At 73.3% G+C, this 57,671-nt stretch carries 38 protein-coding genes and 2 pseudogenes (1 of these 40 running past the window's edge); 16 read left to right on the top strand and 24 right to left on the bottom strand.

Going from position 1 to position 57,671, the window contains the following annotated elements; all coding sequences use genetic code 11:
- Both AC07CM_RS38415 and AC07CM_RS38410 read left to right on the top strand, forming a co-directional pair.
- On the top strand, nt 1-451 hold the 3' portion of the coding sequence (locus tag AC07CM_RS38415) for an HAD family hydrolase (protein WP_478881157.1). The gene continues 245 nt to the left of window position 1, outside the view; the window shows 451 of its 696 coding nt (coding positions 246-696); its start codon lies beyond the left edge, outside the window; it ends in the stop codon at nt 449-451.
- 77 nt (nt 452-528) lie between these two features.
- Complete coding sequence (locus AC07CM_RS38410; RefSeq protein ID WP_478881156.1) at nt 529-2,031, top strand: MFS transporter; 1,503 nt, start codon at nt 529-531, stop codon at nt 2,029-2,031.
- Between the two features lie 24 nt (nt 2,032-2,055).
- Here AC07CM_RS38410 and AC07CM_RS38405 read toward each other — a convergent pair whose 3' ends face one another.
- On the bottom strand, nt 2,056-2,844 hold the full coding sequence (locus AC07CM_RS38405) for a LysR family substrate-binding domain-containing protein (protein WP_478881155.1): 789 nt from the start codon (nt 2,842-2,844) through the stop codon (nt 2,056-2,058).
- Nucleotides 2,845-2,902: 58 nt separating this feature from the next.
- Here AC07CM_RS38405 and AC07CM_RS38400 point away from each other — a divergent pair, with 58 nt between their 5' ends.
- A complete protein-coding gene (locus tag AC07CM_RS38400) occupies nt 2,903-3,292 on the top strand; it encodes a DUF5997 family protein (protein WP_478881154.1) in 390 nt (129 codons plus the stop codon).
- A 28-nt stretch (nt 3,293-3,320) separates the two neighbouring features.
- Here the strand turns inward: AC07CM_RS38400 and AC07CM_RS38395 are convergent, their stop codons facing one another.
- Genes AC07CM_RS38395 through AC07CM_RS38300 form a run of 20 tightly spaced genes read right to left on the bottom strand, consistent with a single transcriptional unit; the run spans nt 3,321 to nt 32,510 of the window.
- Complete coding sequence (locus tag AC07CM_RS38395; protein ID WP_478881153.1) at nt 3,321-4,208, bottom strand: peptidoglycan-binding protein; 888 nt, start codon at nt 4,206-4,208, stop codon at nt 3,321-3,323.
- The gene (locus tag AC07CM_RS38390) at nt 4,208-5,758 is read right to left on the bottom strand and encodes a DUF6519 domain-containing protein (protein ID WP_478881152.1); all 1,551 of its coding nucleotides are present in this window, start codon (nt 5,756-5,758) and stop codon (nt 4,208-4,210) included. Before AC07CM_RS38390 ends, AC07CM_RS38395 begins: the two co-directional genes overlap by 1 nt.
- Before the next feature lie 54 nt (nt 5,759-5,812).
- On the bottom strand, nt 5,813-7,990 hold the full coding sequence (locus AC07CM_RS38385) for a hypothetical protein (protein WP_478881151.1): 2,178 nt from the start codon (nt 7,988-7,990) through the stop codon (nt 5,813-5,815).
- Nucleotides 7,990-11,724 (bottom strand): putative baseplate assembly protein, encoded by a 3,735-nt coding sequence (locus AC07CM_RS38380; protein ID WP_478881150.1) that lies wholly within the window; start codon nt 11,722-11,724, stop codon nt 7,990-7,992. The genes AC07CM_RS38385 and AC07CM_RS38380 overlap by 1 nt, the downstream gene beginning before the upstream one ends.
- Entirely contained in the window at nt 11,721-14,819 is a 3,099-nt protein-coding gene (locus AC07CM_RS38375; protein WP_478881149.1) for a putative baseplate assembly protein, read from the bottom strand. The genes AC07CM_RS38380 and AC07CM_RS38375 overlap by 4 nt, the downstream gene beginning before the upstream one ends.
- Nucleotides 14,816-15,199 carry a GPW/gp25 family protein gene (locus AC07CM_RS38370; protein ID WP_478881148.1) on the bottom strand — a complete coding sequence of 128 codons (384 nt, stop codon included), beginning with the start codon at nt 15,197-15,199 and terminating at the stop codon, nt 14,816-14,818. The genes AC07CM_RS38375 and AC07CM_RS38370 overlap by 4 nt, the downstream gene beginning before the upstream one ends.
- On the bottom strand, nt 15,196-15,531 hold the full coding sequence (locus tag AC07CM_RS38365; RefSeq protein WP_478881147.1) for a hypothetical protein: 336 nt from the start codon (nt 15,529-15,531) through the stop codon (nt 15,196-15,198). Before AC07CM_RS38365 ends, AC07CM_RS38370 begins: the two co-directional genes overlap by 4 nt.
- 15 nt (nt 15,532-15,546) lie before the next feature.
- Nucleotides 15,547-16,083 (bottom strand): phage baseplate assembly protein V, encoded by a 537-nt coding sequence (locus AC07CM_RS38360; protein WP_478881146.1) that lies wholly within the window; start codon nt 16,081-16,083, stop codon nt 15,547-15,549.
- 33 nt (nt 16,084-16,116) lie between these two features.
- Nucleotides 16,117-17,256, bottom strand: coding sequence for a hypothetical protein (locus tag AC07CM_RS38355; protein WP_478881145.1), 1,140 nt, complete (start codon nt 17,254-17,256; stop codon nt 16,117-16,119).
- A complete protein-coding gene (locus AC07CM_RS38350; protein ID WP_478881144.1) occupies nt 17,249-17,611 on the bottom strand; it encodes a hypothetical protein in 363 nt (120 codons plus the stop codon). The genes AC07CM_RS38355 and AC07CM_RS38350 overlap by 8 nt, the downstream gene beginning before the upstream one ends.
- A 10-nt stretch (nt 17,612-17,621) precedes the next feature.
- Nucleotides 17,622-18,308, bottom strand: a complete 687-nt coding sequence (locus AC07CM_RS38345; protein ID WP_478881143.1) for a hypothetical protein — start codon at nt 18,306-18,308, stop codon at nt 17,622-17,624.
- Between the two features lie 11 nt (nt 18,309-18,319).
- Entirely contained in the window at nt 18,320-18,892 is a 573-nt protein-coding gene (locus AC07CM_RS38340; protein ID WP_478881142.1) for a hypothetical protein, read from the bottom strand.
- A 7-nt stretch (nt 18,893-18,899) separates the two neighbouring features.
- Nucleotides 18,900-25,334, bottom strand: coding sequence for an eCIS core domain-containing protein (locus AC07CM_RS38335; protein ID WP_478881141.1), 6,435 nt, complete (start codon nt 25,332-25,334; stop codon nt 18,900-18,902).
- Complete coding sequence (locus AC07CM_RS38330; RefSeq protein WP_478881140.1) at nt 25,331-25,615, bottom strand: hypothetical protein; 285 nt, start codon at nt 25,613-25,615, stop codon at nt 25,331-25,333. The genes AC07CM_RS38335 and AC07CM_RS38330 overlap by 4 nt, the downstream gene beginning before the upstream one ends.
- Entirely contained in the window at nt 25,606-27,597 is a 1,992-nt protein-coding gene (locus AC07CM_RS38325) for an ATP-binding protein (RefSeq protein WP_478881139.1), read from the bottom strand. Before AC07CM_RS38325 ends, AC07CM_RS38330 begins: the two co-directional genes overlap by 10 nt.
- A 33-nt stretch (nt 27,598-27,630) precedes the next feature.
- The gene (locus tag AC07CM_RS38320) at nt 27,631-28,542 is read right to left on the bottom strand and encodes a Pvc16 family protein (protein ID WP_478881138.1); all 912 of its coding nucleotides are present in this window, start codon (nt 28,540-28,542) and stop codon (nt 27,631-27,633) included.
- 60 nt (nt 28,543-28,602) lie between these two features.
- Entirely contained in the window at nt 28,603-29,349 is a 747-nt protein-coding gene (locus tag AC07CM_RS38315; RefSeq protein WP_478881137.1) for a hypothetical protein, read from the bottom strand.
- Nucleotides 29,342-30,070, bottom strand: coding sequence for a T4 family baseplate hub assembly chaperone (locus AC07CM_RS38310; protein WP_478881136.1), 729 nt, complete (start codon nt 30,068-30,070; stop codon nt 29,342-29,344). The genes AC07CM_RS38315 and AC07CM_RS38310 overlap by 8 nt, the downstream gene beginning before the upstream one ends.
- 34 nt (nt 30,071-30,104) lie before the next feature.
- Nucleotides 30,105-30,629, bottom strand: coding sequence for a phage tail protein (locus AC07CM_RS38305; RefSeq protein ID WP_102908267.1), 525 nt, complete (start codon nt 30,627-30,629; stop codon nt 30,105-30,107).
- 21 nt (nt 30,630-30,650) lie between these two features.
- On the bottom strand, nt 30,651-32,510 hold the full coding sequence (locus AC07CM_RS38300; protein WP_478881135.1) for a phage tail sheath subtilisin-like domain-containing protein: 1,860 nt from the start codon (nt 32,508-32,510) through the stop codon (nt 30,651-30,653).
- Between the two features lie 584 nt (nt 32,511-33,094).
- Between AC07CM_RS38300 and AC07CM_RS38295 the strand changes: the two genes are divergently transcribed.
- The 13 genes and pseudogenes from AC07CM_RS38295 to AC07CM_RS38235 all read left to right on the top strand — a co-directional run.
- Nucleotides 33,095-33,949 carry a DUF4132 domain-containing protein gene (locus AC07CM_RS38295; RefSeq protein WP_478881134.1) on the top strand — a complete coding sequence of 285 codons (855 nt, stop codon included), beginning with the start codon at nt 33,095-33,097 and terminating at the stop codon, nt 33,947-33,949.
- Nucleotides 33,946-38,931, top strand: coding sequence for a hypothetical protein (locus AC07CM_RS38290; RefSeq protein WP_478881133.1), 4,986 nt, complete (start codon nt 33,946-33,948; stop codon nt 38,929-38,931). Before AC07CM_RS38295 ends, AC07CM_RS38290 begins: the two co-directional genes overlap by 4 nt.
- Nucleotides 38,932-38,980: 49 nt before the next feature.
- Nucleotides 38,981-40,150: an ATP-binding protein gene (locus tag AC07CM_RS38285; RefSeq protein ID WP_478881132.1), complete on the top strand. Its 1,170-nt coding sequence runs from the start codon at nt 38,981-38,983 to the stop codon at nt 40,148-40,150.
- A 5-nt stretch (nt 40,151-40,155) separates the two neighbouring features.
- On the top strand, nt 40,156-43,689 hold the full coding sequence (locus AC07CM_RS38280) for a vWA domain-containing protein (RefSeq protein WP_478881131.1): 3,534 nt from the start codon (nt 40,156-40,158) through the stop codon (nt 43,687-43,689).
- On the top strand, nt 43,686-45,488 hold the full coding sequence (locus tag AC07CM_RS38275) for a hypothetical protein (protein WP_478881130.1): 1,803 nt from the start codon (nt 43,686-43,688) through the stop codon (nt 45,486-45,488). The genes AC07CM_RS38280 and AC07CM_RS38275 overlap by 4 nt, the downstream gene beginning before the upstream one ends.
- A gap of 201 nt (nt 45,489-45,689) precedes the next feature.
- Entirely contained in the window at nt 45,690-46,508 is an 819-nt protein-coding gene (locus tag AC07CM_RS38270) for a helix-turn-helix transcriptional regulator (RefSeq protein ID WP_478881129.1), read from the top strand.
- A 245-nt stretch (nt 46,509-46,753) separates the two neighbouring features.
- Complete coding sequence (locus tag AC07CM_RS38265) at nt 46,754-48,121, top strand: hypothetical protein (RefSeq protein WP_478881128.1); 1,368 nt, start codon at nt 46,754-46,756, stop codon at nt 48,119-48,121.
- Between the two features lie 177 nt (nt 48,122-48,298).
- Complete coding sequence (locus AC07CM_RS38260) at nt 48,299-49,762, top strand: GMC oxidoreductase (RefSeq protein ID WP_478881127.1); 1,464 nt, start codon at nt 48,299-48,301, stop codon at nt 49,760-49,762.
- Nucleotides 49,763-49,811: 49 nt separating this feature from the next.
- Complete coding sequence (locus AC07CM_RS38255) at nt 49,812-51,272, top strand: SIR2 family protein (protein ID WP_478881126.1); 1,461 nt, start codon at nt 49,812-49,814, stop codon at nt 51,270-51,272.
- 176 nt (nt 51,273-51,448) lie between these two features.
- A complete protein-coding gene (locus tag AC07CM_RS38250; RefSeq protein ID WP_055635265.1) occupies nt 51,449-51,652 on the top strand; it encodes a cold-shock protein in 204 nt (67 codons plus the stop codon).
- Nucleotides 51,653-51,740: 88 nt separating this feature from the next.
- Nucleotides 51,741-53,447 (top strand): DEAD/DEAH box helicase, encoded by a 1,707-nt coding sequence (locus tag AC07CM_RS38245; protein ID WP_478881125.1) that lies wholly within the window; start codon nt 51,741-51,743, stop codon nt 53,445-53,447.
- 165 nt (nt 53,448-53,612) lie between these two features.
- Nucleotides 53,613-54,800 (top strand): cytochrome P450, encoded by a 1,188-nt coding sequence (locus AC07CM_RS38240; RefSeq protein ID WP_478881124.1) that lies wholly within the window; start codon nt 53,613-53,615, stop codon nt 54,798-54,800.
- Between the two features lie 197 nt (nt 54,801-54,997).
- Nucleotides 54,998-55,228: pseudogene (locus AC07CM_RS38235) on the top strand (SAM-dependent methyltransferase); the annotation flags it as partial.
- A 39-nt stretch (nt 55,229-55,267) separates the two neighbouring features.
- Here the strand turns inward: AC07CM_RS38235 and AC07CM_RS38230 are convergent.
- The 3 genes and pseudogenes from AC07CM_RS38230 to AC07CM_RS38220 all read right to left on the bottom strand — a co-directional run.
- The gene (locus AC07CM_RS38230) at nt 55,268-56,749 is read right to left on the bottom strand and encodes a DEAD/DEAH box helicase (protein ID WP_478881123.1); all 1,482 of its coding nucleotides are present in this window, start codon (nt 56,747-56,749) and stop codon (nt 55,268-55,270) included.
- A 172-nt stretch (nt 56,750-56,921) separates the two neighbouring features.
- The gene (locus AC07CM_RS38225; protein WP_311699250.1) at nt 56,922-57,125 is read right to left on the bottom strand and encodes a cold-shock protein; all 204 of its coding nucleotides are present in this window, start codon (nt 57,123-57,125) and stop codon (nt 56,922-56,924) included.
- 396 nt (nt 57,126-57,521) lie between these two features.
- Nucleotides 57,522-57,671: pseudogene (locus AC07CM_RS38220) on the bottom strand (DNA-directed RNA polymerase subunit alpha); the annotation flags it as partial.

Raw genomic sequence — 57,671 nt, 5'->3', positions numbered from 1 at the left:
GGTGCTGGCCCGTGCCCACACGCGCCCGTACCCCGAGATGCGGAAGTTCGTGGAGCTGCTGGCCGCCGACGGCGTCCCGATGGCGGTGGCGTCCGGCTCCTCGCCCGAGGCCATCGAGGCGATCCTGACCGGGACCGGTCTGGACGCCTTCCTGCACACCGTGGTCTCGGCCGACGACGTCACCCACGGCAAGCCCGCACCCGACGTCTTCCTGGAGGCGGCCCGGCGGCTCGGGGCGGACCCGGCCGACTGCGTGGTCCTGGAGGACGCGGCACCGGGTGCGGCCGCCGCGCACGCCGCCGGCATGCGCTGCATCGCCGTCCCGTACGTGGCCGCCCAGGCCGAAGCCCCCGAGTTCGCCACGGCGTCGCTGCTCCTGCGCGGCGGACAGACGGAGTTCACGGCCCACTCGGCGTACGCGTGGCTCAGGGATTCGGTCACGGCCGGCTGAGCGGAACGCCGCCGCTCCGACGCGCGCGGAACCGCTTCTTCCGTGCGTTGGGCGGGGCGGCTGCTTAGCGTGACCCCATGACCACAGTCCAGGCCCGGCCCACCCCCGACGACCGGCGGTGGAAGGCGCTCGGGGTCTGTCTGACGGCGGGCTTCATCTCGCTGCTCGACACCTCGATCGTGAACGTCGCGCTCCCCTCGATGGAGCGCGGGCTGGGCGCATCCGAGGCCGCCCAGTCATGGATCGTCTCCGGGTATGCCCTCACCTTCGGGCTCGCGCTCGTCCCGGCGGGCCGGCTGGGCGACATGCGCGGACGGCGCCAGGCCTTCCTGCTCGGGCTCGCCGTGTTCACACTCGCCTCGGCGGCCTGCGGGCTCGCGCCCGGCCCCTCCTGGCTGGTGGTGTTCCGGCTGATCCAGGGCACGGCGGCGGGCATGGTCGCGCCGCAGACCTCGGGGCTGATCCAGCAGATGTTCCAGGGTGCCGAGCGGGCCAAGGCCTTCGGCCTGCTCGGCAGCGTGATCGGGATCTCCACGGCGGTGGGCCCGCTCGCGGGCGGACTCCTGATCGACGCCGCCGGCACCGACGACGGCTGGCGCTGGGTGTTCTTCGTCAACCTGCCCATCGGCGTGGCCGCCTTCGCCGCCGGGCTGCGGCTGCTGCCCCGTTTCCCCGCGGCGAAGGAGCAGCGGGAGGAGTTCGACCTGTTCGGGGTGCTGCTCCTGGGCTCGGGCGTGCTGGCGCTGATGCTGCCGCTGGTGCAGGAGCAGCAGTGGACCGGGCGGGAGAAGTGGGCGCTGCTGCCGGTGGCCGCACTGCTGCTGGCCGCGTTCTGGGGGTGGGAGCGGCGGCAGGGGCGGCTCGGCCGTGCCCCGCTGGTCGACCTGGCGCTGTTCTCCCTGCGCTCCTTCACCCTCGGCGCCCTGATCAGCCTGACCTACTTCGCGGGCTTCACCACGGTCTTCTTCCTCTACGCCCTGTTCCTGCAGAACGGCCTGGGCTACAGCGCGCTGGCGTCGGGGCTCACGGTCCTGCCCTTCGCGGTCGCCTCGGCGGTCGGTGCCGCCCTCGGGGGCCGGCTGGTGGTGCGCTTCGGCCGCAAGCTGGTCGTCATCGGGCTGAGCGGGGTGGCGCTGGGGCTGCTCGGGGTGGTCCTGGCGGTGCGGCTGGTGCCGGGGCAGGGCATGGGATGGGCGACGGCGCTGCCGCTGCTCGTCGGCGGGATCGGCTCCGGGCTGACGGTCTCCCCGAACACCACGCTCACGCTCACCCGGGTACCCGTCCGCCGCGCCGGTGCGGCCGGCGGGGTCCTGCAGACGGGCCAGCGCGTCGGGTCGGCGGCCGGGATCGCCGTCGTGGGCTCGGTGTACTTCGCCCACCTGGCCAACCACGGGCGCCCCACCACCGCCGTTCAGCTCGGCCTGCTCACCGCCGTGGGGCTCATCGTGATCGCGCTGCTCCTCGCGGTGGCGGACCTGCGCGAGCGCCAGGTGCGTCCCGAGCCGGAGAAGACCGGGGAGGCGGTCCGGTGGGGCGCCGAGGAGGGCGGCGCCGGAGAGACGGTCCGGCCCGGTTCCTGAACCGCCGCTCCGCTCACCTCGCCCTCAGGACCTCCGGCGCGGCTTCCCACGCTTCGCCGGCCCGCCGCCTCCCGAGGCCGCGCGGCCCCGCGTGGTGCGGCCCGCCGGCTTGGCTCCCGTCGACTTGGCGCCCGCGGGCTTCTGGCGGGTGCCGCCCTGCTCGGGCTGCTTCCGCTTCTGCTCGGTCTCGGACTTCGCCGCCGTACGGCCCCGTGTGCTGTTGACGGTGCGGCCGCGGACGATGCCGATGAAGTCCTCCACCAGGTCGGTGGTGGCCTCCTCGGGCCAGGACAGGGCCACGCTCGACTGGGGGGCGTCGACGACCGGGCGGTAGGTGAGGTCCCTGCGGTGGTAGAGGCGGGCCAGGGACTGCGGGACGATCAGGAGGCCGACGTTCGCCGCGACGAGCTCGAGGGCGTCCGGTGTCGTCGCGGGGCGCTCGAAGGCGGGCTCGCCGGGCGGGCTGTCCCAGTCGAATACGTCGTCCAGGGGATGGAAGAGCACCTCGTCGGCGAGGTCGGCCAGCGTCACCTCGTCCGCCGCCGTGATCAGGTGGTCCTTCGGGACGACGACGACCGTGGTCTCGGTGTAGAGGGGGATCGCGCTGAAGAACGTGCGGTCGACGGGCAGCCGCACGAGGCCCGCGTCGGCCTCGCCCGCCCGCAGCACGTCCGGCGCCTCGGTGGAGGAGACCTGCACGAGGGTGAGCGGGATGCCGGGCAGGCGCTCGTTCCAGATCCGCACCCACTTGGCGGGCGTCGCTCCGGGGACGTACGCGAGCCGGAACGACGGTGTTTCCTGCGAGCCTGTCACCAGGCCAGGTTACCGGCCGTGGTCGGCCGTGCGGCACGCGGCCGATACCCTTGACCTCATGAGTTCGCAGCAGAGCACCCAGACGATGAAGCCCGCCACCGCGGCGAAGAAGCTGGGTGTGTACCTCCCCGCCACCCCCGCCACGTTCCAGGAGGGTGTGGTCTCGCGCGCCGAGCTGAACGAGCTGCAGGCCAATCCGCCCGAGTGGCTGCGCGAGCTGCGAGAGAACGGACCCCACCCGCGCCCGGTGGTCGCCGCGAAGCTCGGTGTGTCCATCTCCGGCCTCGCGCGCGCCGGCGTCACCGAAGCGCTGACCACCGAGCAGATCGAGGCGCTCAAGCAGGAGCGGCCCGAGTGGCTGGAGAAGGAGCGCGCCACCCAGGCCGAGGTCCGCAAGGAAACCGTGCGGATCAAGAACCTGAAGAAGGAGAAGGAGCAGGGCTCCTGAGGGAGCCGGCGCCCTTCCCTCCTCCGGTTCAGCCGTCCGACGGCACCTTCAGCTTGTCCCAGCTGACCTTGCCGGGGATGCCGTCCGCGTCCTTGCCCTTGAAGCCGAGCTTGTGCTGCCAGGCGGCGTAGGACCTGCGGTCGGCCTCGGTCCACTCGGGACTCGGGCCCTCCTCGTAGTGCCCGCAGCCCTCGGCGACCAGACGCCGGCCCATGGCGGTGACGAGGGGCGACTTCTGCCCGATGTGGAAGAAGCCGCTGCCCGGGAACGGGGCGTACTTCGGCTTGGGCGCGGGCTTGGGGTCCGGGTCCGTGCCGCCGCCCTTTCCGGCCAGCCGGTCGGCTATGCGCTTGCGCATCCCGTCCATGGTGAAACCGCGCGGGTCCTGCTTGCCGGGCTGCCACTCCTTGTGTCCGATGACGGAGCGCTCGGACCAGCCGTGGTGCCTGCAGATCGCGGCGGAGACCTTCTCGATGGCCTCCTTCTGCGCCTCCGGCCAGGGGTCCCTGCCGTCGCCGAGGTTGATGCACTCGAAGCCGTAGAAGTGCCGGTTGCCGTCGACGTCGGCCTGGTTGTCGTGCGGCAGCCTCGTCTCGTTGATCACCGCCCGCAGCACGTCGCTGTCGCCGAGACCCGCGTGGTTGGCACGGCCGTTGCCGACGAGGTGCACATGGCCGTTCTTGTCGATCACTCCGTGGCACAGCGGGCCCGGCAGGCCGGAGTAGCCGTTGTAACAGATGTTCACCGAGTTGTCGGTGCCCGAGGTCACGGTGTGGTGGATCATGACGCCGTTCACCGGACCCCAGGGGCCCTTGGTGTTGCGGTTGTGGTGGCGCCAGTCCCGGACCTCGTGGACGGTCAGGCCCTCGGCGCGCAGGACCTCCAGCAGCTTCGACGCGCTCATCGGCTGAGCCATCAGACGTCTCCCTCCACGGCGGCCTCGGCCGCCGCTGTGGTCTGCGAGCGGCCGCCGGAGGGGTCGTCCTCGGCCGCTTGTTCCTCCTGGGCCGCGCGGGCCTCGGCGTCGAGGGCCGCCTGGTCGGCCGCGGGGATCTCCGTGCCGAGCGGACCGAATGCGAGCCGCAGGTCGACCGTGCTGCCCTCGCCCCTGACCAGGGCCAGCGGCGCGAAGTGCCGGGCGATGCCGGCCGGCGCCCGGAGCAGGGGCCGGCGGGCCGGGTCGGCGGGCCACTCGACGCTGCCGGTGGCGGTGCGGGCGGGGATCAGCCAGTGGTCGCCGGTGCGGTAGGCGCCGCCCTTGGCGAAGTACACCTCGACGCCGTCCTCCAGCGGCAGCCACTCCCCCTCGGCGACGGGCAGCGCGCCGCCCTTCAGGGCCGCGGTACGGCCCTTGCGCCCGGGACCTTCGCGGTGGTCCCAGCGGCGCAGGAACGGGTGCAGGTGCGGCAGCCGTCCGACGCGCGGGTCCGGCTCGGCGGAGAGGCGGACGCGGCGGCCGGGCAGGTCCAGCTCCTCGACCCGCAGCAGGTGCAGGGGCTCGAGGCGGGAGGCGTAGGCGGTGTCGGTGAACTCGACGTGGTCGCCGACGTCCAGGTCGAGCTTGTCGTCCAGGCCGAGGCTCGCCAACTCCACCCAGGTCCCGTCGAGTTCGTCGACCGGGAAGACCACGGAGCCGTTCTCCCGCGACCACTTGAAGGTGGCGTCCTTCGCCTCGCCGCCCGCGTGGATCTCCACCCGGTACAGCTGGTTCTCCGGGCCCCGGTAGCGGGCGTCGGGGCGGACCAGGCAGGGGTCCTCGTCGGCGTGTTCGGGCCGCTCGCTGCGGGCGGCGAGCCGGGCGGAGGACGCCGCCTGGGCCGTCGCCCACCTCTCGAAGGCGTCGCGGACGGCCTGCGGCGTCGGTTCGCTCTCCTCGATGTCCAGGGCGGACAGGGCCAGCGGCAGCACCTGCCAGACGACCTTGGCGCGGGCGGCGGTGTCGGGCAGGGCCGCGCCGAGGGCGACCTCGCGCAGCGCCGGGTCCTCGGCGGCGGACACCGCGCGCTCCCACACCCTCAGATGGACGACGAAGGGCGACTGGGCGGGTGAGGGCAGCCGGTCGCCGGGCTTCTCCGGGTCGCGGAAGCCGTCGGGCTGGTTCCAGTAGTCCCAGTAGGTGTCCGTGTCGGGAGTCCGCTGCTCTTCGGCGCCCTCGTCCGGCACGGGCACGCCGGCCACCGGGCGGTCCGCGTCGCACAGGATGCCGTCGACGTAGTAACGGCCGCCGTGGATGTACAGGGTGTCGATGTCGTGCTTGCCGCCGACGTACTGGATGCGGAATCCGGTGGCGCCGCTGGGGCCGCCGTGCCGTCCGATCAGGTCGGCGGCGAGCGTGCGGGCCCGGTGCAGCTCGATGGCCGCCTGCTCGTTGAGGTCCGCGTCGAGTTGGACGCGGCCCTGCTGGGCGATGACCGCGGAGTAGTGCCGCTCCGGGCGGAACGTGGAGCGCGAGAGGTCAGCGTGCATGAAGGGGGTCCCCCTGGTTCGGAAATCTGCGGGTGGGTCGTACGGCGGCACTGCTCACGTCACGAAGAAGATCCCGGCGTCGGCGCCCGCGGGCGTGTACTCGGCGAGCCGCGCCCTGAGACCGTCCTCCCGCTGCGGCCGGTACAGGTCGTGGAAGGCGCCGAGTTCGGCTCCGTCGTCGGCGCCGCGCCGGATCTCCTCGGCGCACCGGTCCGCCAACTGGCAGTACCAGGGTGTCCCGTAGCGCACCGACGTGAACAACGGCCGTACTCGGCCCGCCTGTTCGGGGCCGACGAGGTCCGGCTGGCAGCGATGGCGGCGGGGGGTGCGGGAGCCGGGCGGGACGTAGCAGTACCGCAGGCATCCGATGCCGCGCCGGGCCACGTGCAGCCGGCCGGTGAAGACCGAGTTCTCGGCGATCTCCACAGCGTGCGTGTGCACTTCGCCGATGACGGTGGTGCGGTGCAGGTGGAGCACGGCGTGGGCGTGCCGGCAGTCCGGGGCGGAGAGGGCCTCGCGATCGTGCCCGGTGGCGTCCAGGACGCTGTCGCGCAGATGGATGTCGAGCGGGTCCTCGCTCACCTCGTCGCCGATGACCTCGATGGTCCCGAGGACGCTGTGCTCGATCTGGAGACAGGCGGTGGTCCGCTCCAGGACGATGCTGGGCTCGTCGGGCGAGTGCGGCTCGCACTCGGGCTCCAGCGACCAGCCGGGCACGAGCGTGGAGTGCCGGACGACGACGGCACCCATCGGGCCGGTGACGTTGATGCCGCGTCCGGCGACGAGGAGCCCGTCGAGGACCACCCGCGGCCGCTCGTGGGGAGCGCAGTCGCCGTGCACCGCACGGACGTTGAGGGCGTCCGGGCGGTTGCTGTACCAGTCCAGCAGCCGGATCACCGGCCGGGTCCCCTCGGCGGCCCGCAGTTCGAGGCGGTCGCCGGGGTCGAGGTCGAAGTCCAGCTGCTCCTGGTGGGCGCCGCTGTGGGTGATCTCGATGATGCCGGTGCGCCCCGGCCCGCGCGCGCCCTGCCAGGCGCGGTAGGCGTCCATGATCCGCTGATAGGGCTGTCCGGGACCGACCCGGTAGAGGTCGGCGTCCGGGCGCGGTTCGCGGTCGGGGCGCTCGTACTCGCCGCCGCCCAGGTCGGCGCCGAACGCGTGGTGGTAGTCCACCCACACGCCCTGCCGGGGGGCCGAGCGCGAGCCGAACGCGATCCGGCCCAGCTCCGGGTCGACGGCGACCTGTCCGCGCCTGGGCCGGTAGCGCCAGTCGGACAGGTCGGCGACGACGATGTCGGCGGGCGGTACCGGCCGGTCCTCGCCGTCGCGCCGGATGACCAGGCTCTTGCCGGGGCCGTAGTAGTCGGCGAGCCGGTCGTGCAGCAGACGGCGGGTGACGAAGGCCGGCACGTTGTCGACGGCGGCGATGTGGGCGGGCGAGGGCTCCGGGACCGGCTTGGTGACCAGGGGCGTGTCGTTGCCGAGGATGGAGAAGGTGTACAGGTTGCGGGCGCGGTCGATGCAGTAGGCCGGGGACGAGGTGAGCGAGTACGCCTTCAGTCGCCAGACGAAGAGCCCGACTCCGGCCGGGGTCCGACCGCCCTGCTTCCTGGCCGAGTCGGCGCGGCGCACGTCGGCCGTCCGGGCCGACTCCTCGAACGGGCCCCCCGCGAGGGCGAGGGCCGATCCGTCCCGCAGGTCGAGCAGGCGCCCGCGGTCCCCGCGCGAGCCGCTGCCGTACAGCTTCACCGGCTGGGTGTGGGCCACCTGCCGGGACAGCTCGACGGCGCGGGCGGGCCAGTCGGCGACCTGCTGGGCCAGCTCCTCCAGGAGGTGGAGGGTTCCCTTGCGGCGCCGGTTGGCGACGGTGGCTGCCACGTCCCGGCGGGGCGCGACGGCCTCGGCGAGCGCCTCCCGGCCGCCACTGTGCAGGCCGGTGGTGAGGACCCGCTCGTAACCCGGCAGGGTGCGGTAGCCGACCAGGTCGCCGAGGTACGGCAGCACCCAGGGCGCCGCGGTCTCCACGAAGAGGTCCTCGTAGCCCTGCTGTACTCCGTCGCGGACCCGGTCGAGCTGCTCGGCGATCACCGCGAGCAGCGCCCGCAACTGCTCGCCCTCCTCGGCGTCGCGCAGCCGGTGCCGGCGGGGCAGCAGCTCGGCGAGCCCGTCGGGCTCCCTGGGCAGCACCGGGGCCGGCGTCTCCAGCTCGACATCCGTCGGCTTCGCGGCCATCACTTGACCTCCGTCAGAATCAGGGTGTCCGCGGCGCGCGCCGACAGCAGGGTGAGCTGGGCCGGGCGGATGCCGCGGAAGACGAACACCGTCCGGCCCTCGGCCAGGCGCCGGGTGTCGGTGATGTCGGGGTTGAGGCGCAGGAGTTCGGCGAGCGCAATGCCGTAGCGGGCGCAGACGGACGACAGGGTCTCGCCGTTCGCGTCCCGGACCGTGTGGGTCCGCTCCTGGTACGCCGCCGGGTGCGCGGGGACGGTCGCCCTCGGCGTGCCGGGAGCGGTGAGCAGGGCGGTGAGCTGGTCCGGGCCGGCGGAGGCGGGCACGCCGGTGAAGACGTCGACGTCCACGTAGTCGACGCCGGGCACGGAGTGCGCGGTGGCGAGCACCTCGGAGAGCCGGGCGGGGCGCGCCAACTCACGTCCCTCGTAGCCGAGTCGGAGCAGCAGGGCCTGACGCAGCCTGGGCTCGACGGTCTCCCAGGCGTGGTCCGGGGCGAGCCGGACCCTGGCGGAGACCAGCAGCAGGACGAGTTCGCGCACGTCCACCCGGACCGGCAGGTTCGGGTCGCCGTACTCGGCCAGCGCGCTGCTCAGGGGCCGGAGGTTGTCGTCGGCCAGGGGAACGTCGTCGGTGCCGGCGACCGTCACGTGCAGCACGCGCCGTCGCCCGTCGAAGAGTTCGCGGGCCGCCGCCCGGCCGATGCCGGCCCGGGAGCGAGCGAAGTCCTCGTAGTCGGCCGGTGCGACCAGCCGGTCCAGTGCGGAGACCGCGAGCGGGACGGTACGGCGGGTGAGGCCGGGCCCGTCCGCGTCCGCGCCGCCGGTCGCCGGGCGCGGGTTGGTGACCGCGGTGACGCCGAGGGGGCGGGTGAGGGGCTGGGTGATCCGGTCGGCCGGGACGTTGGCGGCCCTGCCGGTGCCGAACCGGTAGCGGGCGCGGACGTTCTCGTGGCCGCTGGGCAGGCGGGCGCCGTGGACGCCGTCGCCGAAGGTCACGGTCGTACGGCCGTCGGAGGCGGTACCGGTGATGTACACGCGCTCGGTCGGGCCGCGCCCGGCGAGGCTGTCGACCTCGTGCCAGAGCACGCCGTCCACGCGGATGTCCAGGACGGGTTTGGCGCCGATGGGATTGTCGGCGGCGAGCCAGGTCAGCGGGGACTGCCAGAGCGCGAAGGTCTGGTTGACGCGGTCGGAGTCCCCGCTGCCGATGGCCTCCTCGCGGCTCTCGCCGTGCGTGGCCTCGACGACGTTGCCGAGGATGCGGACGCTCGCGCGGTGGTAGCGGTGGACCAGGTCCGTGGTGAGGGTGAGCCGGGTGTGGACGTGGTCGCCGGGGAGTCGGGGGTCGACGGCCGGGTCGGCGGAGGCGAGGGTGACCACCTCGGTGGCGGTGACGCCGGTGGTGCCCGGGACGTCGGTGCGCTCGCCGCTGACGATCAGGGTGCGGCCGGGGCGCAGTCCGTCGTACAACTCGGCGAGTTCGATCTCGTTGCCGTGCACGTCCTCGCCGAGTGGCTCGTCGGCCGGGCGCAGCGGCTCGCCCGCCGCGTGCACGGTGGTGTCGCGGATGTGGGAGAGCAGGACGTCGAACTCGTCCAGCCAGGGGTCGGCGAGGGTGAGTTCGGTGCCCCGGCCGGTGATGCCGTAGTTGGAGTAGGCCGCCGTACGGGCCGCCACGACCTGGGTGGTGACGAAGGCGAGCGCGGCGTCGCCGGGTACGGCGGCACCCTTGGCGGGCCGCTGGACCGCCACCCAGCTGCCGACGGTGATGCCGTCGTGCACACTGTCCAGCTGGAGGACCCGGCGGTTGACGGGCTCCGGTTTGCTGGCGATGACGATCTCGACGTTGGGTTCGGTGCTGCCCACCGTGTACCTGAGGCTCACCTCGTACTCGCCGTGGGTGAACTGTTCGCTGTCGCCCGGGCGCAGGGAGATCTCCTGGGCCGTGCCGCCCTGGACGCCGATGTGCACCAGGCCCTCGTCGTCGGGGCGGGACACGAAGAGGGTGCGTTCGGGCAGGCCGGAGTGGAGGCGGGCGGTGACGCCCGGTTCCTCGGCGGTGGCCGGACGGCGGCTGAGCCAGTTCAGCTCCCGGTCGTGGGCGGCGCGGGTCGACAGGTCGACCTGGCCGGGGCCCAGGGTGAAGGTGAGCTGCTGGGTGACGGGCAGGTTCTCGGCGCGCTGGTCGCTGCTGCTGCCCTCGACGTACTGGAACTCCGCCCGGACCGGCACCTTGCCCGCGGGGTCGTACACCACGCGCATGCTCGCCAGCACCGCGCCCGTCAGCGGCCAGTCGGCGCTGCGGATGACCCGGCCGCGCTCGTCCTGGACGGGCTTGAGCGGGGCGGTGGCGCCGAAGGGGGCCGCCGTGACCCGCATCGCGAGCAGGTCGCGCAGGAGCTGCGGAGTGCCGGGGGCGACGGCCGTGCGCCATGCGGGGTAGAGGCTGCCGAGGCCGGGGTGGAGGACGGAGAGGAGGCGGGCGGTGTCGCTTCCGGGACGGCGGGTGCGGGCCCCTGCCCGGGGCGGGGGGGCGGCGGTGCGCAGGGCCGGCAGAACGGTGTTCAGGGCCTGGAGGGCCGCCTGGCGCGGCTCGGGAGCAGCGGCCCTCTCGGCCTGCTCCGGCACGCTCTGCGCCGGGGCCAGTTCCAGCGCCCGCTCGGCGAGTTCGGCCAGCACCGCCTCCAGCTGTTCGAACCATGCCGCCACGTCCGCGTACGGCTCGGCCAGCACCTCGGCCTCGCGCAGCCGGGCGACGGGCTCGGCGAGGCGGGCGGCGAGCCGCTCCGGTGTCCTGATGCCGTCCAGGTCCGTGCGCAGCGGGGTGAGGACCTGGTCCTCGAAGTCCTCGATCAGGCGGCTGACCGGGCGCGGGTTGGGGACCTCGGGCGTCGGCGGCTCGTCCCCCGGGTCTCCCGGCGCGGCCGGCTCCGCGGTCCAGCGCCGTACCTCGTCCACCAGCTCCCTGAGCGTGGGCGGGGCCGACCTGGGCAGCGTGATCGCCGTGACCTCGTCCTCGCGGTCGATCCGTACCCCCGCGACGGGCAGCAACTTCCGCTCCCCGCCTGCCCGTTCACCGAAGACGAAGAGGAGCTGGTCGCCGGTCTGGAGGGAGTTCGCGGTGCCCTCGACGAACAGTTCGGAGCGCCGCTCGAGGTCCTGGGGCGTGACGAGGGAGGGACGGCGGCGCCGTACCTTCAGCTCGTTCCAGTCCCAGCGGGCGGTGAGGTCGCGGGCCGTCTCGAAGGTCAGCGACTGCTCGTCGGCGGAGGCGGGCACGCTGTGGCTGCGCGCCCCGGCCGGGATGAGCACGGGCAGGGCCTCGGCGCGCGGGTCGCGTTCGAGGGTGTACGCCAGGTGTGTGCCGGCCGCGACTCCGGGGCGCGGCCGGTGCCCGACGAGCCGCCCGAGCAGCACCAGGGAGCGGTGCTCGTCGGCGGTTCGGAGGTAGGCCTCGTCGGCGATCCGCTCGGAGTGGAAGGTGAGCAGGTCGCCGAGGACGGCGGTGGCGTCGAGCAGCCCGATCGCCGGGTCGTCGGGGGTGCGGACGGTCAGCCCGGCCAGGGCCGGGTACGCGGGCGAGGCGAGCCGGTCGAGGAGGGCGGCGAGGAAGGAGCCGTACTCGCCGACGCGGTAGTCAAGGGCGGTGCGGCCGGGCGCGTTGTGGAGCGGGGCGGGGGCGAGGCGTTCGTCGTGGCCGCCGCACGCTCCGCCGCAGGAACAGGCCTGGCTCATCGGGTGCCTCCCAGGGATATCGCCAGCCGGCCCTGTTCGGGCCGGTCCGGGTCGTTGTCGCAGGTGGCGATCTCCAGCGGGCCGAGCCGCAGCACGCCGTCCTCCCTTTCTCCTCGGTCCTGTTCGAACAGCCGTCGCAGCCGGGTGACCTCGACGCTCTCCACGCCGGGGACGGCCGCCGCGGCGGCGACCAGGCGGCTGAGCCGGACCGGCTCGCCGAAGGTCAGCGCGTCCGGGTGGAAGAAGCCGAGCCGGCCGCCGGGCAGCCGGCCGCTGCCGAGCACCCGGTACAGCTCGGCCAGGATCTGCCCGTGCTGGTGTCCGGGCCTGGCGCAGACGGTGAGCGCGATGTCGAGCGGTACCGGCCGGGCGGGGCCGACGACCAGGTCGTGGCCGATGCGCCGGTACGCCTCGAGGGCCTGCGCGACCGAGTCGAGCAACCCGTCCGACGGGGTGCCGCTGCCGTACGCGTCGACGGCGACGTGCGCCTCCTGGCCGCTGCCGGTCCAGCGGATCTCGGCGGCGGCGCGCTGCACTCCCGGCAGGCCGGAGGCGAGGGCCGCGTAGTCCTCGGCGGTGACCGCGCGCAGCCGGGTGCGGCGCAGGTCGAGCGGGGCCAACTGACGAACCTGCTCGACGGGTTCGGGGTCGGTGCCGCCGGTGGCGGGCAGCGGGTTGCGGACCGTGGCGGCCGGTGCCGTGCCTCCGGCCTCGACGACGAGGTGGTTGATGGCCTCGGCGCCGACGTTGCCGGCCGAGCCGCCGCCCAGCCGGTAGCGCACCGCCAGGCGGGCTCCGGGCGTGGGCCGGGCCCCGTGCCGTCCGTCGCCGAAGCGCAGGGCGAGCCGTCCGTCGTCCTCGAGTTCGCCGACGAAGTGCCGGTCACGGGAGGCGCTGTCGAGCAGGTCGCGGCGCGGCTCCCAGGTCGCGTCACCGTCGTGGAGCCGTACGGCGGGCAGGGCGCGGCGCGGATCCTGGGCGTGGGCGGCGGTCGCCGGACCGCGCAGGACCGGCTCCTCGGGGTGAAGTCCGGCCGCGTACGCCGGGCCCCAGCTGTGCGCGATCTCCCAGGCGATGTGCCCGTCGAGGACCGTGCCCGCGCGGGCCCGCGCGGCAAGGATGTCGATGCGGCGCAGCTTGGCGTCGAGCAACTCGTCGCTGCGATGGAGGAGTTCGCGCAGGGCGCGGACCGGGTGGCGGCGCAGTTCCAGCCGTTCGAGCATCTTCGGGCCGTAGATCACGGCGAGTTCGGCGATCTCCTCCTCGCCGAGCCCGTCGCGGTCGCGGGCGCTGCGCCACAGCTCCACCAGCCGCTGCCGGACCCGGCCCGGTACGGCGGCGATCCGGTCGGCCTGCCCGGCGGCGACCGCGCCCGGGTCGGGGAACGGCACGGCCTGGGTGACCGGGGCCCGGCCGAGGAGGGGGCGGAAGCGGGGGCGGATGCCCGGGTAGACGGACTGCGCGAGCACCGTGCGCAGGGCGGCTGCCTGCGCGTACGCCGTGCCGGGTACGACGTGCTCGTGGCGCTGTCCGGCCCGCTCCAGGCCGAGCCCGGCGCGCACGGTCGCCCGCTCCCCCACGACCGCGAACAGCTCGCGGATGTCGTCGGGGCGCAGCGCCTCACCGCTTTCCGTCCGGTCCGTGAGGGCGTTGACGAGCCGCGCCGGCGCGTTGCCCTCGGTACGGTCGTCGCAGCCGAAGTCGGGCGGGCCGCAGGCCGCGACGACCGCCGGCACCGGCGGCACGGTGACCGTCTCGTGGAGTCCGGAGCGGCCGTGGTCGACCAGGACGGCGTTGCCGCGGGCGAGGGCGACGTCCGCGACGGGCAGGCAGTTCCGCCCGCCGAGGGCGGTGAGGCGGAACGGGAGGCGCAGGGCGTCCTCGGCGGCCCAGGTGACCTCCAGGACGGGCTGGTCCTCGATGCGGTCGAGGCCGGGGGTGACTGAGGTCAGGCGTACGGCCTGGCGGTGGGCGGGGTCGGCGTCGCCGGGGGTGCCGGTGCGCGGGCCCCTGACCTCCTCCAGGACCAGGACGTCGCCCGGCCGCAGGTCCAGCCGGCGTTCCCGGCACGTCTCCGGGTCCGCCCACTCGTCGCGCAGGGTGGCCGCGGTGGCGCCCTTGGGCAGGGCGCACACCTCGCCGCCCCAGGTCCACAGCCGGATCGCGTTGTGGGCGACCCGCAGCCGGAGCGGTTCGGCGGCGACGACCGGTTCGAAGACCTCCACCGAGCCGCGCTCGTCCAGGTCGCCGAGGTCGTTCTCGTCGATGACGGTGCCGGGTTCGGGGCGGTCGTGCGGGTCGAGGGTGCGGACGTCGACCGAGGCGAAGCGGTACGTGCCCGGCGCCAGGACGTGGTCGGCGGCGGTCTCGACGGTCACGTACGCGCGGGCGTTGCAGCCGTCGTGCATCGCGTAGTCGATGAGCCGGACGTGCCGGCGCACCGAGACCCGGCGGCGGGCGGTGTCGAGGTAGGCCTCGGTGGCGACCGCGTCCTGCTGGTAGCTGATCTGGTCGCCGGTGTACGCGAGCAGTTCCACGAGCGTCGTGCCCAGGTCGGCGGCGTTGCGCTCCACCCAGTCGGGGGTGGTGAGCGCGAGCCGGTCGAGCAGCAGCTTGCGGATGGTGTCGTAGTCGCGGGCCGTGTAGTCGACGACGGGCGCGGCCGGGAAGGACGGGGTCTCCTCGGCCTCGTCCGCGCAGTCGAAGGGGGTGGGGCAGTCGGGCCGGAAGGCGAAGGACGCGCTGTGGTAGCGCTGGTCGAAGCCGCGGTACGGCTCGGTGCCGGGGCGGCCGTACGGGTCGGCCTCCACCAGCGACAGCCGGTAGCGGGAGGTGTCGCCGGCCCGGTCGAGGGTGACGTGGAGCCGGTCGTCCAGCTCCGGGTCCTCCTCGCGTTCGACGCCGACGTCGACGGCCGTGATGCCGGTGATGCGCCGGCCGCCGTCGATGCGGACGTTCTCGGGGCCGAGGCCGTGCGGGGCCTTGCCGAGGAAGGTGACGGTGAGCAGCAGGCCGTCGTCGCTCACCTCGACGGCGTCGACCCCGTTGAGCTGGGCGGCCCGCACCTTGGCCCGCCGGGTGGTTCCCGCGCTCATGCCGGCCTCCCCTCGAAGACGTCCTCGCGGACGGAGCCGGTGGCTCGCACGAGGTACGAAAGGTGCACGCGTACGACGTCGTCGCCGCTGTCGATGTCGAGGGCCACGACCTCGATCAGGTCGCCGAGCCAGCGCTGCAGCGCGGCCTGCACGGAGAGTTCGAGGGTGCTGACCAGTTCGGGGCTGCTCGGGGCGAAGACCAGGTCGAGCAGTCCGCAGCCGAAGTCGGGGCGCATCACGCGCTCGCCCGGGCTGGTGAACAGCAGCTGCTCGATCAGGTCGTGGACGTGCTCGGCGGGGCGGGCGTGTGCGGTGCGGCCCCGGCGGTCGGTGTGGAAGGGGAACGCGATGTCGGTGCGCGGGCGTTGACTCGGCCTCATCGGACGGTGACCTTTCGCTGCGCGGCCTGGACGACCGGCGGTCCCTGCGGGACCAGGGCCGCGCTGAAGCACTGGGCGGCCGAGGTGTCGAGCAGCACGGGCGAGCCGTCGGCCGTGACACCGGTGCCCTCGGCGGTCCAGCGCACGGTGACGCACGGCGAGGGCACGCGGTCGACGGTGTGCGGGCAGCCGGTGACGACGTACGCGTGGGCGGCCGTGGCGACGGCGGAGCCGCCGATCCTCAGGCCCCCGGAGGGCGCGGTGGCGGGCGCGACGCGGCCACCGTGCGGACAGCCGATGACGGCACCGGCGTCCAACAGACTTCCGGACACTTCTTCCCCCGTTGTCTATCGCTTGGAGTGGACGGTCAACTGGCCTTCGTTGACGGTGACTTCGCGGCCACGCAGGACGACCTCGGCGCCGGCGCCGGTGGCGATGACCACGGCTTCCTTCGTGATGCGGATGTAGGCGCCGCCCTGGGCCTGCAGGAGGATCCCCTGTTCGGCGCCGGCGGTGTCGTTGAGGACGAGCTTGTGCGCCTGTGGCGTCTGCACGACGACCGGCTTGCTCGGTGCGCCGGCCCCCAGCTCACGGCGGGCGTCGGGCGGCAGTTCCTCGGCGGCGCCGTACCAGCACCCGGTCCACACCGGGAAGCTGGGATCCCCCTGCTCGAACTCCACCCACACCCCCGCGCCGGGCGGCGGCACCACGAACTGGCCCGACTCGGGCCCGGTGAACGGCAGACAGGGCAGCGCCCAGGTGGACGGCTCGTCGCCGAGGACGTCCGGGACCTCGGCCGTGATCCGGCCGATGCGCAACGGGTCGTCGTTGCTGACCACCCGGCCGCGGAACTTGCCGAGGTAGCGATTGCTGGGTGCCGCCATGCTGAACTGCTCCTGGTTTCTGGGTGGTTCGGGTCAGGGCCGGACGTAGTCGCCGCGCGCCTCCAGGCCCTCCCGGGAGAGGGTGAAGTTCTGCTGGAACGAGCCCGGCCGCAGGTTGTGGGTGACGGACTTGACGTAGTAGTCGCCGTCGTACGCCCGTCCCGCCCCGCGGACGCCGACCAGGCGGCGCGGCTGCAGGAGGTAGCCGTGCCGGTTGACGTCGAGCGAGCCGGAGCCGGAGACGACGTCGGCGGAGACCGCGGCACGGGCGAGGAGTTCGGCCTCGGCCTGCTCGCGCTGCTGCTTGGCGGTGCCGGAGAGCGTCCTGCGCCTGAGGGCCGGGGTGGGCCGCCGGCCGAGCGGCGGGCGCAGGGGGCTGATCGGCGGCTGGGGCAGCAGGGTGGCCTGCCGGGTGCCGGGGTCCTGCCAGCGGGCCTGCGGCTCCTCGCGTGCGGTGCCGTCGTAGGCGAAGGTCAGCTGGTCCACCGTGGTGTTGGCGTCCATGTTGACGTTGAGGGCGTGCTGGCGCAGGCCGAGCCGGACCTCGGGGCCCCAACGGGCGGACGACTGGCCGGGGCCGGGACCCGGCTCCAGATAGAAGGTGTAGCCGTTGGCGCGGGCCAGCTCGGTGACGTACTGCAGGTCGGTGCCCGTCTGGTAGTGCACGCGAAGGTCCTGGTGCGGGGGCTGGGCCACCTTTTCCGTGTAGACGTCCGGGCGGATGCCGTAGTCCGAGTACCGGCGCAGGATGGCGAGGACGCGCTCGGACGGGGGCAGGTTGGGATAGCGAGCCGTCCGCTCCTCCAGATCCATGAGCAGCGTCAGGTCCTCGCCCGTGACGGTGAGGGTGGAGTGGCCGGGAATGTTGCTGGCCCCGACCTCCTGCCGTACGACCAGTCCGTCGAACAGCACCTCGGGTGTGCCGCGGACGCTGACGGTGAGGATGACGCGCGTCTTCGGGTCGAAGAATCCCTCCGGCAGCAGGCGCTGGTTGATCAGCCCGTTCTTGGTGAGGTCGAAGGCGAACTGGAAGCCGCTGCGCTCCCCCGCGGTGGCGGTGATCTGGGCGGACAGCAGCGCCTCGGCGACCTCGACCGGGACCGGGCGGGCCAGCGTGGGGCCCATGAGGAGCTGGATGTGGACGGGGCCCTGCCCCACGGGCTGTTCAGACACGCCGCTCTCCGCGCGGGAACCCGCCGGCGAGTGGGATGTCGATCACGCGTCCCGCCTCGTCCGTCAGCTCCCGGGGGTCCAGGACCGGGTTGGCGTCGGCGATCCGCCACCACTGGCCGGGGTCGCCGAGGAAGCGCTGCCCGAGCAGGTCGGGCCGCTCACCGGCACCGACGACGTGCGGCTCGGCCTCCTCGCCGAGCGGGGGCAGCAACCGCCGCTTGGTGTACCTCACTTCGGTGCCGTCGGCGCGGCGGTGCACGCCGATCTCGGCGTCGTGGTAGCGGCTGGTGCGCGGGTAGGGGTGCGCCCCGGGTATGGAGTCCAGGGCGCTCTCGTACGGCTCGGTCCCGGCCATGTCCTTCTCCTCATCCCCTTCCGGTCACCAGGTCGGCGCCACCGAGCCCGAGGGCGCCGAGGCTGCCGCCGCGCGCCGCGGCCGCGAGCCGCTCCTTCTGCGCCAGGTGCGCCATGTACAGGTCCGCGCCGCGGTGGCCCGCGGGCAGGTCGCTCACGGTCAGGATCTTCATCCCGATGCTCAGCGAGGCCCGGATCGGGTTGAGACCGACGTCGAAGGCGGACTCGTTGACGGAGAGTTCGGTGAGCCGGACGGGCATGACCCGCTTGCTCCCCCAGGTGAACAGCGTCAACGGCATCTCGATCGGGCTGATCTCGATGGCGCCCTTCTGCGACAGCCTGGTCGCGGCGCGCAGTTGCGCGGTGGTCGGTTGCACGAGCATCTCGAGGGTGGCGAGCTGCGGATGGATCCCGTCGGGCGCGGCGATCTCCAACTGATCGGTCGCGTCGATCTCGGCGGTGAACTTCCAGGTCTCCTGAGCGGGCCCCTTGAGCCGCAGCGCTTCGTTGCGATCCCCGCTCCCACTCCCACCCCCGGATGCGTCCCCACCGTCCCCGGCGGACTGCGGCGCGATGCTGCGTTCCAGGGTGTCGGGGTTGAACTGCAGCACGATGACGCGCTGGGGGGTGCCACGGTCGGGGTCTACGACGACTATGCCGGAGCGGATGGGTTTGGGGATGTCTGGGTAGCGGGTCACGTCCTGTCCCCTCAGTTGGCTTCGCCGTGCAGTTCGAGTCCCTCGAGGAGAACGCGCGCGTTGTGGCGCACGTGGTCCACGGGATCGCGGTCAGCGAGTTCGCGGACCAGGTCCACCAAAGCGGGCCAGGGCAGGTATCCGGTGGCGACGATCACGGACTGCCGGATGCCCGTATCTTGATCACGAGTCAGGGTGCGAAAAACGTCGACCACGGCATCGACCTGACGGTCGGGCGCTGTGAAGGCGGTGGCGTAGACGGCGGTCAGTCTGTCGTCACGGGTGGCGGCGCCGTCGATGGCGGCAAGAGCCTCCTCGAACTCCCAGAGGTTGCAGCCCTCCTTGACAAGATGGGCCGCCTCCTCGGCCCCAGCGCCCCTGAAAGTGACGAAGGGCAGCCCGGTCAGCGGATCCTCGACATAGTGAATTTCGGTCCGGCTGTCGAGCGTGATCCACTTGTCGACGTATACGTCCGCCTTCCTGTTTCCCATGACGCGCAGGTCCCAGTTGTTCAGTGTGGCAATCCTGATGACGGATGGCTCCGCCTTTGGCTGTTTGAGGGTCAACCGGATATCGAAGTCGGCCATGATCTTCCTAGCGCAGTCCGTAGTAGTTCAACAGATACTCTTTCACGAGGCGACGTCCCTCATCGAGCACGTCCTGCTCCGTCTTGCCGAGTATCTCGGTGCGACCCGTGTACGTCCGCAGCCACCTCTCGGCCACCTCCGTCTCCCGGCTCACCAGCTCGTCCCTGACCTGCTGTGCCCGGCTGGGATTTCCCTCTGCGTCCACACGGCCTTGGACTCCCTGACTGAGCTGCCTGGACGCCGCCGGCGCGCCCCGCATGGACATGGGATACAGGCCTCGTCCGCCGATTCTTCTGGTGCGCTGCCGCTTCCACCTTCCGGTCCGGGAATCCCGCGTGCCCTGGTATCCCCTGAACGCCTCGTCCCAGTCGGAGTCTCCGAAGGAAATGAGCGTCGTCATCATCGCGGCGAATCCCAGGTTTGCCGGGTTGCGAACCGATTCCCGCACAAACATCAGCCAGTGGAGCTCACGAATCATCTGCTTCTGCGTTCGCGTCAAGCCATCGGTATACGTACCGGTGCGCGTGAACTTTTCCAATGCGGAGGCCAGGATGGGGCCGGACAGACCCTCACCCTCCAGATCCGCGATCTTTCTGGCGATGTTCGGGTAGGAGGATCTAGGCTTGACCAGGTCGAGTTGTGTGTAGGCGTTGGAGCCTGTTTTGTTCTCCTCACGCACTGATTCCCTGTCTTGACCGACGCGGTATTCCTCCATGACATCGGACCCGGGCTCATGGGGAGCCAGCGTGCGCTGTCCGCCTGGGGTCGACGCCGTGAGCGCAGTACCGCGGCCACGCAAGTAGTTCACGGCTCCCGGAAAGTCTTGTGCCGAGTCGACGTCCAGAGCCGCGTCCGGGTCGGCGTCCTTCTCGAGACGCATCCGAGTGGCAGCCTGTAGCACCCGCTGGTCGGTAAGCATGTCCGCCGAGGTCTCATGCACGATGGCCCGCAAGTCGCCACCAGTCAGCCTGAACCCACCGCCGGCGAGCTCCTCCGGGTTCAGGCGTGCTGTAACGCTGAACCGCTGATCGTGTTCTCGGGTGAGAGAGGTGAGGCGATACCACATTCGTGCGACCTGCAGTGCGAGATCGAAACTCCTGCCCGTCGGACGCCTGCGCAACACGCCCTCGACCCGGGGCTGGAGGCGTGCCACGATCTTCGCGAGCCGCGCCTCCTTCGACTCCTTGGACTTCTCGTCCTTGCGGCGCCGGTCCTGCTCCCGCCTCTTCTGCTCCGCCTGCCGTCGCTTGTCATCGCGCAGTCGGTCGCGCTTCTTCTTGAACCAGTCGCGCAGCTTGGAGGCGCCATTCTTCAGGGACTTGCCCAGCTTGGAGTTCTTCAGTTTCCGGCCGAGGGTCCGCCCCGCGTTGCGGACCTTCGTCAGGGCCGACTTGACCGCGCCCTTGGCCCGGGAGAGCGCCCTGCCCGCCGCGGACTTGGGCTTCCTCTGCTTGGCGGGCTTCGGGCCCTCGATCTCCTTGTTCTTCTTGGAGGGCGTGCGGGGTGCGGATTCCTGCTCCGAGGGTCGCTTCTCGGAAGGTTGCCTCTCCGAGGGGCGTTCCGGTGTCCGGTCCTGCTCCGCTCGCGTCGGCTCCGGCTTCGCCGGTGACTTCGGGGTCGCGTGGTCCTTCGGCTTCGGGGGTGACTTGGGGTCCGGGGTCGGCCTTCCCTCCGGCCGCTCCGCCCTCGCCGGCGCGCCCAGTCGCTCGCGCGCGTTCCGCAGCGCCCCCCGTGCCTTGTTGACCGCCTCGCCCGCCGCCTTCCGTGCCCCGCGCCCCAGCTTCTTCAGGCCCTCGGTGATCTTCTGGGCCATGGCCTTCAGGCGCTTGCCGACGCCCTTCGCGGCGGAGGAGAGGCGGGCCAGCAGGAAGTTGGTGATGAGGTCGAGGAGGGCCACGACGCCCGCCGCGACCGCCTCGGCGAAGAGGCACGCCGCGGGGCCCGCCTTGACCGCCTTCAGGTACGCCCAGAACTTGGAGAACGCGGAGAGGATGGAACTGAGGCTCTGCCAGGCCGCCATCAGGCCCTGGACGATGGTGAGGATCGCGCCCGCCGCGGGGACCAGCATCGAGACGACCTTCTCGATGACCAGCGTGGCGATCATCATCGGCAGCGAGGCGACGATCGCGTCCCACGCCATCCTGCCCATCTGCTTGATGGACACGCACCCCTTGACCAGCACGTCGATGATGGCCTTGCCGAGACCGAGGATGCCCTCGACCTTGGTGTCGAACCACTGCTTCACCGCGACCTTGATGGCGCCCCAGAGATGGTCGGTGATGCCGGCCTTCGCCGAGCTGCCCGCCTTGGACAGCCAGCCGCCCGGGTCGGGCGCGATGTCGGCGACGAGCGCGGCGAACTTGCCGAGCGCCTCGATCGCGGCCTGCGCGAACTTGATCGCGCCGAGGATGATCGACCGGTAGGCCTGGATGACGGCCTTGAGGCCCGCCTCCAGGACGTCGAGGAGTTTGTTCAGGCCGGCGGCCAGGGCGTCGAGGAGGGCGTTGACGCCCTTCTTCAGGTCGTCCGCCAGCCTGTTGACGGTCGCGATCGCCCGGTCGCGCAGGCCCTCGATCGCCCTGCGGAAGCGGTCCCGCAGTTCCGGGAACGCGGCGAGCAGCACGTCCCCGATCGCGATCAGCGCGTCCGCGAGCAGGTTGATCGCCTTGATCGCCAGGTCGCGTACGAAGTCGATGGCCTTGTCGGCCCACTCCTTGAAGGTGTCGATGATGCCGTTGACGGCCTTGCGGGCGGCCTCGAACACCGCGGTGACCGCTTCGAGCAGGGCGCTGAAGAACCCCTTGACCTTGTCGGCGAGCCAGCCGAAGAAGCCGCCGGAGGGCTTCTTCTCCTCCTTCTTCTTCTCCGCCTCGCGCTGCGACTTCTCCCGCTCGGCGTCGATCTTCCGGTTGTCCTGGTCCTTGCGGCCCTCGATCTCCTTGTCCTTGTCGTCGCGGGCCTTGACGATCTCCTTGTTGCGGGAGGTGTGCTCCTGCTCGGACTTGGTGTCCGCGTCCTCGATCTTCGTGTCCTGCTCGGTCCGCCACTGCTCGCGCTGCCGCTGGACCTCGCCGGCCACCCGGCCGCGTTCGGCGGTCTGCTGCTCGGTGTTGCGGGTGACCTCGCGGTCGATCTCGTTCTGCTTGTCCTGCTTGGCCCGTTGTTCGCCCTGCTGGTGCTCCTTCTCCTTGGCGGTCAGGTCCCCCTGGGCCCGGCCCGCCGCGGCGTCGATCTCGGTGCCCTTCTCCTGCTTGGCGACCGCGCCCACACCGGCCTTGGGCGAGGGTCCGGCCTGCAGCTCACCGCCCTTGCCGCCCCCACCGGCGGCCGCCTTGCCGACGAGCCGCTCCCGGGGCGCGTTCGGGAAGACCTGGTCCTCGCCCATCGGCTTGGCCGCGTCCTCGCGGCCGACGCGGTGGACGTCGTTCTGCTTGTCCTTGAGCGCCTTGGCCTGGTCGTCCGTGCGCTTGGGGTCGCTGGCACCCTCGAGCCTGATCTTCGGCGCGGGTCCGACCGTCTTGTTCTGCAGCGCCGGGTCGACGGTCGGCACGGCGTCGGCCGCCGCCTCGACGCTCTTCGCCTCGTCGGCGGAGAGTTCGGCGGCAACCGGAGGCGGCGGTGGGGCGACGTCGTCCGCGGGGTTGCGGCCCTGGGCCTTGTCGCTGCCCCTGGCCTGCTGCTTGTCGCCCTGCTCTTCCGGTCCGAGCCTCTCGACACCGCCGGTGACCTGCGCCGCGGGTGCTGCCGCCGCGGGCGGCGCCGAGCGCGTCTGCGGCGCCCCGGAGGGACGCTCCCGGGTCGGCGGGGCGGCGGCGAGGCGCTGCTGTTCCTCGCCCACCTTCCTGTCCACGGCCCGTCCCACACCGGGCATGGCGACGGACGCCTGGTCGGGCGCCAGCCTGCTGACGGTCCGCACCGCCGCCTTGGGGTCCTGCCCGGAGACGTCCGGCGGTTCCTCCTGCTTCTCCTTGTCCTCGGCGGCGGCGCCCCCACCGCCACCGCAACCGCCCTTCGCGCCGTCGTCCTTCTCCGGCGCGGGCTCGGGCGGCGCGCAGCCGCCGCCGTCCTTCTCCAGGGACGCCTCGGGCTGGGGCCGCGCTCCCGCGGGCGCGCCCAGCCGGCCGGGGTTGTCGGTCTGCTCGGCGACCGGGCCGACCGCCGCCTGTGCCGCGGACGGTGCCGCGCCGGGCCCGGCACCGGTGGTCGGCCCGACCCGTTCGCTCTCCCCGACCCGGCCGCCGCGCGGTGTCGCGCCGGGCCCGGTCTCCCTGGGTACGGCGCTCTTGGCGGCCGGCGCCTCCCGTTGCGGTTTGGGCGGTTCGGCGTCACGGCGTACGGCGGGCGAGGGGTTGTGGTCCTCGACGGGCGTACGAGGGGTCTGCGCGCCCGCGGGACGGGCGAGGTCGGCGGTGGCCGCCGAGGGAGCCGGTGCGGCGGCCGGCGCCTGCGGGCCCGCCTCCTGCAGCGTACGGTCCTGCCCCTCCCGCTGCTCCTGGCGGCTGTCGGCGGCGTCCCCCTCGTCCTCCTCGGACGTGGGCCGTTCGGGCTCCGGCTCCTGGCTCTCCTTGTCGGTGGTCTCCGGGTCGGGCCCGACCTCCTGGTCGGTGGGCTTGTCCGGCTGCAGGTCCTTCTCGTCGCGCTCGCCGGCCTGGGCGACGGGACCGCCCTCGGGCTGGGGGGCCTCCCCCTCGACGGGCCCCTCGTCCTGCCCCGGCGCCTTCGCGTCCGGGCCCGGCTCGGCCTCGTCCTCCTCCTGCTCCTGCTTCTCGCGTTCCTGTTCGATCCGCTCGGCGCGGGTCGGCGGAGGGGTGGGGAAGGAGGGCACGGAGGGCTCGGCCGCGCCTGGGGCGAGCCTGTCCGCGGTCGGTACGGCGGACAGGTCGAGGTCCGTCTCCGGGAGATGGTCCTCGGGCTTGATCACGAGCTGCCGACGACCGGCGCCGGCCCCGCCGGACTGCTCCTCGTGCCCGTCGACCTCGCCGTCCGCGCCGGCCTCCAGGCCCAGCGGCCGCTCCTCCTCCCGGAGCTGCCCCTCCTCCTCGTCCTTCTCGTTCAGCCCGTGCTCGGACAGTGCGCTGTCCGGCTGTTCGGCCCGCTCGTCGACCTTCTCGGGCCGGACGGGCCCGGGCCGGCCCTTGGCCTTCGGGTCGAGTTCCTCCCGCTTGGCCCCCGCGGCCGGCTGGGTCGCCCGCTCCTGGCGGCTGCGCCGGTCGGAGCCGGGCGCGTTCGCCTGTGCGGGGTCCTGTTCCTCCCGGTCGCGCTGGGCCTTGCGTTCCTCCTTGGCCTGTTCGGTGCCGTCCTGCCGAGCCTGTGCGCGTTCGTCGGCGGCCTCGTCCACCCGGGCACGGTCGGCGGACTGCTGCTCGTCCTCCTGCCGCTGTTCCTCCCGCGTCTGCCGGCGGGAGTTGTTGCGCTCGTCCTCCTGCTCGGTGCGCCGAGCGGCTTCCTGGTCCTCGACGGCGGCGTCCGCGCTCGCCCGGCTGCGGTCGCTGCCGTACTTCTCGTCCCGGTCCCGGGCGTCCCGCCGTTCCTCGCGCGCGTCGGCGGCCTTCCGGTCCTGCGCGCCCCGGTCGCCGTCCCGCTCGTGCTGCCAGTGGACGCGTTCGACGCCGAGCAGCTCGAACAGGTCGGGTTCGGCCTCGGGTGCCCGGGTGGGCTGGAGTTCGGGCGCCCGCTCGTCGGCCTGTTCGGCGAGTTCCAGGAGCCGGTCGAACTCCGGGGTGAGCAGGCGCACTTCGAGCCGGTCGAGTACGGAGTCCTGCAACTGCGGTGACATTCTGGCGAGTTGCATGCGCACCCGGCCGGAGAGGTCGGCCGGGTCGCCGCGCAGGGAGCGCAGCACGCCGCCCGCGAGGCGGTCCACGAGCCCGGCCGGGTCGACGGCCTCGGTGCGCATCCGGTCCGCGTCGACGGTCGCGTACCGCAGCCAGCCGGGAGTGGACTGCCCCTCCTCCACCGCGGCAGCGGGCTCCTCCCGCTCCGGCCGTACGAGACTCCGGGCGGCCGATTCGGCCTCCCGCTCGATCGCCTGCTGGGGCAGACTCACCGCGCCGGGCTCGCGGCCCGCGCGCAGGGTGCCCAGGCCGTGCGGGTTCTGGACGGTGTGCAGCAGTTCGTGGGCGAGGAGGCGGCGGCCCTCGTCCGTGCCGGGCTTGAAGGCGCCCTCGCGGAAGAGGATGTCCTGGCCGACGGCGACGGCGTCCGCGCCGAGCAGCTCGGTGAGCCGGGCGGCGTCGCGGCCGGTGTGCAGGCGTACCCGGCTCAGGTCGTGACCGAGCTGCTCCTCCAGTTCGCGCCGTACGCCGGGATCGAGAGGCTGTCCGGCCCCGCTGACGATGTTCTTCGGCTCGGGGGCGCGGGACTTGGCGGCCCGCTCCTTGCGCCTGCGCCGGCGTTGCTCGGAGGTCTGGTCGGAATTCGCCTGCTGTGCTTGGGAACTCACGGCGTCACCTCCCCGTGGCCGCTGAGCCCCTCGTGCACCGCGCGGGCCAGCTCCTGGCCGAGCCGACGTGCGGTCAGGCCCGCGGGCAGGGGCGCGAGGCCCGTCAGGGCGTCGACCGTCAGGGCGCCGTTCGCGGCGAGGGGGACGCCGTGCAGCCGTACCAGCCGGGTCAGTTCGCGTTCGAACGCGGCCGACACACGGGCCGGGTCGGCGGCGAAGCCGTCGAGTACTAGTTCGCCGACCTCCACCCGGATCGCCGCCGGCCGCCTGGTCACACCCATCCGCGGACCTCCGTGGGCGTCAGCGAGCGCTCCAGCTTGAGGTATTCGGTGCGGGCGGCCGCGAGCATGTGCCGCATCTGCAGCCGATCGCCCTCCTCGGCGGCGAGGAACGCCCCGGACAGGGCGATGTTGCGGATCGAGCCGCCGGCGACGGTGAGCCGGGCCAGCAGGGCGGGGTCGATGTCCTTGACGGGGGCCTGCGGAGGCAGCACGCGGCGCCAGATCTCGGCGCGTTCGTGCTCGGCCGGGAAGGGGAAGTCGACCACGAAGCGGATGCGGCGCAGGAAGGCCGTGTCGAGGGCCTGCTTCATGTTGGTGGTGAGGATGGCGAGTCCCCGGTACGCCTCCATGCGCATGAGCAGATAGCTCACCTCGAGGTTGGCGTACCGGTCGTGGCTGTCCTTGACCTCGCTGCGCTTGCCGAACAGGGCGTCGGCCTCGTCGAACAGCAGCAGCGCACCGCCGCGTTCGGCGGCGTCGAAGACCCTGCGGAGGTTCTTCTCGGTCTCGCCGATGTACTTGCTGACCACCTGGGAGAGGTCGACGACGAACAGGTCGAGGCCCAGCTCCTTCGCCATGACCTCGGCGGCGAGCGTCTTGCCGGTGCCGGAGCCGCCCGCGAACAGGGCGGTGACACCGAGACCGCGGCGCAGGGTCGCAGCGAAGCCCCACTCCTGGTGCACGGTCGGCCGCTGCCGCACATGGGCGACGATCTCCCGCAGCACACCCGTCTGCCGTTCGTGCAGCACGAGGTCGTCCCAGCCGGCCCGCGGCTCGATCCGGCGGCCCAGTTCGTCCATGCCGATCCGGGCCTCGTCCAGACCGGCCCGCCAGGCGAGCACGGCGGCGGGCTCGTCCTCGTGGGGCAGCCGGCGGCGTACGGCGGCGGCCGCGGCCCGCACGACGTGCGGCGGAAGCTGGAACTGCGCGACGAGGGAGCGCAGTTCGACGTCGGTAAGGTCGGTGAACTCCTCGAAGGCGGTTGCCCAGAGCGCGAGTTGCTCGTCGTCGTCCAGACGGGGCACGGCCACTCGTAGGCCGTGTGCGCGCTCGGTGCGCAGCGGATCCTCGCTCGACACCACGACGGGTACGGCGGCCCCGGCCAGGAACGCCTCGGTCGCCGCCCGCTGGTCGCGGTCCAGTTCGCCGGCCTCCACCAGCAGCGCGGCCGGCAGCAGGATCGCCTCCCGCTGCCACAGCCGGGCCAGCCGGTCGCGTTCGACCGGGTCGGCCGGCACGTCCTCGGCGCTCATCGCGTACAGCCCCAGCCCGCAGCGGGCGGCGGCGGCCGCGGCGATGCCGGCCCGGCCGCGCAGGTCGCCGCCGGTCACCTCGACCAGGGGCGGCGCGTCGGGGTCGCGGCCGTCCGGCGTCCAGCCCTCGGCGAGCCGGGTCGCGGCCAGGTCGTACGGGGGCGGCAGCGCGTCCGGTGCCGGGGTGCGGCGCAACCGGCCGTGCAGCCGGGCGTCCAGGTAGGGCGAGTCCAGCAGGAAGTGCAGGATGCGCTCGTCCAGCCGGAGCCGCGAGACGGTCAGCCGGGTCTCGTCCTCCAGTTCCACGATCCGCCAGCGCCTGAGCGGCGCCACGGGGGTGAGCGCGCTCCAGTGCGGCCCGTCCAGCGCGGCCAGCGCGAGCGAGAAGGTGGGGTACGCCCGCTGCGGATCCCCTGCGGCCGCGGCGCACCGGGCGGCGGTCGTGGGGTCCAGCTCGTCGGCGGCGGTGAGGAGCACCAGGTCGCGCTCGAAGGGGGTCAGGCCGAAGCAGGCGACGAGTGCGTCGAGAGGGGTGGTGGTCCCCGGTACGGGCACGACGGCGGCACCGGTGTGGGTCTCGCCGGTCCGCTCCCCGGCGTCGTCGGCCCGCGACTCGGCGCGGGCCGCGTGGGCGTCGACGCGGGCGAGGACGCGCCGGATCTCGGCGGTCAGCGTCGTGCCGCCGCCGCCCGCCGCCGCCGTCGCCGCCGCCGGCTCGTACGTCCCCATGTCCTCACCTGCCCCCGTAGGCTCCACGTCGCCTCAGTTCCCCGCGCCCTCGTCGCCGCCCGTCCCCGCTCCGGAACCGGAGCCGGAGCCGGTCCCCTCGGCGGGCCGCGCGCTCTTCGGTGCCTTCTTCGCGGCCCTGGCCGGCTGGGCCGCTTTGCGGGTGCGGGCGGTTGTCTTGGCCGCGCTCCTGGCGACGGCCTTCGCGGGCGCCGTCCGCGCGGGCTTCACGGAAGCGGGCTCATCGGCCGGCTCCTTCTCCGCGCCGTCCCGGACGGCCGTGTCGCCCGACGGTTCGTCACGACGCGGCCCGGCCGCCGGTGGGACGGGCGCGCCCGGCGCTCCGAACGGCAGCACCCGTACCTCGGGACGTTCGACGGGCTTGGCCGGCACCGGCGTCTCGCGACCGTCGATGAAGACGAGGGAGGCCTGGTAGGCCACCGACAGCGTGTACGGGGTCTGGTAGAGCATCCCCCACAGCTTCGACGTCTCGTCGACGTCCATGACCGTCGGCGTGAACCGCACCCGCTGGGCGGCCTCGGCGAGGTTGCTGCCCGCCAAGTAGGGGCGCTCCCCCGCGAGTTCGATGACGTCCTTGGGCAGGACCGGTGTCTCGTGCAGGGTGCGCACCACCGAGCCGATGAGCCGCTGCGCGACCAGTTCGGTCTCGTCGCCGTACGCGCTGATCACGTAGTTGAGGTCGAGGGCCGCGGCGGCCCGGCGCACCAGTGTGCCGTCGGGCGCGCGGGTCGGCAGGTCGTTGTTGCGCTGGGAGGCGTTGGGCGTGACCTGGTAGAGGAAGACCGAGATGGTGGGGTCGGCCGGTGGCTCGGTGGGCGGCTTGCGCGGCTCCACCTTGACGGCCATGTCGATCTCCGGCTGCAGGTGGGACTCGATCAGCAGGGCGAGGGCCTGGCTGACATGGGCGATGGCGAGTGCGTTGCTCATGACGTCAGTTCCCCGTTTCCTCTGCTGTTGCCTCTCCCGCCGCTGTCACTGCCGCGCGGCTCACTCGCGCCCCCGTGCCAGGTAGTCGGCCAGGCTGAGGGCCGCTCCCGGCCGCTCGGCGGGCCGCGCGGACCGGCGGCCCCCGTTCCCCGACGGCGACTGCCCGGCCGTCACCTCGAGCCGGCCGATCTGCACCTGGACGACCTGCTCGGGCGCCCGTCCCGGCCGGCGTGCGGCGGCCTGTCGTACGGCCTCGCGGGCCGCCGTCGTGTCCGCGGCACTGGGGCGCGGTGCCGCGGAGACGACGGTGGGGGCCACGGCGTCCGTGCCCGGTGGGGAGGGCAGGGACGCCGTGGCCCGGTCCGGGCGCTGCTCCGGGCCTCCCCGCCCGGAGGCCCGCGGACCGGTCCGGGGCACCGGGAGCGGCCTGGGCACCGGCAGCGCGGCGGGGCGCAGCAGGGGCGCCTCGGGCAGCGCGGGCCGGGCGGGGCGCGCCTCCGGCTCGGCGGGGGCGGGCTCGGCGCGGACGACGGTCCGCTCCCGTTCCGTGTGCCGTCGGACCTCCATGCCGGCCGGCCGGGGCACGTCGCGGTCCGGTACGGGCGAGGGCGCGGCAGAGGGACGGAGCACGGAGTCCGTGGCGCCCGGGTCCGTGGTGCGGGCCCGGACCGCCTCGACGCGCTCGAACGGACCGGGCAGCCGCGGCCGTACCCGGACGCCGTCCGGTCCCGGGAGCGCGTGCCGGGCGATCAGCCGGTCGAGGAAGTCGGGCTCCGCCTCGGGCGCCCGGGAGGAGGCGTCAGACATCCGCACACAGCTCCAGGTAGTAGCGGCGCCGCAGCGGGCTGAGCGCCAGGATCTCCGGCTCGCTCCAGCCGTACGCGGTGGCGAGCAGGTGGACGTCGAGCAGCAGGTCCCTGGCCCAGGCGTCCAGTTCGGTCCACAGGTAGGAGGCGATGTCGAGGTCCGCCCGGGTCGCCGTACCGCACTCGGGGCAGCCGACGTCGAGCGTCACGTCGGCGCCCGGGTCGGCGGCCTCGACGGCCTCGGCGATCCGCCGCCGCACCGGGGCCGGCAGGGCTTCGGCGGTCTGCGCCGTCCCGTCCCGCACCGCCGAGACCAGGCAGCGGGCGATCAGGGCGGTGCGTGGGTCCGCGGCTCGGGCCGCGGTCGTCAGATCGCCGGCGGCGGGCAGCCGGAACACGATGTCCCAGCCGCCCTCCGCCAGCCGCAGGACCGGTTCCCCGGGGCCGTCCAGCGACCGGGCCAACTCCCCGGCGTCCAGTTCGAACTCCATGTCCGCGCCGCACGCACGGCACTCCAGCCGCACCTGCATCCGCTCCCCGAACAGGGCGCGGCGCAGGGCGAACAGGTCGGACTCGCGCTCGCCCACCGGCACCGCCGGCAGCGCGGCGGCGTCGAGGTCCGGACGCGCCGTGCGGTGCAGCAGCAGGGCGCGCCCGGCATCCGCCTCGGCGAGCCCCTCCTCCCAGGTGGCCAGCAGCCCGGCCGCCCCGGTGATCGCCATGTGTTCCCCCCGGCTTCCTCAACTCACTGCCACATCACGCCGGGTTGAGGAAGGAGGGCTCCTCGGGCTCGGGGACCTCGTAGTCCCGCTCCCAGCCCTCGCACTCGAGCTTCAGCGACTGGATGGCCACCGCGTTGGCGTTGGCGTCCAGTTCGCCGAGGACCTGGTACTCGCTGGGCCAGGTCCGGTAGAGCTTGTGCGAGACGGCGACCTGGCCGGCCTCGTTGAGGACCTGGATCACGATGTCCTTGCGGAAGTCGGCGAGGGACACCTCGGAGCCGAGTCCGGCGCCGACCTGCCAGACCTTGTTGGCCCAGCGGTCGAACTCGGGATCGTGGGTGACCCCGCGCTCCAGTGTGACGCCCTCGAACTCGGAGCGGCCGGGCGACTTGCGCGGCGAGGACGGGTCGCCGCCGTGCCGGTGCTTGACGACCTCGGTGGTCCGCTTCAGCGGACTGATCTTGCTGATGCCGGCGACCGTCCGACCGTCCCACAGGACCAGGAACTTGAAGTTCTTGTAGGGGTCGAAACGATGGGCGTTGACGGTGAACTCTGCCATCGAAAGTGTCCTCGGGATTCCCTAGAGCTCGAACTGCCCGGACGTCTGCTGGATTTTGACGATCACGAACTCCGCCGGGCGGACCGGTGCGATGCCGACCAGGACGTTCACGATCCCGTTGGCGACGTCCTCGTCGGTCGTGGTGTCGCTGTCGCACTTGACGAAATAGGCCTCGCGCGGGGTGCCGCCCTTGAAGGCGCCCTGCCGGAAGAGGGTGTGCAGGTACGAGGAGGCGGCGAGCCGGATCTGCTGCCACAGGTTCTCGTCGTTGGGTTCGAACACCACCCACTGCAGGCCGCGTTGGAGGCTCTCCTCGACGTGCAGGGCGAGCCGCCGCACCGGGACGTACTTCCACTCGCTGTCGAGCGCGTCGGCGCCCTCCAGGGTGCGCGCGCCCCACACCGTCGCACCGGTCAGCGGGAAGCTGCGCAGGCAGTTGACGCCGAGCGGGTTGAGCAGCCCGGTCTCGCGGTCGGTAAGGCTGACGGTGAGCGAGTGGACGCCCGCCAGGCGCGCCTCGGTGCCGGCCGGTGCCTTCCACACACCGCGCTCGGAGTCGGTGCGCGCGATGACTCCCGCGACCGCGCCGGAGGGCGGGAAGGAGCGCAGCCGCCCGGTCAGCGGGTCGGTGAGCTGCAGGTGCGGGAAGTACAGCGCCGCGTGGTTGCCGCGTACGGCGTCGAAGGCGGCGATGCCGGCGCGTGCCGCGTCGACGCTCACCCAGGTGCCGGGCGCGTCGACGAGCAGGAAGATCCGCCGCTCCTGGCACAGGCGCTGGGCAGCCGACACGACCGTGATCGCGTCCTCGGTCTTCTCGTACCCGGCGAGTTCGGGCAGGACGAGGAGGTTGACGTCGGCGACCTGGCGCAGGGCCTGGATGCCGGTCTTGTCGGCCTCGGAACCGATGAGGTCGCGCGGTCCGGGCGCCTCGCCGTCCTCGCCGCCCTCCAGCGGGAAGACGGGCGGGTTGACGGAGGCCTCGAGGCCCAGGTCGTTGGCGCACTCGCCGACGAAGCGGACGACGTCCTCGGGGTCGGTGGAGCCCGCGACCACCTGCAGGCGGCGGCCGAAGGGGGTCACCTCGGCGCCCGCGAAGGAGTGCCTGCCCGGCGCGTCGGGCAGGGCGCGCAGCTTGCGTTCGAGCAGCAGCGCCAGCTCGGCCACGGACGCGGGGACCTCGCCGTCGCAGTCGGGGTCGTAGAGCGTGAACTCCCGCTCCACGTCGCCGATCTTCACCGTCAGGTCGACGGCGAGGTCGGGCAGGTCGTGCCCGAACGGCTTGGAGACGGTGCCGGAGGGGTCGGGGCGGCCCTCGCCGACCACCTCGACGCGGATCAGCCGCGAGCCCGCGTTGATCACGGTCTGCGCGAAGCGATCGTCGGAGGGGTCGGCGGACAGGCCGGTGAAGCTCTCGCGGGCCTCGCCCCGGGCGTCGTAGACCCGCAGGTTGAAGGTGTCGTCGGGGCAGGGCGTGTCCTGGTCGACGGCCACGCGCAGGCCGTTGCCCCACAGCCCCGGCTCCTTGGCGTGCACCTCCAGGACGGCGCTGTCGCTGTGCCCCTCGGTGGACTTGAGGGTGACGCGGGCGGCCTTGCCGCTGCCGGCCTTGGTGACGCGGACGACGACGGCGACGGTGCCGCCGTTGCCGAAGAACTGGTGGACCGCGTAGCCGACGGCGCTGCGCGCGCTCAGACCGCCGAAACGGCGCTCGAACTCCGCGAAGCTGGTGACGCGTACCGGCTCATTGAGCGGACCGCGCCGGGTGTGACCCACGAATGCGGTCACCGACGTGGTCAGGGTCGAGATGGTGCGGGTACTGCTGGGAAGCTCTTCGACGTAGACGCCGGGATACGTCGGCTTGGCGGCGCTCACCGCGCTCATCGGCTTTCCCCCTCCTGTCCCTGTCTGCGGGCACCGGACGAAGGCACCAAGAGACAGACAGCGGAGGGACATGTTCCAAATCGGTGCGCCAAACGGCCCCGCATGACTGGACGACAGCGGCTCGGCGCACCGCATCAGTTCCCCCGTCGGCGCCCGGACGGTCGGATGTCCGGGTCAAGCAGTGCGCTTGCGACTCCTGATGCTCAAGTGCTCAACCCACCTTGTTGCGTTGGGAGTTGACGCAACAAGGCGTCTTCCGGCCAGGCCCCGAAAAGGTTTCGTGAAGGTCAACTCGCAGCACTCGCACATCATGCCCGCGCGCCCCCGGCAGCTGGTTCACAGCTTCTGCACGGCGGGCGTCCGGACAGCATCGGCGACCGCGTCCGGGCAAGGCCGACACTCCGGAGGACACCGTGTCCCGCGCGCCGCGCACGGCTCCGGCGTTCTCAGGTCCTCCTCGGCTCGCGCACGGACCCCGGTGGCCGGTTCGTGGGGGTGCCGTTCCCTCCGGGTGCCGGCAGGCGTTGTCAGTGGCCTGTCCTACAGTTCCCGTCACTTGATCACTGCGGTGCGGGGAGGCACGTATGGGGTGGGTGTCGGCCGGCGACTACGAGGTCGCCCTCGACGGCGGGAAGGTGGTGTGCCGCAACGCGGCCGGGCGACGGCTGAAGTCCGTACCCGCCAAGCTCACCGACGATCCGGCGGTCATGGGCCTGCGGCAGCTCGCCGAGTGGCTGGAGCGGCACGAGCGGCAGTGCCTGGCCGACGCCGAGCGGTGGATGGTCCGCTCGCTGCCGGCGCCGTTCGCCGTCGTCGCCCGGGTCTGGCCGGACCCCGCCTGGCAGGCGGCCCTGCGCGACCTGGTCGTCACCGGCGAGGACGGCCGGGTGGCCGGCTTCCTGCGGGACGCGGATCCCGAGCGCGGCCTCGGCCTGGTCGACCTGGACGGCGACACCGTACGTATCACCCCCGCCCTGGTCCGCGTCCCGCACCCGGTCCTCCTGGACGACCTGGAGGAACTGCGGGAGTTCGCGGTCGAGCTGGGTGTCGAGCAGCGCGCCCGGCAGCTCTTCCGCGAGGTCTGGCGGCGCCCGGCCGGCCTGGACACCGACGGCACCCAGGTGGAGGAGTACGCGGGCGGCTCCTACAAGGAGCTGCGCTTCCTGCACGGCAGGGCGGCCCAGCTCGGCTACCGCGTGCGCGGCGGGCACGCCGTGTGCTCCGTCCTGGAGGACGGCCGCGGCATCGAGGCCCGCGTGTGGGTGGGCGACTACGACGGATACGAGGAGACCGAGACCGGCCCGCTGGTGTGGACCGACCCCGCCGGGCGCGCGCTGAAGCTCGGTCAGGTCGGTCCGGTCGCCTGGTCGGAGGGCATGCGCATGGCGGCCGCGCTGTACGCCGGGCGGGACATCGAGGACGAGGAGCAGGCGGCATGAGCACGTACGACGAGACGACCGCTGCCGCGCTCCTGGATGCCGGCGCCGTACTGCCCCCGGGCAGCACCACCCGGGAGGACGCCGACTCCCTCACCGTCCGCAGCTACACCCACCCCGCCCTGGCGGACCGGAGGGTCGTGCGCCTGGTGCCGGGCACCCTCGGCGAGGCCGAGGACCTGGCGCTGGAGTTCCTGGGCCTCGCCCGGGAGCCGGAGACGCCCGAGGTCGGGCAGGTACGCAAGGAGACCCTCGGCTTCCCGGCCTGGGCGCTGGTGAACGACCCCGCGAACGGGCACCACGCGCTCGCCCTGGTCAAGGACGTCGAGCGGCTCGCCCGTCAGGCCAAGTCCCGCCCGGGCAACGCCAAGGAGGGCTTCGAGGCCCTCGGCGAGCGGCTCGGCCGGGCCGTGCCGCACTTCCTGCCGACCTTCTACGAGCAGGCCGCGCGGGTCTTCCTGCAGCACGAGAACACCACGTACGCGGCCGCCTTCTTCGGCAAGGCCCGCGAGGCCGAGCGGGTGCACGCGCTCACCGTGGACGAGGAGCGGCAGCGGGCGGTGTTCCTGGAGTTCGCCTTCGCCGGCGCACTGACCGTCAAGGCCCTCAAGGAACACGTGAAGGACCTGGCCCGGCGCCTCGACCCGGCCGCCGCGTGGGCGCAGTTCAGGCAGCTGACCGTGGAGCGCTGCGCGGCCGGCATGCCGCCGTACGCCTCGCTGCCGCAGGACGCCCGCGGGCTGATCAAGGCGGCGGGACTCGACCGGGAGACGGAGGAGTGCGCCCTGGTCGCCGACCTGATCACCTCTCCCGCCGCCGTCCGGGCGCCCGCGTCCTTCTGGAACTCCTACCGCTCGCTCCTGGCGGTCCTGGCCGAGCGGCAGCCGGCCGTCCGTGCCCGCCTGCTGGAGATCATGCCGGCCGGGCTGGGCCGGGGCGTCGAGGACGACGAGTTCTGGCTGACGGTGCTCGCGGAGTGCGGGGCCGAGCGGCTGCTGACCGACGCGGAGGCGGCCGAGGAGCACGGCGTCGATCCCGCGGACTGGCTGAGCCGGTGGGCGTCCTTCCGGAAGCACGGCGGGTCCTACTCGCGGCGTTCGCCCGCCACGCTGGCGCTCGTCGAGCGGATGGCCGCGCCCCTGAGGGCCGCGGGCCGGCCCGTGGACCTGTTCACCGGCCGCTGGCACGCCGGCGCCGACCTCGATCTGCTGGACCTGTGCGCGGCCCAGGACGTCCCGCTCGCGGTGCCGGGTGCGGAGGTGAACGTGTACCTGCCGCTCGCCGACTGGCTGAAGGACACCCGGGCCGGCCGGCGCGACCTGGTGGCCGTCGCGGCCGACCCGCGTCTGAGGCGCCGGCTGCACCAGGCCGTCGACACGGATATTTCAGGCAGACTGGGTGCCGATCCGCTCGAGGCCATGGCCGACCACCCCGTCCTCTCCGGCGTGCTGCGCGAATGGCTCGACGAGGCCGCCGAGGACTTCACCCGTGCGGTGGGCCTGCCCTCCGCCCGTACCGCGCTCGCCAGGCTGCGCCCCTTCCGGGCCGTCGCCCGCCGGGCCAACCCGGACGCCGTCGCCCGCATCGCCGGCCACGAGGTCCCGCCGCTGCTCGGCCGCACCCTGCGCGCCGGGATCATGGACGAGCTCGGCTGGCCCGCCCTGGACGAGGCGCTGGCGCTCCTCGACGCCGAGACGAGGAAGGGCGAGGACAACACGCTGACGATCCACGAGGCCTGGCCCGCGCTGATCCTGGCACGCCGGCACAAGGCGGTGGTGGTCGGCCCGGACCAGGTGCTGCTGGAGCACGACCTGCGCCTGCCCCAGGAGCCGGACCGCTGGCAGCGCCCCCGCTTCCGGTACGTGGACGGCGAGCTGCTGGTGGTGTGGCGGCAGGGCAGCAAGCAGCACGGCTACTGGTCGGCCCGCCCCGCCGAGGTGTTCGAGCTCGGCGGCGAGCAGATCCCCGGCTGGTGGTCGGGTCACGAGACCGACGCCCCGTCGATCCCGCTGCCCGGCGGCGGCCGCGCCACCGGCGGCCGCACCCTGCACCCCGGCGACACGGTCCTGCCCCCGAGCCGTGCCGTGATCGGCGACGGCACCACGTACTGGCGCCAGGGCAGGCAGGGCCGGGAGACGGTGTGGCTGGAGTACGACCCGGCCACCGGCACGCACGGCCGCGCGTCCCTGCCCGCGCTCCTGCGGTCCGGCATCCGCGAGGACGCCTCCCTGCTGCCCGCCCTCTGCGAGGTGCTGCCGCTGCAACCGGGCCTGGAACACAGCCCGTTCGGCACCGACGGCACGGTGCTGGGCCGCTGGGTGCGCGTGGAGGGCGAGGGCGCCGAGGCCCGCAGGGTCGCCGGGACGCCCGACGGACGCACCGTCTCCGTGCCCGCCGCGCACCACGGCCGTGCGGCCGCGGCGCCGCTCGGGGCGCTGCGGCTGCCCGGAGGCGCCGAACCGGTCGCCGCGCAGATGACGCGCCAGGTGGGCCTGTTCGCAGCCGACGACACCTCGTCGGGCGGCGAGCTCGGCCGGGTCACGCCCAACGAGCGCGGCAGCGAGTTCGCCGCGGGCACCCGGCTGGTGCCCCCGCTCGCCTTCTGGCACGCGCTGCGCCCCCGTGACGAACAGGGCTCGGCGGCGCTGCGCGCCCTGACCGACGAGCGGACGGCCGAACTGCTGCGGGTCATGGCCCAGGCCCTGGCCGGACGGCGGGAGGCGCTGGTCCGCGCCGGCTCGGACGAGGCCGCCAGGGCCGCCGTCCCCCCGGCCGACGAGGTCGCGCTCGGAGCCGTCGCCCTCACCCTGCCCGGCTGCACCGACGGCCTGCTGCTCGCCGGCATCGCCTCCCTGGTCCGGGTGGCGCTGAGCGTCACCGAGTCGGCCACCGCCTTCGCGGCGCCACCCGAGGAGCGGCCGCAGCCGCGCAAGGGGACGGAGGAGATGTTCGCCGATCACCGCCCCCGGCACGGTGACGACCGCACGCTGCAGTCCGCCCTCTCGGGTGTCGTCGGCCCGCGCGGCTGGTGGTACGGGGAGCGGTGGAGCACGCTGCGCCAGATCCGGGCGGTGAACCACGTGCTGTCCGGCAGGCCCGCCGAGGGCAAGCAGTTGCCCGGCCGGCAGCAGATCGCCGCCCTCGGCGACGGCTGGCTCAGCGACGAGCACACCGTCCCCGAGATAGGAATGGTGTGGCCGGTCGTGCTCGGCGTCCTGCGGGCGCTCGCCCTCCGGGCCGCCTCGCCCGCCCTGTCCGACGCCCAACGCGAGCCGCTGGTGCTGCTGTTCGAGGCCGTCACCGAGGGGCCGCTGCTGTCCGCCGTCGACCGGCTGCGCGAGATCGTGCTGAGCGAGCCGCACGACAAGCAGCAGCGGGCCGGACAGGTGCTGCGCCGCGACGGCCGTACGGTGGTGATCCTCGGCTGCCAGAGCGTCGACGGGCAGCGGGGCCGGGTGAACTGGCTGGCCCTGGACCACGACCCGTCGGGCGCGTTCGGGGCGGTCGCCCATTTCGTGCTGGAGAGCGAGGTCCGGCACGCTCCGGGGATCTCCGCCGAGGACCTCGCCGCCGTCGCCCGGCTGATCCGGGACAAGGGCGCCGCACCCTGGCGGCCCGAGGCGCCCGAGGCGCTGGTGACGGCGACCGGCGGCAGCCTGGGCCCGATGCAGGCCACCGTGCTGACGGCCGGCCTGCCGCAGTCGCCGGACACGGAGGCACTGGCGCTGCTCGGACTCAAGCCCCGGCAGTGCGAGTTCGCCCGCGCGCGGGTGACCGATCTGGCCCTCGAGGACCGTACGGCCCTGATGGGCGCGCTGCTGCCGGCGGACCCGGCCGACCTGTGGACCTGCGGACCGGACACCCGGGCCGCGGGCCGTGTGTGGGCGAAGCGGCTCGGCTCGTTCGTCCGCGTGCCCGAGGACCTGGCCGCCGACCTCGCGGGCACGGGCGCCTCGTGCGCCGAGGAGGCGCTGAACCCGGCGCGCACGCCGTGGCTGGCGCGCACCACGGTGCTGCGGCCCGACAAGGACGGCACCCTCGCCTGGGAGGACCCGGAGGCGGTGCCCGGCCGGCACGATCTGGCGTCCGCCGTGGACTCCCTGGCCGCGCTGGCCTACGTGCTGCCGTACGGGCACCCGTTGCGCGCCCGGCTGCCCGAGGGGCTCGCCGCCCTGCGGCGCCGTACGAGCGATCCGGAGCTGCTGCTCGACCTGGACGTCGAGTGGACCGAGAAGGGCGGCTCGACCGCCGTCGAACTGCGCAAGGCCTACGGCCTCCCGGCGACCGGCGGCGCCGACGCGCACGGCCTCACCCGGGTCGGCGAGGCGATCGTCCTGCGCCCCTGGTACCGGGACACGGAGACGGTCCTGGTCCGCCCGGCCGCGCTCAGCGGCCCGGACGACACGGTGTTCGGGCTGCTCGAAGGCCTGGTCGGCCAGGCGCGCGGCCACGGCCTGCGCATGCTGCGCACGCTCCTGGGCGACGAACTCGCCCGGGCCGTGCGGGCAGGCGCCGACGGCCCCTCGGGCTACGCGCAGGACCCCTCCGTCACCGTGCCCGGGCTCGTCACCGAGGTCGCCGCGGCACACGGCCTGGGCGAGGACGCGGCCACGCTGTACCTCCAGTTGCTGGCGCTGCCCGATCCGACGGACCGCAACTGCGTGCGCTGGACCGGCTGGAAGCCCGCCCGCACGAAGAAGGCCCGCACGGAGCTGGCGGCGACCGACCTGGTCGTGGAGGCCAAGCGGCCGCGCGCCGGGCGGAGCCTGTTCCTGCCCTGCGGCTGGCGCGACACGAAGTCGCCGGCGCTGCCGGTGGAGATCTGGAAGGAGGGCCTGTACCCGGTCCTCGACCAGCGGCGCGCCGTACCCCCGCTGCCGGTCCCGGAGTTGTTCGCCCGTGCCTGGGACCGGGTCCGCGCGGGCGACGCCCCGGCGTACGAGGAGTTGACCACGCGGGAGAGGCGCAGGGGGCGGCGCCGATGACCCCTTCTTCCCCGACCACCACTCGCACCACCTTGAAGGGCACCTGCCGATGACCACCGTCCTCGTTCCCGACGCCACCCGTCAGATCGTCCCGCCCGAGGACCGGTACGCCATCGAACTGGCCTTCCTCGCCGCGTACGACACCGGTCCGCGTCCGCCCGCGTGGCGGCTCACGCCCCGGGCCGTCGTCACGTTCGTCATGGGCAGCGCCGGTCAGGCGCTGCGGCTGCCCGAGGACGCCGAGGTGCCGGACGAGGTGCCGCGGCGGCTGGTGGTGGAGGGCAAGTTCGTCGGCGACCGGGCGCTGGTCGAGCGGTGTGTCGTCACGCTCGCCGGTGAGCGGGGCCTGCTGCTCGTCGGCGAGCCCGGCACCGCCAAGTCCATGCTGTCGGAGCTGCTGTCGGCGGCCGTCTGCGGGACCAGCGGTCTGGTGGTGCAGGGCACGGCGGGCACGACCGAGGACCAGCTCAAGTACGGCTGGAACTACGCACTGTTGCTCGCGCAGGGGCCCAGCCGGCAGGCGCTGGTGCCGTCGCCGGTGCTCACCGCGATGGCCCGGGGCGCGATCGCCCGGGTCGAGGAGGTCACCCGCTGCCTGCCCGAGGTGCAGGACGCCCTGGTGTCGCTGCTGTCGGAGCGGCGCATCGCCGTGCCCGAACTGGCGGGCAGCCAGGACGCGTTGGCGCACGCGACGCCCGGGTTCAACCTCATCGCCACCGCCAACCTGCGGGACAAGGGCGTCTCGGAGATGTCCGCCGCGCTCAAGCGCCGCTTCAACTTCGAGACCGTGGGCCCCATCGGGGACCTCGACGCGGAGACGGCGCTGGTGCGCAGCCAGGCCAGGGCGTCGGTGGAGCGGGCCGGGGCACCCTTCCAGGTCGACGACGCCGTGCTGGAGGCCCTGGTCACCGCGTTCCGGGACCTGCGCGAGGGGCGGTCGGCGGAGGGCTGGGAGGTGGAGCGGCCGTCCACGGTGATGAGCACCGCGGAGGCCGTGTCCGTCGCCGGCGCGCTGGGCCTGGCCGCGGCGTACTTCCCCGGTGACCGTGACGTCCTCGGCCTGCTCCCGGGCCACCTCCTCGGTGTGGTGCGCAAGGACGATCCGGCGGACGCGGCCCGGCTGCGCGGCTACTGGGACGGTCCCGTCCGGCGTCGTGCCGAACAGGGCTCCGCCACCTGGCGGACCCTGTGGGACCTGCGCACGGTGCTGGAGGGCTGACGGCCGTGGCCCACGCTTCTCCCGAGGCGGCCGTCCTGGCCCTCACCGACCCGGCGGCGCCCTGCCTCCTCGGCGTACGGCATCACGCGCCGTCCCTGGCCGCCGCCGTGCCGGCGCTGCTCGACGCGGCCGAGCCGGACGTCCTGCTCGTCGAACTCCCCGCCGAGCTGCAGGACTGGCTGCCGTGGCTCGCCCACGAGGAGACCCGTGCGCCGGTCGCCCTCGCCGCCGCGCCCGGCGACGGGGGCGGCGGCCCGGCGTTCTATCCCTTCGCGGACTTCTCGCCGGAGCTGGTGGCGGTGCGGTGGGCGGCACGTCATGGCGTACCGGTCGTCGCCTGGGATCTGCCGCTCGCGGACCGGGCATGGGGCGGTGACTCGCCGGCCGGCGCGGATACCGAACGCGCCGAGGCGGACACCGGGTCGGTCACGGCACCGGGCGGTTCCGGGCTCCCCGGTCTGGCCACCGCGCTCCGCTCCCGTCTCACCGGCCGCCCCGGTGACGACCTGTGGGACCGGCTGGTCGAGGCCACCGCCCCGGGGTCGCCGCCGGAGGCCCTGCGCCGGGCGGCGCTGCTGACGGGGTGGGCGCTGCGCGAGGAGGCGGCGGCCTCGGGCGGGGTGCCGGAGCTGGATCTGCGGCGGGAGCGGTGGATGCGGTCGTGCCTGGCCGCGGCCACCGCGAACGGGGAGCGGGCCGCCGTGGTGGTGGGCGCCTTCCACGCCCCGGCGCTGCTGGAACCGGCCGGCGAGACGCCGGCGCCGAAGGGCGGCACCGGGAACACCACGCCGTGGACGACCTCCCTGATCCCGTACACCTATGCCCTCCTGGACGAGCGTTCCGGCTATCCCGCGGGCATCCGGGACCCCGAGTGGCAGCACCTGGTGCTCGAGGCCGCCGGTGACCCGGTCGCGCTGGAGAACGCGCTGACCGGTGCAGCCGTGCGGGTGTGTGCCGAGCTGCGGGAGCTGGGCCACCCTTCCGGGCCCGCCGACGCGCGGGAGATCGTGCGGCTCGCCGGTGATCTGGGCCGGCTGCGCGGGCTGCCCGCGGCGGGCCGGGGGGAGCTGGTGGAGGCCGTGCAGACGGTGCTGGCGCAGGGTGAGCCGTACGGGCGGGGGCGGGCCGTCGCGCGGGCCATGGAGCAGGTGCTCGTCGGCAAGCGCGCCGGCCGTCCGGCGCCGGACGCACCGCGCAGCGGGCTCGCTCCCGCGGTCGAGGCGGAGCTGGCCGCGCTGGGCCTGCCCGGCCCGGCGGACTCCGGTCCCGGGACCGCGCGCGACCTGCGCCTCGACCCGCTCCGTTCCGACCTGGACCGTCGCCGCGAACTCCTGCTGCGCCGCCTGACGGTGTGCGCGGTGCCGTACGCGGAGCCCAAGGAGGTCACCGGGGCGGGCGGCGCCGAGGCGCTGACGTCCCGCTGGGAGGTGCGCTGGACGCCCGCCACGGCGGCCATGCTGACCGTGGCGGGCGTGCGCGGCGTCACCTCGGCCCAGGCCGCCGAGGGCCTGCTGCGGGAACGGCGGCGCGCGGAGCGGGACGAGGGCGGCCCCACCGCCGCGCAGGCCCTGCGCGGTCTGGAACAGGCGGCGGAGTGCGGCCTGACGCATCTCACGGACGAGCGGCTGGAGGACACGGCCGACGTGCTGCCGGGCTCCGGGACCCTGCCCGAACTCCTCGCAGGTCTCGCCCTGCTGGACCGGTTGTGCGCCGGTCACGTCCCCGGGCTGCCGGCCGACGAGGACCGTACGGCACGGGCGGCGGCCGTGGCCGAGCTGCTCACCACCGCCGCCGTGCGGCAGGTCGACGGCCTCAGCGGCTCCGAGGATCCCGCCGACGCCCAGGCCCTGCTGGAACTCGCCCACCGCGCCGACCTGTTGGGCGGCATCCGGCTCACCGACTCCCTCGCCCGGCTGGCCGCCGGCGGTTCCCCGCTGATGCGCGGCGCCGCCGGAGCCGTACGCGTGCTCCTCGGGCACGAGGATCCGACCCGCTTCGGCGACCGGGTGGCGTTCTGGGTGGACGGCGCCTGCGACCCCGAGTCACGGTCGGCGCTGACCGCGCGGCTGACGGGGGTGCTGACGGCGGCGGGGCAGTTGCTGGAGTCGGCGGCGCCCACGCTGGAGCCGCTGCTGGGCAGGGTGTCGGAGCTGTCCGACCGGGACTTCCTGGACCGGCTGCCCGCCCTGCGGGGCGGTTTCGACACGCTGAGCCCCGCCGCCCGCGACCGGCTCCTGTCCACCGTCGAGGAGCGCCTGGACGAACGCCGCCTGGCCGACACCGGCGCCGTCGACCCCGCCGCGCTGGCCGCCTGGACCCGGGCCGACCTGGCGGCCCGCGACGCCCTCGCCTCCTGGGGGCTGCTGCCACCGCCCCGGCAGCCGCAGGCCGCCGCCCCGGCCGCGGCCGGCCCCGTCGCCGAGGCGGGCCACCGGCTCGCCCCGGCCGACCGCTGGCGTCTTGTGCTCGGCCGCCGCAACGATCAACTGGCATCCACCGCACGGCCGTTGGCGACCGCATTGGACGAGCTGTACGGCCGCGGGCGCGGCGAGGGCAGCAGGGGCGACCTCACCGGTGCGGGCGGCGGTGGGGGCCGGGAGGCGCCGTATCCCGGAGTACGCGAGTGGTCCGAGGATCTCGCGGCGCTCTTCGGGCCGGGCATCCGCGAGGAGGTGCTGGCGGCCGCCGCCGCCACGGGCCGGCCGGACGTGTTCGCGGAACTCGACCCGGACACCGTACGGCCCTCCGTCGAGCTGCTGCGCTCGGTGCTCCGGCACGCGGGCGGGCTGCCCGAGGCCCGGCTGGCCGCGCTGCGCCCGCTCGTCCGGCGCCTGGTCGACGCGCTGACCCGGGAGCTGGCCACACGGTTGCGTCCCGCACTGCACGGCACGGCGCTGCCACGGCCCAGCCGCCGCCCCGGCGGCGGACTCGACCTGCCCCGCACGCTGCGGGCCAACCTGGCGACCGCGCGGCGCGCTCCGGACGGCACGGTCCAGGTCATCCCCGAGCGTCCCGTCTTCCGCACGCGGGCCCGCAAGGCCGCCGACTGGCGGCTGATCCTCGTCACCGACGTGTCGGGCTCCATGGAGGCCTCCACGATCTGGACGGCGATCACGGCCTCGGTGCTGGCCGGGGTGCCCACCCTGTCCACGCACTTCCTGGCGTTCTCCACCGAGGTCGTCGATCTGACCGATCATGTCGAGGACCCGCTGTCGCTGCTGCTGGAGGTCAGCGTGGGCGGCGGCACCCACATCGCCGCCGGGCTGCGGCACGCTCGCGAACTGGTCACGGTGCCCTCGCGGACGCTCGTCGTGCTCGTCAGCGACTTCGAGGAGGGCTACCCCCTCGGCGGGCTCCTCGCCGAGGTCCGCGCCCTGGCCGGGGCCGGCTGCCGGCTCCTCGGGTGCGCGAGCCTGGACGACTCCGGCCGGCCTCGGTACGCGACCGGGGTCGCGAGCCAGTTGGTCGCGGCGGGCATGCCGGTGGCCGCCCTCAGTCCGCTCGAACTCGCCCGCTGGGTAGGGGAGAAGATCGCATGAGCCGCATGAGCCGCGTGAACGAGGACCGGACGGACGAGGACCGGACGGCCCCGGAGCGGACGAGCGAGGACCGGACGAGCCAAGGTCTGCCCCCGGTCGCCCCGGCCGTGACCGCCGAGCTCGTCGCGGCCCTCTCCCCGCGGCTGCGCAGGCGGCTCGACGCGGGCATCGCCAAACTGGTGTCCCGCCCGGCCGTGCGCGACGGCGACACCGTGCGCATCGCCGTCGACGACGACGGCACCGACGTCGAACTCCACGCGCCCACAGGGACGGTGACCGGCGCGGACGCCATCCACTGCGGCTGCCTGCTGGCCCCGGACTGCCTGCACCGGGCGGCGGCCGCCTCGGCGGCACCGGTCGCTGACCCGGCCGCGGCGGCCGACCCCGGCGAGCCGGACACCGGTCCGGCACCCGCGGCAGCGGGGGACCCCGAACGGGCCACCCCCGAGCAGTGCGCCGCCGCCCGCGCCCTGCACGCCGCCGCGACCGCCGTACTCGAAGCGGGTACGGACGGTTCCGGGGCCGTGCTCCAGGCGGAGTTGCTGCGCGCCGCGCACACCGCGCGGATCGCGGGACTCCCCAGGGCCGCGGCCACGGCCGTCTCCGTGGTCACCGCGCTGCGCGCGGCCCGCTCCGGCGACCCCGCGTACCGCCTCGCCGACCTCGTCGGCGCGCTGCGCGACGCCCTGTCCGCGGCCCACCGCGTCCCGCACGCGCAGGGCCCCGAACTGACCGAGCTGCGCGGGACCGTTCGACAGCCGTACCGGCCGGACGGCTCGCTGCGGCTGTACGGCCTCTTCTCCGAGCCAGTGCTCACGGCGAGCGGGTACGCGGGCGCGGTCACCTGGACCGCCGACGCCGAGGGCCGCCTGTACCAGGTGTCGGACGTCGCGCCGGGCGGGGCGGGCCGGGCGGTGGGCGCGGCGGACCGCGCCGTGCGCGTGGGCGACACGGCTCTGACGCACCGCGAGCTGTCGCGCGCGGGCCTCGCGGTGTCGGGGGCGACGGTCTCCCCGACGGGCCGGCTGGGCGCGGGCGCGGGGGTACGGGCGGTCCGCGCGTCCGGGGCCGACTGGCGCGCGGAGCCCCTGGACCGGCTCTGGGCGCCGTCGGCCGCCGAACAGGTGGCCCGCGCCCTGGCGGGCGGCCGTGATCCGCATGATCTGCTCTTCCTGGAAGTCACGCTCGTCGGCACGGTCCGGGAGGCGGCAGGCGACTGTCTGCTCGCCGACTGCGCAGGCGCCCCGCTGCTGCTGGCCGCGGCCCACGACCACCCGGCGCTTCCCCACCGCGAGAACCTCCGTCTGCTGGCCGCCGCCCGGGGCAGCCGGCTCCGGGTCGTGGCCCGGCTCGTCCCGGCCCCGCAGCCCCGAGCCCTGCTGCTGGCGACCGAGCACCCCACCGCCCCCGGCACCCGCGTGGACACCGGTCTCGACCGGCTCCAGCACGCCGACCTGCCCACCGCCACGCCCGCATCGCCGGACACCGCGCCCGCGACCGACGAGGCACCGGTGCACCTGCTGCGCCGCCGTGTGCACCAGGCGGCCTCGGGAGGGCGGCTGGTCCTGTCCTTGCCCGGGAACACGGCGGCCGACGTCCGGCGGCTGGGCCGGCACGGGCTGGCGACGGCGGGCGACCTCCTGGACGAGCTCCACGCGGCCGCGGCAGAGCGCGCACGCGACGTCTTCGGCCGTCTGCTCCCCGCGGACGGCGACCGGTTCGCGCGGGCCTGGCTGGCCGCGGCCCGCTACACCGACGTACTCGACCGCGCGCTGTGCGCGGCGGCCTGGGGTGCCTGAGGCAGGAAGCGGGTGAGGGACGGCTGACATGCGGGACGGGCCGCCGTTCCCCCGCGCCGGCGGCCCGCCCGGCGAGCGTCCGAGCATGCCGGTGCCGCCGGTTGAAGTGTGCGACACCGGGGGACGGCGGGGGTATGCGTACAACTGCGTACGTACGCCGGGCGGGAGGCCGGCGAGCGGTCGACAGGTGGAGAGGAACACGTGGCACACGGGCTGGACAGGGCCTACGAACGCCTGGTGGCGGTCGCCGTGGCGACGCTGCACGAACGGGAGCCCGGGCGGCTGTGGCCGCTGCTCGGCACCGCCCTGACGGACCTGTGCGGCGGCGAGGCCGTCGTCCACAAGCTGGACGACTGGAGCGCCCGCAGGGGCACGGTCGGTGCGGCACCCGACGGCGCGGCCGCCGAGCTGGACCGGCTCGGGGATGCGGACCTGGGTCTGCTGCGCGCGGGCTATCCGTTCGCCCGGCACTACGCGGCCCGCGAGGACCGGGCCCCCGTCACCGCCCACCGGACGGTGGGCCGCGACTGGCCGGGCAGCCCCACGGCCCAACTGCTCGGTGACGTCCTCGATGTCGACCACGTGCTCGGCGTACCGCTGCCCGGCAGTGGCGCGCCGATCACCGGCTGCCTCGTCTACCGCTCCGGTACGGACTTCACCGAAGACCACCTGACGATGGCCGAGCGAGCGCAGCCGCTGCTGGCCGGCGTGGAGCGGCAACGGCAACTCCTGGTGGAGTGGCGGCGGTCCCTCTCCCGGGCCGGAGCGCCGGACGAGCGGGCGGCCGACTGCGCGCTGACGCCCCGTGAGACGACCGTGCTGCTCCTGCTCGCCGACGCCCTGACCGCCGACGCCATCGGCCGGCGCCTCGGCATCTCGGCCCGCACGGTGCACAAGCACGTGGAGAACATCTACCGCAAGCTCGGCACCCGCGACCGGGTCGGCACGGTGCTGCGCGCCCAGCGACTGGGACTGGTCGCGTCCCCCGCGTCCCGGCTGCCCGGCGCCGGCGCTTTCTGACCGGTCGCCGGAGCGGTTCGTCCCGCCGCCCTGCCGTGGTCAACTCCTCGGGGGAGGACTCTGGTTCACCGTCCGCACCGCGCACGGCGAGCCGTCGGGCGACCCGTCGAACGGACCGTTCCGGCGGCTCCGCCGGGTCCGCTCCCGGGAGTCGACCATGAGCCGTCTCAGGACGTCTGTCAGCAGTTACGCTGACCGTTCACAACGGTGGAGTCCGTGGTGGTCCGGGTACGGGGGAGGCAGCGATGGAGCCCGACGCACTCGCTCGGCGGGGCTACCTCATGGGCCGGGGCGAGCGGATCCGCCGGCACTTACGGATGTACCTGCAACGCGCCGTCGTGGGCGCGATCAGCGGGGTGGCGGTCCTGGCCGGTTTCCTCTCGGCGGCACAGGTGACCTGGCCGCTCCACGTCTATCTGCTCCTCACCCTCGGCGCCGTCGGCGTCTGTCTGCCGGGCCTGGCCCTCCTCGAACCCGGGCGGCGTCATGTGATCGTGGGACGCGTGCTGCGTCGGGGGCGTACGCCTGCCGCCAGGCTCGACGCCTTACCACCGCTGCCGCCGCTGCCGACGGCCGAACCGGCCCCGATCGACCCCGTGCTGGCCACCGCCTGTGACGACCCCGTGTACCTGGCGGGACTGCGCTCCCTGCTTCCCCCCAGCCGGCCGTTGATCGTCGTGCCCAGCGGCCTGTCGGACGTGAGCCGACCGGAGGAACTGCTGTGGCCGCTGTTCGAACACCGGCTCAGCCGCTCCCATCTGCGCGTCGACGTACGGGATTTCGGGATACCACTCCCTCCGTACGTGGTGGAGCGGGAGTTGTCGGGCGGCAACGGAAGCGCCGCGCGGCTCCTTCCCGTGCGGGACCTCACCTTCACCACCCGGCTCGCCACCGCGCTGGTGGCCGGCAGCGATCAGCCCGTCCCGCCTCTCACGCCCGAGCACTGCGCCGACCCCGTCCAGATCGCCCGGCACGACGTGGTGATCGTCGGCGGGCCGGACACCAACTTCTGGCACGCCCTGCTCTTCGAACCCCTCCACCGGGAGTTCGCCTTCCCGTCGTCCTCGGTGCCCCTGGCCTTCGGGATGCGGCGCGAGCGCGAGGGGGGCGTACCGGTGTACGGCAACACGATCGCCTCGGTGGTGGCGGCCGACGACGACAGCGAGCCGCGACACGCCCCAGGGGCGGTATTCGGCCACGTCTTGCAGCCGACGTACGGAATGATTCTGGCATGCCGCAATCCGCTCGCCGCAGCCCTGGGTCTCTCCCGGTGGTGCGTGTTCGTCGCCGGGACGACCTCCCTGGGAACCGCCGGGGCTGTGCTCGCGCTGAGCCGCATACTGGGGCGCCTTTCCGCTGATCCCGGCGCCAATGTCTCGACCGTGATCCCGACCGCGCACCCGCGTGTGCGGGCCCAGGTGTCGGCGGTGCTGTGCCGGGTCACGGAAGTGGAGCAGTCCTACGTGCGGAGCAACGGCCGGGTCATACCGCGGCAGCGGCGGCGGCTTCCCGGCGAAGGGCCCGTGCCGGCCGAGTTCGACGATTTCTGGCTGCCGACCCGCTGTGAGGTCCTCGACTGCTCGGCCCCGCAGCCCCGATGGAGCCCAGTGTGAAGCAGGTCCGAAAACAGCGACACCAGGAGGAAAGCACAATGAACGGCACAGGGCCTGGGCCCGGGGGCTCCGTTCCGGTACGTCAGGCCGTCTCCGGCTGCCGGGTGGGCGGAGCCGATGACTGAAACTGTTCCGGCCGGCCCGAAAGGTGGGCTCCCGGAGCGTTGCCGTATCGCCGTGGTGGGATCCGGCCTGGCCGGTCTGAGTCTGGCGCGCGAGCTGGCGGACCGCGGGGCGGACGGGGTGGTCGTGCTGGAGGCGGGTCCCGACCGGGGCCACGCGCACAAGGAGTTGCTGACCCGGGACGAGTCACTGCGTCTGTGGCACACCAAGGATCCGGACTTCCACCGCGCCTGGTCCAGCGAGCGGCCACCGCACTACGTGCACAGCTCCGGCCTGCGCAGGCGGCTCGGGGGCCGCTCGCTGTACTGGCACGGCGTCTGCGTTCCCATCGAGGAACAGGTGCTGCGATCCGGGGTCTGGCCCCGGGCGCTGGCCGTCGAACTGCTCGGCGAGGGGCTGCCGGAGGGGTCGCTGTACGCCCAGGTCGGCGTGCAACTGGCCGACTGGGCTCAGGCCCCGATGGGGCACTGCCGCAGCGCGCGGGAGCGCCGGCTTCTGGCGCGGCTGCGCGAGTTGGGCTACCCGGTGGAACCGACTCCGCAGGCGGCCCGTTCCGAGCGGATGCCGGGAGGAGAGGTCCGGCAGGTCCCGTTCACCCCGCTCACGCACTGGCGAGGGCCGTCGCCGCAGCCCCTGCGCTACCCCGTGCTGCCCGACTGCCCGGTCACCCATCTGCGGACCGGTTCCGGGGGGCTGGTCGAGGTGACGGTCGAACGGGCCGGCGGGCCGGCCGAGGTGCTGCTGGCCGAGCAAGTGGTGCTGGCCGGCGGGACCTTCGAGAACACGCGCCTGGTGGGGCGCGTTCTGGCCGAGACGCACGGGCAGGGCTTCTGGGAGTTCGACAATCTGACGGACCACGTCAACCAGGGCTTCGTGGCCGCAGTGCCCCGCGCCGCGATGCCGCTCCCGGCGGAGCCGGGCAGGGCGTTCTGCTTCGCTCCCGTGCTCGACGCCTGTCGTTCGTACCTGTTCTTCGACGTACTGGAGCCAGCGCGTCCGGACACGGTGCTGATGTGTGTGTGGACCATGGGCGAACAGGTCTCGACGGAGAGTCGGGTCCGCGTCGAACGGGTATCTCCTGAAGGACAGTGGGAGCTGAGGGTGCAGCCGACGATCTCGCCTGCCGACGACCGGATCGTGGAGCGGCAGGCGGTCCAACTGGCCGAGGTCGCCGAGCGGGTGTTCGGGATCGATCGCCTCACCTACTCCCTGCGCAAGGAGGATTTCCGGGAGGGCGGTCCGTTGTTCCTGCCACAGCTGCGGGCGGCTCTCGGGCACGATCCGGCGGTGTCGGGCGGGGCGGTCTTCCCTTATGTCTATCCGCTGGGCAGTGTGGACCACGAGGCGGGCACGCTCGCGCTGGGAGGGGACGCGGTCGACGAGGACGGCACCGTACGGGTCATGCCCCGGGTCTCGGTCCTCGGTCCTGCGGTGTTTCCGCGCCAGGGTGCGGCCAATCCGTCGCTGACCACGCTGGCACTCGCGAAGTGGTACGCCCGCAGACTGTGCGATCGCTGATCACGGCCCCGGCGGAGGCCGGGGCACGATTTTCGAGGGGGCGGGGGACATGGAGTTACCCACGGATCTGGTCAGCGCTTTCAAGCGGGGGCTGGGCGCCGTGTTTCTCGGGGCCGGTGCTTCCGCTTCCGCGGGTTTGCCCGACCGTCAGCAGGTCGCCGGCGCGCTGGCACGCGATCTGCGGCTGCCGAGACCGGACAACGGGAGGGGCTTCCCGGCCAGCGAGCTGATAAAGATCCCGCAGTACTACGAGAACCGCTACAACCGGCGACGGCTGGTCAACCGGCTCCAGGAACTGATGGAGGTGAAGCGCTTCGCGGATTCCGAGGTGCACAACCTCATCACCCAGTTGCCGTGCGACACGTACTACACGACCAACCACGACGAACTCCTCGAGGAGACTCTGCGCCAGCAGCACCAGGGTTTCGCCGCCGTGGTGTCCGAGGAGGCCGCCCGTACCTTCGCCGAGCGGCGGGGCAAGGTGGTCCGCAAGATCCACGGCACCATCTCGCAGCCCGACACGCTCATCGTGACGCGCAGCGACTACGCGGACTTCGCGAGCGAGAGCCGGTTCTCCATCGACGCCCTGCGCAACGACCTCACCCAGCGCGTCTTCCTGTTCGTCGGCTACAGCCTCACCGATCCCGACTTCAACAGCATCTACGACCATGTCTTCTACGGCATGGGGCGGATGCGCCAGACGCACTTCATCTGCATCAACGGCCCCACGGACCTGGAGGTCCAGGATCTGCGCCAGTGCGGCATCGAGGTGATCGACCTCGCGTTGTGGCCGGGCCGCACGGAGGCGCAGCGGCTGATCTCCTTCCTCCAGGCACTGGCCGAGGCCACCAGCGCGATGGTGCACGTGGAGCGGTTCTTCTGCGGGGTCCGGCAGGGCGAGCGGGTGCCCATGATCGTGCGGTCGGTGCTCAACGAGGAGGAGACGTCCGTCTACTACCCCGACTGCGACATCCGCGTGGCGCAGGAGGTCGAGAAGGCGCTGCAGGCGATGGGCTGCGAACCGGAACTCGTGCCCTCCGTGCTGGCCGAGGCCCGTTTCGACGAGTATCTCCAGCAGAATCTGGTCCTCATCTGCTCACCGCTCGGCAATTCCTTCACGGCCCGGGTCTTCGACCGCCTGGAGGAACGGACCACCAACATCTGCATTCGCTTTCGCATGGACGACGACCGCGGCTACCTGGAGGACATCAAGACCGGCATCCGCTACGTCCCGGACCGCCCGGCCGACGCCGACCCGCAGCACATCCAGTACGACTACAGCGTCATCGCCCGCTACCGGAATCCGTGGGCCGACGACAAGTACCTGTTCATCATGGCCGGCCTGAACGCCATCGGAACGCACGCGGTCTCGCGCTTCCTGTCCAACCTGATGAACTACCGGAAACTGCCCCGCAGTCAGGACGACTCGGTCCTTCTCCTGCGGGTCAGCTACCGCGCCTACGACCCCTACCGCTTCGTCTCGGAGGAGGAACCTTTCGCCGAGCTGTGAGGCCGTCACCCCGGGGCGGCCGTCTCCAAGCGCGGCCGAGCTGTGCTAGGGTTCTGGAGTTGCAGTTGTGGTACCCATGAACCTATGTGCGCCTGACAGGAATGTTTCCCTTCAGGCGCATTATTTGTTTTCCGGCATCTCCGGATGGGGCCTCTGCCTACAGAACGGAGAAGGTCATGGCACAGGGAACCGTGAAGTGGTTCAACTCTGAAAAGGGTTTCGGCTTCATCGCGCAGGACGGCGGCGGCCCCGACGTCTTCGCCCACTACTCGAACATCGCGTCGCAGGGCTTCCGTGAGCTCCAGGAGGGCCAGCGGGTCTCCTTCGACGTCACGCAGGGCCAGAAGGGCCCCCAGGCGGAGAACATCGTCCCCGCCTGATCGCCGGACGCATGTCCGCTCACCGGGGTCCGCACCGTCACGGTGCGGACCCCGGTTTGTGCTGTTTTCCAGGAAGGCAGAGAACCGCATGTCCCGCAGGTCCCAGAAGCCGAACCGGCGCGCCTCGTCACCCCCACCGTCCGCGTCGGCGCCAGGGGAATTCCGGCTGCCGGAAAGCACGACACCCGCACTCCCCGCCGTCGAGGACTTCGCGGCTCTGGACATGCCCGCGGGGCTGCTGAAGACCCTCACCGCGCAAGGCGTCACCACCCCCTTCCCCATCCAGGCCGCCACGCTGCCCAACTCGCTCGCCGGCCGTGATCTGCTGGGACGGGGACGCACCGGCTCCGGCAAGACCCTCGCGTTCGGGCTTGCCCTCCTGGCCCGCACGGCCGGACTGCGCGCGGAGCCCAGGGCACCCCTCGCCCTCGTGCTGGTGCCCACCCGCGAACTCGCCCAGCAGGTGACCGACGCGCTGACCCCCTACGCGACGGCGGTCAACCTCCGGCTGGCCACCGTGGTCGGCGGGCTGTCCATCACCAAGCAGGCGGCTACGCTCCGGCGCGGCGCCGAGGTACTCGTGGCGACTCCGGGCCGGCTCAACGATCTCGTGGAGCGTGGGGACTGCGTGCTCGACAGCGTACGCATCACCGTGCTGGACGAAGCCGACCAGATGACCGACATGGGCTTCCTGCCGCAGATCACCAAGCTGATCCAGCGAGTACGGCCCGACGGTCAGCGCATGCTCTTCTCGGCCACCCTGGACCGCAACATCGACCGCCTGGTGCAGCGGTTCCTGACCGACCCCGTGGTGCACTCCGTGGACCCGTCCGCGGGAGCGGTGACCACCATGGAACACCACGTGCTCCACATCCTGGACGAGACCGACAAGAAGGCGGTCACCACGCGCATCGCCGCCCGTGACGGCCGCGTCATCCTCTTCCTCGACACCAAGAGGTCCGCCGACCGGCTCGCCAAACGGCTCCTGGCCGTCGGTGTCCGCGCGGCGGCACTGCACGGCGGCCGCTCCCAGCCGCAGCGCAACCGCACCCTGGAGCAGTTCAAGAACGGCCAGGTCACCGCGCTGGTGGCGACCAACGTCGCGGCCCGGGGCATACACGTCGACGACCTCGACCTCGTGGTGAACGTCGATCCCCCCACCGACCACAAGGACTACCTCCACCGGGGCGGCCGCACGGCCCGCGCCGGCGGCTCCGGCAGCGTGGTCACCCTGGTCCTGCCCGACCAGAAGCGCGACGTCACCCGGCTCATGTCCGACGCGGGCGTCCGCCCCCGAACGGCCCGCATCACGTCGAGCGACGCGGAACTGGCCACCATCACGGGGGCCCGCGAGCCCTCCGGCACGCCCGTCACCATCGAGGTCCCCCAGCCGGCGACACCGACGACGTCCCGCCCGGACCGGAAGGCCGGCACCGAGTCCGGCAAGCGGTCCGGCCGACGCCGAAAGGGCGGCAGCGCAGCGACGACAGACGCTGCCACCAGCACGAGGGACCGGGGCTCGAACCGCCGGACCGCGGCCGGTGCAGCAGTGGCCGGTGGTCCTTCCGCAAGCAGCGGACGCCGCTCTGCCCGCCGGACGGGGGCCGGCAGGGCCACCGAGGGTGAGGTCGGCTCGGGCCGCCGCGTGTCCGACGGCCGGGCCGGGGACGGTGCGGCGACCGGTGGCGCCTCCGGCAAGGCCGTCCGCGGATCCGGCCGACGGACGGCGGCCCGCGGCGCTACCGGCGACCGCGTCCCCGGCCGCCGAGGCGGCCGGGGCAACTCCGCGCCCTAGCTCGGACCATCCCGACGCTTCAGTCCCGGCGCATGCATCGGCCAAGGCGGTGTGGGACCAGCTCAACGCACCGCCGGAGACGCATACGCTCTGAGTGGGGCTCCGCGGGGGCCGGAATTCCAGGAACGGGAACAAATTCCAGGAACGGGAACAGGGGGAGCTTCCATGGTGACAGCGCGCCGGTTTCCGCTCGGCTCCGCGACCACGCTCACCGAGCTGGAGGACGACCCCCACCCGCGGCTGGCCCTGCTGCGCGCCCGCGAACCGGTGTCGTGGCTCCCCGTGCTGGGCGGCTGGCTGGTGACCCGGCGTGATCTCGCACTGCGCGTGATGCGCGACGCGGCGACCTTCACGGTGGACGACCCCCGCTTCTCCACCGCCCAGGTCGTCGGTCCGAGCATGCTCTCCGTGGAGGGTGCCGAGCACAAGCGGCACCGCGCCCCGTTCGCCGATCCGTTCCGCACGCAGGATGTACACGACCGGTTCACCGGGTTCGTGGAACAGGAAGCCTCCCGGCTCGTGGAAGGCATCCGGCCGCGTGGCAGCGCCGAACTGCGCCGGGAGGTGGCCGGGCCGCTGGCCGTCGCCGTCGTTGCCGAGGCGCTGGGCTTGGTCGGCGCGGACGCCGGGGCGGTGCTGTCCTGGTACGACGCCATCGTGGGCGCGGTCTCCGACATCACCGCCGGGCTGTCGGCGAACCCCGCCGGGGCGACGGCGTTCGACCAGTTGCGGGGAAGCGTAGAGGCGACGATCGCGGCAGGGGGCGACGCGTCGCTGCTGGTCACGGCGGCCGAGAGCAAGCGCCTGAAACTGCCGGAGGTGGTCGCCAACGCCGCCGTGCTGATGTTCGGCGGTATCGAGACCACCGAGGGCATGATCGCCAACACCGTACTGCACTTGCTGGCACACCCTGATCGACTCGCCCTCGTGCGTGCCGATCCAGACCTGGTCGACGCGGCGATCGAGGAATCACTTCGCCTGGAACCCGCCGCGGCGGTCGTGGACCGCTACGCAACAGCCGACGTGACGATCGGCGGGGCCGCCGTGCGGCGCGGTGACCTTGTGGTCGTCTCGCTCGCCGGCGCGAACCGCGACCCCGAGATCTTCCAGGACCCCGACCGTTTCGACCTGCGACGGGGCAATCGCCGTCTCCAGCTGGCCTTCGCGCACGGCCCGCACTTCTGTCTGGGCGCCCACCTTGCCCGCCTGGAAACCCGCGCCTGTCTCCGCGCGCTCCTCGACCGCCTCCCCGGCCTGCGGCTCGACCCGGCCTCGCCCACCGCGCCCAGAGGCCTGGTCTTCCGGAAGCCCCCGGCTCTGCGCGTCCGCTGGGACATGCCGAGTCAGCGCTGACGCGACGTCGGCTCACCTCCGCTCTGCGCTGTACCGGGACCGCAGTAGAAGGTCGGGCGGGAACGGTTCGAGCGGAGTCGGCGCGGATGCGCTCGCTGTCGCTGAGGACGGCCCTCAGGAGGCTGCGCGAGGAGGAGCGGGCGGGGGTGCCCGACTGGCGTCGACAACGCTCGTGATCAATACATCCAGGGCCTGCTGGCTTCGGCACCTTCGACCTGGTCGAGCAGATTCTCGTCTCGCACCACTTCGCCCGCGACAGCGACGACGGCCGCTACCGCCGCGGCAGCTCCCGGCACCGGTACGCACGGCCGGCGGAGCTCGGCCTGATGGCACGGATCGCGGGGCTCGAGCTGGAACGACGCGACGCGGACTGGGCGCCGTTCACCCAGGACTCCGCGAAGCACATCTCCGTGCGGCGCAAGACGGCCCGGGTCACGCACACAGCGTATTGGGGCACCGTTGCCGGCCTACGCGCCGCGACGGACCCGGGCGGCCTTGCGGGCCTCGGCGATCTGGCGGGCCTCAGCAGACCGGCGAGACTCGCCGCCGCCGGCCCGCCCCGGGCGAGTGCCCAGACCGCGGAAAGGTGCACCGCCGCGCTTCGGGCGCTCCGCGACCGGCCCGCTGCCGGCGACGGGGACACCGGAGGGAGCCTGGGCGCCGGTGATGCGGCTCAGCTCGGCCTCACCGGAGCGGACCTGCGTGATCTGCGGCCTGATGCCTGCGTCGGACATGAGACGGGCCATGTCCCGGCGCTGGCCGGGGAGGACCAGCGTGACGACGCTGCCGGACTCGCCGGCGCGGGCGGTTCGGCCTCCGCGGTGCAGGTAGTCCTTGTGGTCGTTGGGCGGGTCGACGTTGACGACGAGATCGAGGTCGTCGACGTGAATGCCCCGAGCCGCGACGTTGGTGGCCACCAGCGCGGTGACGTCGCCGGTCTTGAACTGTGCCAGGGTGCGGGTGCGCTGGGGCTGCGACTTGCCACCGTGCAGCGCGGCGGCCTTCACGCCGCTGCTCAGCAGATGTCTGGTGAACCGGTCGACAGCGTGCTTGGTGTCCAGGAACATGATCACACGCCCGTCGCGGGCGGCGATTTCGGTGGCGGTGGCGTACTTGTCGGCGTCGTGCACCTGCAGCACGTGGTGCTCCATCGTGGTGACCGCGCCCGCCGACGGGTCGACCGAATGGACCACCGGGTCATGGAGGTAACGACGGACCAGGAGATCGATGTTGCGGTCCAGCGTGGCCGAGAACAGCATGCGCTGGCCGTCGGGACGCACCTGGTCCAGCAGTTCGGTGACCTGCGGCATGAAGCCCATGTCCGCCATCTGGTCGGCCTCGTCCAGGACGGTGATGTTCACCCGGTCCAGGCGGCAGTCCTTGCGCTCGACGAGATCCGCGAGGCGGCCAGGTGTCGCGACGACCACCTCGGCCCCGGCACGCAGTGCGCCGGCCTGCCTGCCGATCGACATGCCGCCGACCACAGTGGCCAGCCGCAGCTTCAGCAGCCGGGCGTACGGGGCGAGCACATCGGTGACCTGCTGGGCCAGCTCGCGCGTGGGCACGAGGACCAGGGCCAGCGGCTTCCGCGCCTCGGCACGCTGCCCGCTCGTGCGCACGAGGAGCGCCAGACCGAAGGCGAGCGTCTTGCCCGATCCGGTGCGCCCACGGCCCAGGACGTCGCGCCCGGCGAGGGAGTTCGGCAACGTGGCAGCCTGGATCGGGAACGGCTCGTTCAGGCCGAGACCCGTGAGCATCTTCAGCAACTCGACGGGCATGGCCAATTCACCGAAGGTCGCGGCCGCGGGCAGGGCCGGGGTGACGGTGACCGGCAGCGCGAACTCCCCCGGTGGTGCGGAGGAACGGCGCCCGGTGCCGCCTGGAGCGGCGCCGCTGCGCCCCTGATCCTGTGGACGGAAACGGTCGTTCGCGCGAGCTGAACGGCTCATGGAGAACCTTCCTCGGCAGGGCACGCATCGAGGAATTCCCCGACAGGAATGAGCCGGATGAATTGCAAGAACGAGCCGGATGTGGGACTAAAGGAATTCCATCGGAATGGAAAAACAAATATCTGGGACCCCGCCGCGAGACGGGGTCCCAGATATTTCATACGCTTCGACGTCAGGCGGGAGTGATGTTCTCCGCCTGCGGACCCTTCTGGCCCTGCGTGATGTCGAAGTTCACCTTCTGGCCTTCCTGGAGCTCACGGTAGCCCTGGGTGGCGATGTTCGAGTAGTGGGCGAAGACGTCCGGGCCGCCGCCGTCCTGCTCGATGAAGCCGAACCCCTTCTCCGCATTGAACCACTTGACGGTGCCAGTAGCCATGTCACATCTCCTTGGGGGCAGTGCCCGCGGGCCCACACCTTGTGGACCCCTGCGTTGCCACAATGAACCCCGTCCGGATAAGCACCGGAGATACAAAAATGCCCGACGACATACAGTCACCGAAGCACTTGAAGTTTCGGGAACCACAACTGCAACTGCGAGAAGTTTAGCACGGTGCACGTTGTTTCCGCGAAAGACGGGCCCGGAATCCCTCGGTGCCCAGCTTTTCGAATCCCTCCTGGGATAGTCCCGTAGGTCCGCGCCGCGCCCGCCGGCTCGGAGGAGCGCCGCACTGAGTATCTCCGTCGGTGGGCGTGCGGGGAGCCGGGTGCGGTCGGCCGGTGCTCATCACTGGCTCCTCCGCCTTCCTGGCTCCCCCACGACCTGGCGCGGCGTTCAGTACTGCTCGTTCTCCATGAAACCCGTGCTCCCGTTGTCGTCCGCGTCGAAGGCGGCGGCGGTCGGGTCGAATCCGGGCGGGCTGTCCTTCAGGGCCAGGCCCATGCCGGCCAGCTTCGCCTTGACCTCGTCGATCGACTTCGCACC

It is taken from the genome of Streptomyces sp. NPDC044061 (assembly GCF_056434305.1).
The sequence above is the reverse complement of the archived record's forward strand: the minus strand, read 5'-3'. Positions and strand labels throughout refer to the sequence as shown.

Bases quoted from the DNA above. Each gene is read 5' to 3' on its own strand.
- AC07CM_RS38370 (WP_478881148.1), bottom strand. From the start codon at position 15,199: ATGAGGCCGAGTCAACGCCCGCGCACCGACATCGCGTTCCCCTTCCAC.
- AC07CM_RS38410 (WP_478881156.1), top strand. From the start codon at position 529: ATGACCACAGTCCAGGCCCGGCCCACCCCCGACGACCGGCGGTGGAAG.
- AC07CM_RS38290 (WP_478881133.1), top strand. From the start codon at position 33,946: ATGAGCACGTACGACGAGACGACCGCTGCCGCGCTCCTGGATGCCGGC.
- AC07CM_RS38340 (WP_478881142.1), bottom strand. From the start codon at position 18,892: ATGGCCGACTTCGATATCCGGTTGACCCTCAAACAGCCAAAGGCGGAG.
- AC07CM_RS38265 (WP_478881128.1), top strand. From the start codon at position 46,754: ATGGAGCCCGACGCACTCGCTCGGCGGGGCTACCTCATGGGCCGGGGC.
- AC07CM_RS38285 (WP_478881132.1), top strand. From the start codon at position 38,981: ATGACCACCGTCCTCGTTCCCGACGCCACCCGTCAGATCGTCCCGCCC.
- AC07CM_RS38380 (WP_478881150.1), bottom strand. From the start codon at position 11,724: ATGAGCCAGGCCTGTTCCTGCGGCGGAGCGTGCGGCGGCCACGACGAA.
- AC07CM_RS38230 (WP_478881123.1), bottom strand. From the start codon at position 56,749: ATGAGCCGTTCAGCTCGCGCGAACGACCGTTTCCGTCCACAGGATCAG.
- AC07CM_RS38325 (WP_478881139.1), bottom strand. From the start codon at position 27,597: ATGGGGACGTACGAGCCGGCGGCGGCGACGGCGGCGGCGGGCGGCGGC.
- AC07CM_RS38330 (WP_478881140.1), bottom strand. From the start codon at position 25,615: ATGGGTGTGACCAGGCGGCCGGCGGCGATCCGGGTGGAGGTCGGCGAA.
- AC07CM_RS38360 (WP_478881146.1), bottom strand. From the start codon at position 16,083: ATGGCGGCACCCAGCAATCGCTACCTCGGCAAGTTCCGCGGCCGGGTG.
- AC07CM_RS38400 (WP_478881154.1), top strand. From the start codon at position 2,903: ATGAGTTCGCAGCAGAGCACCCAGACGATGAAGCCCGCCACCGCGGCG.
- AC07CM_RS38245 (WP_478881125.1), top strand. From the start codon at position 51,741: ATGTCCCGCAGGTCCCAGAAGCCGAACCGGCGCGCCTCGTCACCCCCA.
- AC07CM_RS38255 (WP_478881126.1), top strand. From the start codon at position 49,812: ATGGAGTTACCCACGGATCTGGTCAGCGCTTTCAAGCGGGGGCTGGGC.
- AC07CM_RS38250 (WP_055635265.1), top strand. From the start codon at position 51,449: ATGGCACAGGGAACCGTGAAGTGGTTCAACTCTGAAAAGGGTTTCGGC.
- AC07CM_RS38310 (WP_478881136.1), bottom strand. From the start codon at position 30,070: ATGGCGATCACCGGGGCGGCCGGGCTGCTGGCCACCTGGGAGGAGGGG.
- AC07CM_RS38295 (WP_478881134.1), top strand. From the start codon at position 33,095: ATGGGGTGGGTGTCGGCCGGCGACTACGAGGTCGCCCTCGACGGCGGG.
- AC07CM_RS38225 (WP_311699250.1), bottom strand. From the start codon at position 57,125: ATGGCTACTGGCACCGTCAAGTGGTTCAATGCGGAGAAGGGGTTCGGC.
- AC07CM_RS38275 (WP_478881130.1), top strand. From the start codon at position 43,686: ATGAGCCGCATGAGCCGCGTGAACGAGGACCGGACGGACGAGGACCGG.
- AC07CM_RS38315 (WP_478881137.1), bottom strand. From the start codon at position 29,349: ATGTCTGACGCCTCCTCCCGGGCGCCCGAGGCGGAGCCCGACTTCCTC.
- AC07CM_RS38240 (WP_478881124.1), top strand. From the start codon at position 53,613: ATGGTGACAGCGCGCCGGTTTCCGCTCGGCTCCGCGACCACGCTCACC.
- AC07CM_RS38305 (WP_102908267.1), bottom strand. From the start codon at position 30,629: ATGGCAGAGTTCACCGTCAACGCCCATCGTTTCGACCCCTACAAGAAC.
- AC07CM_RS38350 (WP_478881144.1), bottom strand. From the start codon at position 17,611: ATGGCCGGGACCGAGCCGTACGAGAGCGCCCTGGACTCCATACCCGGG.
- AC07CM_RS38390 (WP_478881152.1), bottom strand. From the start codon at position 5,758: ATGCACGCTGACCTCTCGCGCTCCACGTTCCGCCCGGAGCGGCACTAC.
- AC07CM_RS38320 (WP_478881138.1), bottom strand. From the start codon at position 28,542: ATGAGCAACGCACTCGCCATCGCCCATGTCAGCCAGGCCCTCGCCCTG.
- AC07CM_RS38300 (WP_478881135.1), bottom strand. From the start codon at position 32,510: ATGAGCGCGGTGAGCGCCGCCAAGCCGACGTATCCCGGCGTCTACGTC.
- AC07CM_RS38385 (WP_478881151.1), bottom strand. From the start codon at position 7,990: ATGGCCGCGAAGCCGACGGATGTCGAGCTGGAGACGCCGGCCCCGGTG.
- AC07CM_RS38375 (WP_478881149.1), bottom strand. From the start codon at position 14,819: ATGAGCGCGGGAACCACCCGGCGGGCCAAGGTGCGGGCCGCCCAGCTC.
- AC07CM_RS38395 (WP_478881153.1), bottom strand. From the start codon at position 4,208: ATGGCTCAGCCGATGAGCGCGTCGAAGCTGCTGGAGGTCCTGCGCGCC.